54 protein-coding genes, 4 tRNA genes, 1 other RNA gene and 3 pseudogenes are annotated in these 57,671 nt (G+C 36.1%); 58 read left to right on the plus strand and 4 right to left on the minus strand.

Annotated elements, in window-relative coordinates:
* Positions 1–355 precede the first annotated feature (355 nt).
* The 6 genes from FFM61_RS04765 to FFM61_RS04790 all read left to right on the plus strand — a co-directional run bounded on the left by FFM61_RS04765 (position 356) and on the right by FFM61_RS04790 (position 5,791).
* Positions 356–1,456 carry a helicase-related protein gene (locus FFM61_RS04765; RefSeq protein ID WP_240005971.1) on the plus strand — a complete coding sequence of 367 codons (1,101 nt, stop codon included), beginning with the start codon at positions 356–358 and terminating at the stop codon, positions 1,454–1,456.
* A gap of 241 nt (positions 1,457–1,697) precedes the next feature.
* Positions 1,698–2,123, plus strand: coding sequence for a ComF family protein (locus FFM61_RS04770; protein ID WP_137604609.1), 426 nt, complete (start codon positions 1,698–1,700; stop codon positions 2,121–2,123).
* A 152-nt stretch (positions 2,124–2,275) separates the two neighbouring features.
* The gene (gene hpf / locus FFM61_RS04775; RefSeq protein ID WP_074427507.1) at positions 2,276–2,836 is read left to right on the plus strand and encodes a ribosome hibernation-promoting factor, HPF/YfiA family; all 561 of its coding nucleotides are present in this window, start codon (positions 2,276–2,278) and stop codon (positions 2,834–2,836) included.
* Between the two features lie 112 nt (positions 2,837–2,948).
* Positions 2,949–3,395 (plus strand): hypothetical protein, encoded by a 447-nt coding sequence (locus tag FFM61_RS04780; RefSeq protein WP_074427508.1) that lies wholly within the window; start codon positions 2,949–2,951, stop codon positions 3,393–3,395.
* Between the two features lies 1 nt (position 3,396).
* On the plus strand, positions 3,397–5,583 hold the full coding sequence (locus tag FFM61_RS04785) for a Tex family protein (RefSeq protein ID WP_074427509.1): 2,187 nt from the start codon (positions 3,397–3,399) through the stop codon (positions 5,581–5,583).
* Positions 5,584–5,707: 124 nt separating this feature from the next.
* Positions 5,708–5,791 (plus strand) — tRNA-Leu (locus tag FFM61_RS04790).
* Between the two features lie 160 nt (positions 5,792–5,951).
* Here the strand turns inward: FFM61_RS04790 and FFM61_RS04795 are convergent.
* The gene (locus FFM61_RS04795; protein ID WP_074427510.1) at positions 5,952–6,134 is read right to left on the minus strand and encodes a hypothetical protein; all 183 of its coding nucleotides are present in this window, start codon (positions 6,132–6,134) and stop codon (positions 5,952–5,954) included.
* Between the two features lie 214 nt (positions 6,135–6,348).
* On the opposite strand from FFM61_RS04795, the gene FFM61_RS04800 reads away from it, so the two are divergent.
* The 21 genes and pseudogenes from FFM61_RS04800 (at position 6,349) to epsC (ending at position 25,644) form a co-directional block, all read left to right on the plus strand.
* Positions 6,349–6,438 (plus strand) — tRNA-Ser (locus tag FFM61_RS04800).
* Between the two features lie 33 nt (positions 6,439–6,471).
* Positions 6,472–6,545: transfer RNA gene (locus FFM61_RS04805), tRNA-Met, on the plus strand.
* Positions 6,546–6,550: 5 nt separating this feature from the next.
* Positions 6,551–6,640: transfer RNA gene (locus tag FFM61_RS04810), tRNA-Ser, on the plus strand.
* A gap of 79 nt (positions 6,641–6,719) precedes the next feature.
* Positions 6,720–8,309: an HAD family hydrolase gene (locus tag FFM61_RS04815; RefSeq protein ID WP_074427511.1), complete on the plus strand. Its 1,590-nt coding sequence runs from the start codon at positions 6,720–6,722 to the stop codon at positions 8,307–8,309.
* A gap of 188 nt (positions 8,310–8,497) precedes the next feature.
* Positions 8,498–10,063: a ribonuclease Y gene (gene rny / locus FFM61_RS04820; RefSeq protein ID WP_074427512.1), complete on the plus strand. Its 1,566-nt coding sequence runs from the start codon at positions 8,498–8,500 to the stop codon at positions 10,061–10,063.
* A gap of 952 nt (positions 10,064–11,015) precedes the next feature.
* The gene (locus FFM61_RS04825) at positions 11,016–12,059 is read left to right on the plus strand and encodes a PTS sugar transporter subunit IIC (protein ID WP_074427513.1); all 1,044 of its coding nucleotides are present in this window, start codon (positions 11,016–11,018) and stop codon (positions 12,057–12,059) included.
* 156 nt (positions 12,060–12,215) lie between these two features.
* Positions 12,216–12,967 (plus strand): annotated as a pseudogene (locus tag FFM61_RS04830) (ABC transporter ATP-binding protein).
* A gap of 12 nt (positions 12,968–12,979) precedes the next feature.
* Positions 12,980–14,770, plus strand: a complete 1,791-nt coding sequence (locus FFM61_RS04835; protein ID WP_074427514.1) for an FtsX-like permease family protein — start codon at positions 12,980–12,982, stop codon at positions 14,768–14,770.
* Positions 14,771–15,050: 280 nt separating this feature from the next.
* The gene (locus tag FFM61_RS04840) at positions 15,051–15,929 is read left to right on the plus strand and encodes an ROK family protein (protein WP_074427515.1); all 879 of its coding nucleotides are present in this window, start codon (positions 15,051–15,053) and stop codon (positions 15,927–15,929) included.
* A gap of 128 nt (positions 15,930–16,057) precedes the next feature.
* Positions 16,058–16,318, plus strand: a complete 261-nt coding sequence (locus FFM61_RS04845) for a hypothetical protein (RefSeq protein WP_074427516.1) — start codon at positions 16,058–16,060, stop codon at positions 16,316–16,318.
* A 621-nt stretch (positions 16,319–16,939) separates the two neighbouring features.
* On the plus strand, positions 16,940–18,616 hold the full coding sequence (locus tag FFM61_RS04850; RefSeq protein WP_074427517.1) for an aryl-sulfate sulfotransferase: 1,677 nt from the start codon (positions 16,940–16,942) through the stop codon (positions 18,614–18,616).
* A gap of 74 nt (positions 18,617–18,690) precedes the next feature.
* Positions 18,691–20,025 (plus strand): C1 family peptidase, encoded by a 1,335-nt coding sequence (locus tag FFM61_RS04855; RefSeq protein ID WP_074427518.1) that lies wholly within the window; start codon positions 18,691–18,693, stop codon positions 20,023–20,025.
* A gap of 211 nt (positions 20,026–20,236) precedes the next feature.
* Positions 20,237–20,800 (plus strand): hypothetical protein, encoded by a 564-nt coding sequence (locus FFM61_RS04860; protein ID WP_074427519.1) that lies wholly within the window; start codon positions 20,237–20,239, stop codon positions 20,798–20,800.
* 59 nt (positions 20,801–20,859) lie between these two features.
* Complete coding sequence (locus FFM61_RS04865) at positions 20,860–21,615, plus strand: TraX family protein (protein WP_275669065.1); 756 nt, start codon at positions 20,860–20,862, stop codon at positions 21,613–21,615.
* Positions 21,616–22,030: 415 nt separating this feature from the next.
* Positions 22,031–22,165, plus strand: a complete 135-nt coding sequence (locus tag FFM61_RS09180) for a hypothetical protein (RefSeq protein WP_255313610.1) — start codon at positions 22,031–22,033, stop codon at positions 22,163–22,165.
* Between the two features lie 42 nt (positions 22,166–22,207).
* A complete protein-coding gene (gene amaP, locus FFM61_RS04870) occupies positions 22,208–22,762 on the plus strand; it encodes an alkaline shock response membrane anchor protein AmaP (RefSeq protein WP_074427521.1) in 555 nt (184 codons plus the stop codon).
* A gap of 35 nt (positions 22,763–22,797) precedes the next feature.
* Positions 22,798–22,977 carry a DUF2273 domain-containing protein gene (locus tag FFM61_RS04875; protein ID WP_240005972.1) on the plus strand — a complete coding sequence of 60 codons (180 nt, stop codon included), beginning with the start codon at positions 22,798–22,800 and terminating at the stop codon, positions 22,975–22,977.
* 40 nt (positions 22,978–23,017) lie between these two features.
* Entirely contained in the window at positions 23,018–23,527 is a 510-nt protein-coding gene (locus FFM61_RS04880) for an Asp23/Gls24 family envelope stress response protein (protein WP_074427523.1), read from the plus strand.
* Positions 23,528–23,956: 429 nt separating this feature from the next.
* The gene (locus FFM61_RS04885; RefSeq protein WP_074427524.1) at positions 23,957–24,868 is read left to right on the plus strand and encodes a PLP-dependent cysteine synthase family protein; all 912 of its coding nucleotides are present in this window, start codon (positions 23,957–23,959) and stop codon (positions 24,866–24,868) included.
* Entirely contained in the window at positions 24,858–25,169 is a 312-nt protein-coding gene (locus FFM61_RS04890) for a hypothetical protein (RefSeq protein ID WP_074427525.1), read from the plus strand. The genes FFM61_RS04885 and FFM61_RS04890 overlap by 11 nt, the downstream gene beginning before the upstream one ends.
* Positions 25,135–25,644 (plus strand): serine O-acetyltransferase EpsC, encoded by a 510-nt coding sequence (gene epsC / locus FFM61_RS04895; RefSeq protein WP_074427526.1) that lies wholly within the window; start codon positions 25,135–25,137, stop codon positions 25,642–25,644. The genes FFM61_RS04890 and epsC overlap by 35 nt, the downstream gene beginning before the upstream one ends.
* Positions 25,645–26,275: 631 nt before the next feature.
* Here epsC and ssrA read toward each other — a convergent pair.
* Positions 26,276–26,640: a transfer-messenger RNA gene (ssrA, locus tag FFM61_RS04900) on the minus strand.
* Between the two features lie 195 nt (positions 26,641–26,835).
* Between ssrA and FFM61_RS04905 the strand changes: the two genes are divergently transcribed.
* The 24 genes and pseudogenes from FFM61_RS04905 to FFM61_RS05015 all read left to right on the plus strand — a co-directional run bounded on the left by FFM61_RS04905 (position 26,836) and on the right by FFM61_RS05015 (position 50,455).
* Positions 26,836–27,822 (plus strand): GMP reductase, encoded by a 987-nt coding sequence (locus tag FFM61_RS04905; RefSeq protein ID WP_074427527.1) that lies wholly within the window; start codon positions 26,836–26,838, stop codon positions 27,820–27,822.
* A 119-nt stretch (positions 27,823–27,941) separates the two neighbouring features.
* Positions 27,942–28,994, plus strand: a complete 1,053-nt coding sequence (locus tag FFM61_RS04910) for a mechanosensitive ion channel family protein (RefSeq protein WP_074427528.1) — start codon at positions 27,942–27,944, stop codon at positions 28,992–28,994.
* A 212-nt stretch (positions 28,995–29,206) separates the two neighbouring features.
* Positions 29,207–30,514 (plus strand): cytosine permease, encoded by a 1,308-nt coding sequence (locus FFM61_RS04915; protein WP_210726681.1) that lies wholly within the window; start codon positions 29,207–29,209, stop codon positions 30,512–30,514.
* A gap of 37 nt (positions 30,515–30,551) precedes the next feature.
* A complete protein-coding gene (locus FFM61_RS04920) occupies positions 30,552–32,630 on the plus strand; it encodes a DNA topoisomerase (RefSeq protein WP_074427530.1) in 2,079 nt (692 codons plus the stop codon).
* Positions 32,631–32,657: 27 nt separating this feature from the next.
* Positions 32,658–33,905, plus strand: a complete 1,248-nt coding sequence (gene codA / locus FFM61_RS04925; RefSeq protein WP_074427531.1) for a cytosine deaminase — start codon at positions 32,658–32,660, stop codon at positions 33,903–33,905.
* A 311-nt stretch (positions 33,906–34,216) separates the two neighbouring features.
* The gene (locus FFM61_RS04930) at positions 34,217–34,945 is read left to right on the plus strand and encodes a response regulator transcription factor (protein WP_074427532.1); all 729 of its coding nucleotides are present in this window, start codon (positions 34,217–34,219) and stop codon (positions 34,943–34,945) included.
* A gap of 20 nt (positions 34,946–34,965) precedes the next feature.
* Positions 34,966–35,865, plus strand: a complete 900-nt coding sequence (locus tag FFM61_RS04935; protein ID WP_083194483.1) for a sensor histidine kinase — start codon at positions 34,966–34,968, stop codon at positions 35,863–35,865.
* A 124-nt stretch (positions 35,866–35,989) separates the two neighbouring features.
* Positions 35,990–37,024 (plus strand): aldose epimerase family protein, encoded by a 1,035-nt coding sequence (locus FFM61_RS04940; protein ID WP_074427534.1) that lies wholly within the window; start codon positions 35,990–35,992, stop codon positions 37,022–37,024.
* A 115-nt stretch (positions 37,025–37,139) separates the two neighbouring features.
* Positions 37,140–38,483, plus strand: a complete 1,344-nt coding sequence (locus FFM61_RS04945) for a glucose-6-phosphate isomerase (protein WP_074427535.1) — start codon at positions 37,140–37,142, stop codon at positions 38,481–38,483.
* 162 nt (positions 38,484–38,645) lie between these two features.
* Positions 38,646–39,212: an elongation factor P gene (efp, locus tag FFM61_RS04950; RefSeq protein WP_074427536.1), complete on the plus strand. Its 567-nt coding sequence runs from the start codon at positions 38,646–38,648 to the stop codon at positions 39,210–39,212.
* 99 nt (positions 39,213–39,311) lie between these two features.
* The gene (locus FFM61_RS04955; RefSeq protein ID WP_074427537.1) at positions 39,312–39,749 is read left to right on the plus strand and encodes an Asp23/Gls24 family envelope stress response protein; all 438 of its coding nucleotides are present in this window, start codon (positions 39,312–39,314) and stop codon (positions 39,747–39,749) included.
* On the plus strand, positions 39,746–40,165 hold the full coding sequence (gene nusB / locus FFM61_RS04960) for a transcription antitermination factor NusB (RefSeq protein WP_074427538.1): 420 nt from the start codon (positions 39,746–39,748) through the stop codon (positions 40,163–40,165). The genes FFM61_RS04955 and nusB overlap by 4 nt, the downstream gene beginning before the upstream one ends.
* Positions 40,166–40,341: 176 nt before the next feature.
* Positions 40,342–40,875, plus strand: coding sequence for a translation initiation factor IF-3 (gene infC / locus FFM61_RS04965; protein ID WP_074427539.1), 534 nt, complete (start codon positions 40,342–40,344; stop codon positions 40,873–40,875).
* A gap of 25 nt (positions 40,876–40,900) precedes the next feature.
* On the plus strand, positions 40,901–41,095 hold the full coding sequence (rpmI, locus tag FFM61_RS04970; protein WP_074427540.1) for a 50S ribosomal protein L35: 195 nt from the start codon (positions 40,901–40,903) through the stop codon (positions 41,093–41,095).
* 66 nt (positions 41,096–41,161) lie between these two features.
* Positions 41,162–41,575: pseudogene (gene rplT / locus FFM61_RS04975) on the plus strand (50S ribosomal protein L20); the annotation flags it as partial.
* Positions 41,552–41,710 carry a HeH/LEM domain-containing protein gene (locus FFM61_RS09185; RefSeq protein WP_255313612.1) on the plus strand — a complete coding sequence of 53 codons (159 nt, stop codon included), beginning with the start codon at positions 41,552–41,554 and terminating at the stop codon, positions 41,708–41,710. The pseudogene rplT and the gene FFM61_RS09185, both read left to right, overlap by 24 nt.
* A 769-nt stretch (positions 41,711–42,479) precedes the next feature.
* Positions 42,480–42,899, plus strand: a complete 420-nt coding sequence (gene rpsL, locus FFM61_RS04980) for a 30S ribosomal protein S12 (protein ID WP_074427542.1) — start codon at positions 42,480–42,482, stop codon at positions 42,897–42,899.
* A gap of 19 nt (positions 42,900–42,918) precedes the next feature.
* Positions 42,919–43,389 carry a 30S ribosomal protein S7 gene (gene rpsG, locus FFM61_RS04985; RefSeq protein ID WP_074427543.1) on the plus strand — a complete coding sequence of 157 codons (471 nt, stop codon included), beginning with the start codon at positions 42,919–42,921 and terminating at the stop codon, positions 43,387–43,389.
* A 130-nt stretch (positions 43,390–43,519) separates the two neighbouring features.
* Entirely contained in the window at positions 43,520–45,640 is a 2,121-nt protein-coding gene (fusA, locus tag FFM61_RS04990; RefSeq protein WP_074427544.1) for an elongation factor G, read from the plus strand.
* Positions 45,641–45,767: 127 nt separating this feature from the next.
* Positions 45,768–46,880 (plus strand): ABC transporter ATP-binding protein, encoded by a 1,113-nt coding sequence (locus tag FFM61_RS09250; protein ID WP_074427545.1) that lies wholly within the window; start codon positions 45,768–45,770, stop codon positions 46,878–46,880.
* Positions 46,870–47,688, plus strand: coding sequence for an ABC transporter permease (locus FFM61_RS05000; RefSeq protein WP_074427583.1), 819 nt, complete (start codon positions 46,870–46,872; stop codon positions 47,686–47,688). Before FFM61_RS09250 ends, FFM61_RS05000 begins: the two co-directional genes overlap by 11 nt.
* A complete protein-coding gene (locus tag FFM61_RS05005; RefSeq protein WP_074427546.1) occupies positions 47,678–48,499 on the plus strand; it encodes an ABC transporter permease in 822 nt (273 codons plus the stop codon). The genes FFM61_RS05000 and FFM61_RS05005 overlap by 11 nt, the downstream gene beginning before the upstream one ends.
* Before the next feature lie 2 nt (positions 48,500–48,501).
* Positions 48,502–49,587: pseudogene (locus tag FFM61_RS05010) on the plus strand (ABC transporter substrate-binding protein).
* Positions 49,588–49,675: 88 nt separating this feature from the next.
* Positions 49,676–50,455, plus strand: a complete 780-nt coding sequence (locus FFM61_RS05015; protein WP_074427547.1) for a peptidylprolyl isomerase — start codon at positions 49,676–49,678, stop codon at positions 50,453–50,455.
* A 188-nt stretch (positions 50,456–50,643) separates the two neighbouring features.
* On the opposite strand, the gene FFM61_RS05020 is transcribed toward FFM61_RS05015, so the two are convergent.
* Together FFM61_RS05020 and FFM61_RS05025 are read right to left on the minus strand one after the other, a co-directional pair.
* Positions 50,644–50,988 carry a hypothetical protein gene (locus FFM61_RS05020; RefSeq protein WP_074427548.1) on the minus strand — a complete coding sequence of 115 codons (345 nt, stop codon included), beginning with the start codon at positions 50,986–50,988 and terminating at the stop codon, positions 50,644–50,646.
* 139 nt (positions 50,989–51,127) lie between these two features.
* Positions 51,128–51,577, minus strand: coding sequence for a universal stress protein (locus FFM61_RS05025; protein ID WP_074427549.1), 450 nt, complete (start codon positions 51,575–51,577; stop codon positions 51,128–51,130).
* A gap of 563 nt (positions 51,578–52,140) precedes the next feature.
* Here FFM61_RS05025 and FFM61_RS05030 point away from each other — a divergent pair.
* The 7 genes from FFM61_RS05030 to FFM61_RS05060 all read left to right on the plus strand — a co-directional run bounded on the left by FFM61_RS05030 (position 52,141) and on the right by FFM61_RS05060 (position 57,643).
* Positions 52,141–52,314 (plus strand): type II toxin-antitoxin system RelB/DinJ family antitoxin, encoded by a 174-nt coding sequence (locus tag FFM61_RS05030; RefSeq protein WP_074427550.1) that lies wholly within the window; start codon positions 52,141–52,143, stop codon positions 52,312–52,314.
* Positions 52,315–52,456: 142 nt separating this feature from the next.
* Positions 52,457–52,834, plus strand: a complete 378-nt coding sequence (locus tag FFM61_RS05035) for a phage holin family protein (protein WP_074427551.1) — start codon at positions 52,457–52,459, stop codon at positions 52,832–52,834.
* Between the two features lie 21 nt (positions 52,835–52,855).
* A complete protein-coding gene (gene hprK, locus FFM61_RS05040) occupies positions 52,856–53,785 on the plus strand; it encodes an HPr(Ser) kinase/phosphatase (RefSeq protein WP_074427552.1) in 930 nt (309 codons plus the stop codon).
* 69 nt (positions 53,786–53,854) lie between these two features.
* Complete coding sequence (locus FFM61_RS05045; protein ID WP_174855262.1) at positions 53,855–54,913, plus strand: NAD(P)H-dependent glycerol-3-phosphate dehydrogenase; 1,059 nt, start codon at positions 53,855–53,857, stop codon at positions 54,911–54,913.
* A gap of 7 nt (positions 54,914–54,920) precedes the next feature.
* A complete protein-coding gene (gene galU, locus FFM61_RS05050) occupies positions 54,921–55,796 on the plus strand; it encodes a UTP--glucose-1-phosphate uridylyltransferase GalU (protein ID WP_074427554.1) in 876 nt (291 codons plus the stop codon).
* A 167-nt stretch (positions 55,797–55,963) separates the two neighbouring features.
* Complete coding sequence (gene trxB, locus FFM61_RS05055; RefSeq protein WP_074427555.1) at positions 55,964–56,917, plus strand: thioredoxin-disulfide reductase; 954 nt, start codon at positions 55,964–55,966, stop codon at positions 56,915–56,917.
* Positions 56,918–57,025: 108 nt separating this feature from the next.
* Positions 57,026–57,643 carry a histidine phosphatase family protein gene (locus tag FFM61_RS05060; protein WP_074427556.1) on the plus strand — a complete coding sequence of 206 codons (618 nt, stop codon included), beginning with the start codon at positions 57,026–57,028 and terminating at the stop codon, positions 57,641–57,643.
* The last annotated feature ends 28 nt before the right edge of the window (positions 57,644–57,671 follow it).

The following is a 57,671-nucleotide window of genomic DNA, read 5'->3' on the forward strand; positions in this document are numbered from 1 at the left end:
GAACACAGTAGTTAAGCTCAGTAGCGCCAAAAGTAGTTGGAGGATCGCCTCCTGCGAGGATAGGACGTCGCGATGCAAAGTAAAAAGGGTTCACAGTAAAATGTGAGCCCTTTTTTGTGTACAAAAAAAGATAATAACGTCTTTATAAAGAGGAGGTAACGTGATGAAAATTCATGACAAATCTTTATTATATGGTCGATATGTAGTTTGCACAAAAGACAATATTCATGCACTACCAAGTGATGCGACAATTTTTCCGGCTATCTTAAATGGGCAGTGTACACGATGTCAAAGTGAAATTTTAAAGGTATGGGAATTACCCAACAATGTTAGCTATTGCTGGGGGTGTGAAAAAATGGGGCGAATTACATCGAATGATTATTTAGTAACTTTAGCAGATCCAAACAATTTTAAGCACAGTGAAAGTCCTTGCATTTGGAAAGGAAAATTAACACCATCGCAAGAATCAGTTTCTAAACAACAATTAATTGCTTTAGAAAAAAATATTTCTCATTTGACTTATGCAGTAACGGGAGCTGGTAAAACAGAAATGTTATTTCCAATGATAACCAAGGCAATCCAAGATAATATGCGTATTGCGATCGTAGCTCCCCGTATTGATGTCGTCATTGAATTAAAAAAACGGATACAAGATACATTTAGAATCCCATTTGTAACCTTATATGGTGGTAGTACAGATGAATATTATTATACACAATTAGTAATTGCAACGACACATCAATTGATGGCTTTCAAAGAAGCATTTGATGTTATTGTACTTGATGAAGTAGATGCATTCCCATATGCAGAAAATACGATGTTAAATTATGCTACAGAGCAAGCTTTGAAAAAAACAGGAATTAAATTTTATTTGACTGCTACTTTAAATCGACACTTAAAAAAGTTAGTAAAACAGGGGGTAATAGCATTTTCAACGTTACCGCGACGGTTTCATGGATATGAGTTACCGAATATAACAATTAAAATCATACAAAATTGGCGCCGTAAATTACCAGTTAAAATGATTAAACATATAACGTATTTAAAACAAACTAAAATTAAATTTTTATTATTTGTGCCTGAGGTAGCAGATGTTGAAAGGGTGGTAACACAATTAAAACATACGGGTATTAATGTATTAGGTACTTATGCGACAGATGAAAAACGATTAGAAAAAGTTCAAGCCATGCGTGATAAACAAATTGATGGTTTGATCACAACAACTATCTTAGAACGTGGGGTAACTTTTAAAGGAATTGATGTTTTAATTCTTGGCGGAGATGAAAATATTTTTACAGTAACGACATTAATTCAAATTACCGGTCGCTGTGGTCGTAGTTTAGAAAGGCCAACAGGAACCGTTACCGTATATGCCAGAGAGAAAACAAAGCAACTTATGACTGCTAAAGCAGAAATAAATTATTTAAATATATTGGGTAAGAAATATGATGTGTGAATTATGCCAACAAGTTATTAAAAATGATTGGAATTTAAATATGTTATTTAATTTATCGTTAGTTAAACAAGATATAATCTGCCAGGAGTGTTGGAATGAATTTGAAATGATTAATCCCATAACCGGATGTCTAGAGTGTCAGATAAAGATAAACCAAGAATATTGCCAAGATTGCTTACAATGGTTTAAACAAGGCTATCCAAAAATTAAAAATCAAGCTTTATTTAAATATAATTTTAAAATGAAAGAATATTTTAAAAGCTATAAGTTTAGTGGTGGCTATCATTTACGTCTGGTTTTTAAAGATGTAATACAACAGAAATTAGCAACGATGGATGTTGATCAGATCGTGCCGATTCCAGTTACAGATAAAACATATGCACAACGAGGCTTTAATCAAGTTGTTGGTCGGTTAGAAGACTTAACATTTGCAGAATTACTAGAATGTCGTTATTCTAATAAAAAGGTACAGTCACAAAAGAATCGACAGGAACGTCTAAAAACGGAACAACCATTTCAACTGGCTGTTTCTCAGGCATATATCTGTAATCAAAAGATTTGTTTAGTGGATGATATCTATACTACTGGTCGCACTTTACGCCATGCAGCACAATGCTTATTAGATGCTGGTGCACGAGATGTAACGTCAATAACGTTAGCACGATAATGATACCAATTAAATGATAACGCTTTCTTTTTTTATTATTAATGTGTTACAATATAACTACCGGAGGGATACAAATTTAAAACTTCGGTAGGGTAAGATATAGATTTTGGGGATTAATATCTTGCAAATTCAGTTAGACAGGAGACGGGATTATGCTAGAATTTAAGGTACGTGGTGAGAATATTGAAATCACTGATGCAATGTCAGAGTACATCGAAAAGCGTGTTTCACGTTTAGAACGTTACTTGAACACAGAAGCTAATTATATTGCTCGTGTTAATGTACGCTCATACAAAGAAGGTACTTTTAAGACAGAAGTAACTATTCAATTACCATATTTATTGTTACGTGCAGAAGATACACAAACAGATATGTACCAAACTGTTGATTTTGTTTCTGAGAAATTAGAACGTCAAATTCGTAAGTACAAGACTAAGGTTAACCGTAAGTCTCGCGAAAAGGGTTACAAGGGATTAGAAAATACTGATTTCATGGTTGAACCTGAAGCGACTGATGACGAGTCAGAAGACGGATTGAACATTGTACGTACAAAGCATGTTGATTTGAAGCCAATGGATGTTGAAGAGGCTGTTCTTCAAATGGAATTGTTAGGCCACGAATTCTTCATTTTCCAAGATGCTGAGACTGATTTACCAGCAGTTGTTTACAAGCGTCGAGATGGTAAATATGCATTAATTGATACATTAAATTAAGAATAAATATTGTATAATTTAAGATAGGAAATTTAAATCATACAATTAATTAAATTGAAACGATTGAGACTGGGGATTTTTCCTAGTCTTTTTGTATTATAGGAGAAAAATGATGCCCAAGAAAAAATTTATTACGATGCAACAATACAGTGTCTTATTAGGCGGGGATATTGAAGCCATTGAAGAAGCTGGTAATCATGTTGCACCTTATTTTGAAAAATTAGATGAGGCAATAAAAGCTAATAGAATTTCAGAGTTGTCAGATCAAGAATTTTTAGAAATAGCAACAGAGTTTGAAAACACGGTAGAAGTGTATCAAGACGTTGTAGAAAAATTAAATCGTATGTCAGCTCCGGTTAGATTTATTGGGGCTCACAAGAACATACAACAATTATTTACAGCATATACAAGTGCAACTAAGATGATGGCTGATTCTTTAGATACTAAAACAAAACAGGTTGAGCTAACGGCGTTTAAACAATCAGAAAAAGATCAAGATGTCTATTTAGATAAGTTCTTTGCGCAAGTTCGACGTATTTTTACTATGGGAACAAAATAAAATGGCAGATTTAGACCAAACGAATGATATAATAACGATTAACGTGCCACAAAAAGTGGGTGAGCAACTAACATTGCCTACAAAAAAAGTGCAAGCAGTGACCGACTTATTGAACGATGGGAATACGGTGCCGTTTATTGCTCGATATCGTAAAGAAGCAACGGGTAATTTAGATGAAGTCCAAATTCGTGATATTCAAACCGTTACCAAACAATTAACTGAAATCCAAAATCGTAAACAAACGGTTTATAAAGCAATTAGTGAACAAAAAATGATGACACAATCGCTCAATAAAGCGATCGTAGCAGCAGATTCTCTACAAAAAATTGAAGATATTTATTTACCTTATAAGAAAAAACGACAAACAAAAGCAACTGTTGCCAAAGAGGCAGGACTGATGCTATTTGCGCAGTTAATCCAAACCATTCCAGATGTTGATTTGAAATCGGAAGCGATGCAATATGTTAATCCAGCAAAAGATTTAAATACTAGTGAAGATGTTTTTGCAGGAGTGCATGAAATTTTTGCAGAAGTGATTGGGGAAAATGCAGGGCTTCGTGATTGGGTACGTCAATTTACTTATAAAAATGGTCATTTGGCATCTAAATTAAAGCGTGGTGCTGATAAAAAAGATGAGCAAGGGGTATTTGAATTATATTATGAGTTTGATACGCCTTTAAAAAAGGTACAAAATCATCAAGTTTTAGCAATTAATCGTGGTGAAAGTGAAAGCGTATTATCAGGTAATATTACTACTGATGAGGAAGCGATTAATCGCTACTTTAAATTCCGCTTAGTTGGGACTAAAACAGGGTTAGCTGCCGATATTTTGAATACAGCGGCTATGGATGCCTATAAAAGGTTTATTAAACCAGCTATTGTACGTGAAATTAGAAAAGATTTGTTTACGCAGGCCAGTCAAGACGCAATTAAAATTTTTGGGACTAACTTATATCATTTATTAATGGCAGCCCCATTACGAGGACAAGTTGTATTGGGATTTGATCCGGGAATTCGTACGGGTTCAAAGTTAGCTGTTGTAGATAAAGCCGGTCAATTTTTGGATAAAGCGGTCATCTATCCGCATAAGGCCCCAAAATATAATCCAAAAGATGCACGGGATACAATAATTAAGTTAGTTAATAAATATGATGTGTCATTGGTTGCTATTGGTAATGGGACGGCTTCACGTGAATCACAGCAATTTATTGTTGATATTATAAAAAAAGATTTGCCAAATCTACGTTATGTAGTTGTTAATGAAGCTGGTGCATCAGTCTATTCGGCTAGTGATGTCGCACGATCTGAATTTCCGGAATTACCGGTAGAACAACGATCAGCTATTTCGATTGCTCGTCGTATACAAGATGCTATGGCTGAATTAATTAAGATAGATCCACAAGCTGTGGGGGTTGGCCAATATCAACACGATTTACCAACTAAAGAGCTATCTCTGGAATTAGATCACGTATTAGAAACAGCAGTTAATCAAGTCGGGGTTAACTTAAATACTGCGTCACCACAATTGTTAACTCATATTGCAGGCTTAACGAGTACCACAGCCAATAACATTGTGACATACCGTAATGAAAATGGGAGTTTTAGGGCACGGACTGAGTTAAAAAAAGTTGCAAAACTGGGCCCTAAAGCATATGAACAAGCAGCAGGATTCTTACGGATTCCCAGTGGTAAAAATGTGTTTGATAATACTGATATTCATCCGGAATCATATAAAATTGCTGAACAGATTTGTCTGGAGGCAGGTGTTGAAGATTTGGGACCACATGCTGCAGAAAAATTGCGTCAACTAGATACACATTCCTTTGCGCAAAAAATTAATGTCGGCTATCCCACGTTGCATGATATTATTGACTCATTGATTACACCCGGTCGAGATTTACGTGATGATGCTCCAATGGCAACATTAAGATCGGACGTGTTGACGATGGATGATTTGCAAGTTGGTATGCAACTGCAGGGTACAGTGCGTAATGTCGTGGATTTTGGCGCTTTTGTGGATATTGGTGTTCATGAAGATGGCCTGGTGCATATTTCAAAACTTTCAAAAGCACATGTAAAAAATCCACATGCTGTGGTTGCTGTTGGCGATATTGTCACAGTCTGGGTGACTGAAATTGATAAAAAAAGACAACGTATTGGGTTGTCAATGATTGAGGCAAATAATTAAAAAAATTGGGACATTTTCTTTTGTCCCAATTTTTTGTTCAGGATAAATAACGTCATTAAGTGAAAGTTAGGCGGTTGCATGTACTGCAGATATTTGCTAACATTATTTACGTATTAATAGTGAAGCGAATGTGGCGGAATTGGCAGACGCGCAGGACTAAGGATCCTGTGGTAGAAATACCGTGAGGGTTCGACCCCCTTCGTTCGCATATTGATGATTTTAAGAAACCCTTGTTATATTAACGAAACGTTGATATAACAAGGGCTTTGTTTATTAGGAGATACTGTTTTTTCTGATAACTAATTATTAAATATTATTATTTACTAAAACATTTGCTACAAATTTACTGTTTTAAAATTAGCAAAAAATTACATGTTAATGGCGTTGTAAGTCAAGATAACCGCACCAATAATGAATAAGACACTGCCCCAAATAATTTGAGTGATGACACTTTTATCACCAAAGTATAAGCGAATAAGTGGGGCACTATTACCTAGTATTAAGATTAAAAGTCCTAATATCACAACTGCCAAACCAATTAATCCAAGCATATTTTTCCTCCAAAAAACAAATTAAACCATTTTGATATGTCATTATACAACAAAATGTTTTTTATCTCGTTATTAATGTGATATTATAATACTCGAATTATGATATTTTTGTAAATAGAAAGATATCTATGCTGAATCAATTAAAAAAGTGTTGACATGTTTGACTTAAAAAGGTAAGATATTCTTTGTGGTTGTGTTAATCAATTACATACATGGAGATATACCCAAGTCTGGCTGAAGGGAACGGTCTTGAAAACCGTCAGGTCGGGAAACCGGCGCGTGGGTTCGAATCCCCCTATCTCCTTAAACATTATTAAATGTTTTATTTTAATATTATAGCGGGTTGGAGCAGTCTGGTAGCTCGTCGGGCCCATAACCCGAAGGTCGTAGGTTCAAATCCTACACCCGCAATTAATGGAGATGTACCCAAGTCTGGCTGAAGGGAACGGTCTTGAAAACCGTCAGGTCGGGAAACCGGCGCGAGGGTTCGAATCCCTCCATCTCCTTTTTTAAGATAACCGTGTCCCTTGGACACGGTTATTTTTATAATCATGACATTTTCTAAGTATGCGAGGGGTTTAATATATGCCGGTACGTAAAATTCGATATTACCAATACGCAATCGTGATGTTTATGTTAGCGTTGTTAGCTGTTATTTTTTTACCAACGCTATTAAATACATCGCCGTTAGTGACAGCGCATATTAACCACTTGATAATGACGCTGTTTGGGTTAGGCGCTGTAATGATTGTGTATTTAGACGATCGTATGATAAAACAAGCATTATATCAAAGTAAACAAATGAAGACGGTGACTTTATGGTTGCCAATTTTGGGGCAAACAATTTGGTACCTAGTTGTATTGTGGATTTATCTTATAAACCTAAAAGACCATGCCATGTGGACGATGACGCTACCAATGCTATTTTTGGGTATGTCATTCATGATGGGGTCACTAGGTTTATTACAACGAGAGACTTTGTCAATTATTGTTAATGAACCAATGAAAAAAACGACACATCGATTGAATATCATGACTGTATTTTTAGCCATCTATGCGTTATTATTTTTTGGCTTGACTGCTAGTTGGGTATATGGTTTAACAATAATGGTGTCAGTATTAATAATAGCTGATGCAAATTGGCCAGCATTATGGGCTGGATGGCATCGAGAAACAAGTTTAGATGATTTACCAGCACAAGGTATTAACTTTAAAGACGTTCGTGTTATTGAAAAATTGCATAATGTATCAACGATTGTGACTGAAAAAAGAGGGGTCTTAACCCATGATAGTGTAACTGTTCATTCTATTTTGTCATTAGATGAACGTTATAGTGACTTTGATATATTAGGACTGGCAACAGGTATACTAGCGTTAGAGCCTAAATCTGGTTTATCACAGGCGATTATTAAATACGCTGAAGACCACACAATTTTCCCCTCAACAGCTTCTGAACCTGAAATTTTATTCGGTGCAGGTGTGAGAGGTGTCGTTTTCAATGAACGTTTTGCTGTATTATCTGCTTCTCAGACATTGGCAGAAGGTTATGCTGTTGACGAAGAAGCATTAGCAACTTATAAAAGTTTGGGTAATTCCGTAAGCTATGTTGTTGATAAATTACAAGTAATTGGTGTTATTACCTTTGGTGATACATTAAGTAAATCATTAATTTCATTGAATGATTTTTTTATAAAACGTCATTTATCAGTTAAAATTGCTTCTGGTGATACGGTTGGTGCAACGGCACCGTTAAAAAAAATGATGTCTTCATTGACTGATATAAAGAGTGACTTGACTCCGGAAAATAAACAAGCACAATTAGATGAATGGTTAGCAAATAAAAATACGATGTTTGTAACTAACCAAGACAATTTACCTGAGGACACAGACGCAATTACAGTGGCTGTTAATCGACCTGATCTTAATGCAGATATTCATGTTGAAAAAATGACAGACTTGAAGAAATTCTGGGCAACTGCAGATCGATTAATTCAGATAGATAAAAAGATGTTACGCTGGGCTAGTTTGCCAGTTATTATATTGTTATTATTAGCAGCTGGATTAGGTATATTTATTTCACCATGGTTGTATATTTCACCAATTATTGCAGTCATAATTCGTTATGTCATGAGTTATATGTTACGCTTGCAAATTAAAAATAAAAAAATAAAGTAAATTGTACAGTTAAAATAGTGCCATTTCATCATGAAAATGTTGATATGGCGCTATTTTGTTGTTTACAGTATCAGTTAGTTGTATTGACTTATGGGGCGTAAAAGCCTAAAATTAGTTATGTGTTAATAAGCGCAAAAAAACACTATTGATTTGACATAAACGTCAATTCTCTAGACAGGAGAAACAAGATGAACAGCACATTAATGATCATCCTGTTGTTGCTTGTCGCAATCGTAATTAGTGGTGTGATTGGTTATCAAGTGGCTAAAACAAAAATTAACCATACATTGACCATTTCACATCAAACCGCTACAGACATAACGAGTCAGGCCGCTGTTGATGCTGAGCAATTAAAGAAAAATGCTTTAGTGGAAGCGCGTGACGAAAGCCAACGTTACCAACAACGTATTGAGGGTGAATTACAAGAACGCCGTTCTGCTGTAAAATCACAAGAAGATCGTTTGGTAAGTCGTGAATCTGTTTTGGATCGAAAAGATGCTTCACTACAAAAACGTGAAGAAGTCATTTCGAGCAAAGAAACAAAATTGGATCATCAACGCCAAAGTGTTAATGATAAGCAAAAACGTGCTGAGGAATTAGTCACACAACGAGAAGAAAAGCTTGTTGAAGTAGCTAGTTTAACTCGTGATGATGCACGTAATCGCATTTTATCAGAGACTAAAGAGGCACTAGTTGCTGAACAAGCCGTGATGATCAAGGATAGTGAAGGACAAGCCAGTGCAGAGGCAGATAAACGAGCTAAGAACTTAGTTGTTAGTGCAATTCAACGGTCTGCTGCTGATATGGTGGCTGAGTCAACGGTCTCAGTCGTGACACTTCCAAATGATGATATGAAGGGTCGTATTATTGGTCGTGAAGGCCGTAATATTCGCGCTCTTGAGACAGTAACGGGTATTGATTTAATTATTGATGATACACCAGAAGCTGTTGTATTGAGTGGATTTGATCCAGTTCGTCGTGAAATTGCTAAGAATACCTTGGAGAAGTTGATTGCAGATGGTCGTATTCATCCAGCACGTATCGAGGAAATGGTTGAGAAGTCTCGTAAAGAGATGGATGAGCATATTCGCGAAGTTGGTGAACAAACTATCTTTGATTTAGGTATTCATAATATGCATCCTGACCTCGTGAAAACAGTTGGTCGGATGAACTACCGTACAAGTTATGGACAGAATGTTCTTGTTCATTCAATAGAAGTCGCAAAACTAACTGGCTTGTTGGCAGCTGAGTTAGGGGAGGACGTTACGCTTGCCAAGCGCGCAGGATTATTACACGATATTGGTAAGGCTATTGATCATGAAGTAGACGGTTCGCACGTAGAATTAGGTGTCGAATTGACAACTAAATACAAAGAACGGTCTGTCGTGATTAATTCGATTGCTTCACACCATGGTGATGTTGAACCCGAATCTGCAATCGCTGTTTTGGTTGCTGCAGCTGATTCTATTTCAGCCGCACGTCCAGGAGCACGATCAGAATCTTTGGAAAATTATATTCAACGTTTGCAACAGCTCGAAGCTATCGCAAATGAATTCAATGGTGTTGAAAAATCGTATGCTATTCAAGCAGGTCGAGAGGTTCGTGTTATTGTAGAACCAGCAGCTGTTTCTGATATTGAAGCAACTGTATTGTCTCGTGATATTCGTAATCAAATTGAAAATGATTTAGATTATCCGGGCCATATTAAAGTAACAGTTATTCGTGAATCGCGTGCCATTGAGTATGCAAAGTAAAACAATAACTTAAAAGAAGCGTAGACATTGAAAATGTTTACGCTTCTTTTTGTATTAGTAAAATGATGCTTGGCACACATATGATTTGTAATCGTTAATACAAAAAATGAAATTTTTCTAAAAAAAGGTTTACAAATCTAATGGAAACGCTTACAATAGTATTTGTGTTAGAGATACGGGGGAACGTATACGAATAACAAGATTATGAAGTAATTAACGGAATTGGGGCCGTTAAGTTGGTATGTCGCATTTCACTCTTACTGTTCGAATTATTAATTAATTTCAAAAAAACTTGCTGAAAACTCTTCTCCTTCAGAAAAAATAGAATGATAATTAGAATTTTATTCGAGCAGTAAGAGGGTGATGAGACGACTCAATATCAACATCAACGCTTTCACAATCAAAAAATATTTTGTGGGTCGTCATCCACACCAAATCGTTTTGCGGATACGCAATGCGATTTTTTATTATAGAAAAATTAAAATCAAATTATTCGCATATTTAATTAATTGTCGATATACTATATGTATTCCCCGTGGTAGTTGCTTTAAAGCTATCAAGTACATCTTTTCATGTACAGAGCGCCGTAGATATACGGTGTTTTTATTTTAAATGATTAAATTATGTTGACAAAAATGAAAAATAGATTAAAATAAATATTATCAATTAAGTAAAGGGGCAAAAATGATGATTAATATGACGTTAACAACTGAAACGAAGTATTACTTTTGGTTTTTTAGGTGACTATCCGAAATGACCAAAAGCATTTTTTGCTAGGTTTCGGATAAAAAATATCCGAAACCAAATAATAACCGATTTAATTGATAGATTAAATTGAATTTTATTAGGGGCTGGGTATTTTATAATAAATACCCAGTTTTTTTATTGTAATCATTACTGGGTAGGGGCAGATCTAAATTAGAGTAGTCGTAAAATTACGGGAAAAGGTAGAATGAATATGAATAAAATGAGTAAAAAAGAATTTGGATTAGCAATCTTGAATGGTAATGCGAGTGGTATCATTATTGCTTTAATTCCAGCAGCGTTAATTAGCCAATTATTAGTTATAATGCCACAAACTGAAATTGTAAAAACTTTAAATATGATGGTCATGTTATCACAGAGTGCTTTGCCATTGATTGCAGCATTCGCTGTAGGAATTTTATTGAGATTTGGAACAATTGAGAGTGCATCAATGGCATTAGCTACTTTTATTGCTTCAGGTGTTGTTACGACACAGCATGGACAGTTTGTAATTAGCGGGTCAGGTGTAATCTTAAATATAATGTTGACAACGTTAATGGCTAGTTTGGTAACGATTTTTTTCCATAAAATACTTGGACAATTGCGGGCAGTATTTGAACCACTAGCTGTTTTAGTCGTTGGTGGTGGGCTAGGATTAGTGACTTTACCAATCATGGTATCAATCCAAAACAGTATTGGTAGGGTTGTTCAAGCAGCAACAACAACGGCGCCACTTGTGATGGGAATTTTGTTAGGGGCTTTATTTGCAATTTTAATTGTATCGCCATTATCGTCAGTGGGAATTGCGACTGCTATAGGTTTGGCCGGAGTTGGTGCAGGGGCTGCTAATGCTGGTATTGTGACAACGTCATTAGTGTTAGCGATTATGGGAATGAAAGAAAATTCTTGGGGGTTATTCATCGCTCATTTCATGGGATCACCTAAAATTCAAATGGCTAATATGTTATCAAAACCTAAATTATTTATTCCTGTGCTAATTGCGTCTGCAATTTCAGGAGGTATTGCCAGTCTATTAAAGATGGCCGGAACACCATTTTCAGCAGGGTTTGGGATGTCAGGATTAATTGGCCCCATTACAGCATTGAATGAATCAAGTGGTAGTCAAATAGGGATGCGGGTTATAATTACTTTCTTTGTAATCCCTATTGTTTTAGCATTATTAATGAAATACATTTTCGTTAATAAATTACACTTAGTTGATACTAAAGATTTAAAATTACCAGAAATTTAATGACGATAATAAAAACAGTTGTTCAAGCAATTAATACGCTGAACAGCTGTTTTTTAAATATATAGCTAACAAAACATTTGACAACCCAATATTAGATTGTGTATAGTATTGCTTGTAACATAAAAGAAATAAAATAGAAATATTAGGAGAAAAGTTATGACTGAATCATTATTGATTGCGAATCAATTAAATAAAAGTTATTTAAGTACAGCGGGTGTACAACAAGATGTTTTACATGATCTCTCATTTTCAGTAGATAAGGGCGAGTTTGTTGCAATTATGGGTCCGTCTGGATCTGGTAAATCAACGTTATTAAATATCTTATCAACATTGATGGCGCCAACTTCAGGAACTGTCACAATCAATAATAAAGATATTTGGCAATTATCTGATAAAGAAGTTTCAAAATTCCGTGGTCAAGATATGGGATTTATTTTCCAAAATTATAATTTGATTGATAGTTTAACTGTGCAAGAAAATATTAGTTTGCCTCTAACTTTACAAAAAGCTAGTGTCAAAAAAATTAAGCAAGCTGTTCAAAAAGTTTCGCAAATGTTGCATATTGAAGATTATTTAAATAAATACCCAAGTGAACTTTCGGGAGGACAACAACAACGTGTTGGTGCAGCACGTGCTTTGGTGCACAATCCGGCGCTTATATTTGGGGATGAGCCAACTGGGGCATTAGATTCTGAAAATGCACGTGAAATGATGAATTATTTGACAAGTATTAATGGTAATGAAGGTATTCAATCATTATGGTAACGCATGATGCTTTCTCAGCATCATTTGCATCACGTATTCTGTTCTTAACGGATGGTGAAATTACGAAAACAATTAATCGAGATAATCAACCGCGTGAAGTCTTTTATCAACAAGTTTTATCTGAATTAGGGAACTTTAACTAGTAGGAGGCGCATATGTTTGGAATTGCTTTAAAATCACTACGATCAAAGTGGCGTGATTATATTGTATTATTTGTTGGATTGATTATCTCAGCGGCCATTTTCTATATGTTTAGTGCAATGGCTAATAACAAAGCATTTTTGGAATCAAATTCCATCGTGTCACAAATCTCAATCATTTTCGTAATTGGGGAAATTCTTTTAGGAATTATTACTTTTGTATATCTAAATTTTGCCAATGCATTTTTGCTACGATTACGTCAGTCAGATTATGGATTGATGTCAATGTTGGGTGCAAGTAAAAAACAAATTAGTTCGCTATTGTTACGTGAAACGTTAAGTATTGGTGTTATTTCAACAATCATTGGAATTGTTTTGGGGTTTGCATTAACGTCATTGAGTAGTAGCTATTTGATTAAACTATTAGGGGTTGAATTGACGCATTGGCAGTCAATTTCGATTAAGTCAGTTGTTATCACATTGATGTTTTTCACAGTATTATTCTTGCTAAATGGTTTATACAATCAACGTCGCTTGCGGAAACAAGATACATTGACATTACTATTGGCTAATAAACAAGTTAATCAACCTAAAGTGCATGTAAAAGTAGATCTATTTTTTGGTTTAATTGGGCTAGCTTTGTTAATTGGTAGTTATGTATTAATGCCAAAGATAGCATCGTTAGGTATGGCAGGCTTTGTACTTATTTTGGTTCTGAATGTTTGGGGAACTTATTGGTTTATCAGTCGCACATTAAAAATGATAACGAATGGAATGCGTCAATCATCATTTAGTATGCGAGGATTACGTTCATTTATTAATGGACAGTTATCATTCCGTTTACCAGACTATCAACGGATGTTATCATCAATTGCCATTATGTTTGCACTAGCATTGGGTGCCATGTCAGTTGGTCAAGGTTACTACCGTATGTTGCCGAAATTAGCTGAATCAAGCTACTCAATGACAGCAGTTTATGATACTGACAAAGTTAAAACGGATAACTTAAAAGATATAACATGGCAACAAACATACCATTATGTTAAAAATGGACAAACTGTGTATTTTAATGGTGCAGAATTTAATCAAAATAAATTACCAGCTCGAGTACCTGAAAAAAATGGGGCATCAATGCGGACAAAATGGTTAACTGGAGATTATATTCGTCAAACACCTGGATCTGAGTATACGTTAGAAGGAATTGCTAATCAGTTACTTAACCAAAGCTATGGTGCTAAAGTAGTTGTTACGCAAAATCAATCAGAAATGCCAACTAATGCTAAGGTGCAGTCGTTACGATTAGTCAAAGTTGCTGATATGCTGGTTAATGAAAAAGAATTGGCGCATAATGCGGATATTGAAGAAAAAGTAAACAATACTAAGGTGGAATATGCTGCTGGTTCTTATGCAGGATATCAACAAACCAAAGGAATTTTTGGTGGTATTGAATTCATGGGAGTCTTTTTGGGAATTGGTTTCTTAGCAATGCTAGCAGCAACGTTAATGTTTAAGACGTTATCTGGGGTTGCAGATGATAAGCAACGTTACCGTATTTTGGCAATGATTGGTACAAGTAATAAGCAAATTACGCAGACCGTTGCAACTGACTTAGGGATCTTATTTGGTATCCCCATGATTATTGGTATTCTTGATGTTGTCTTTGGACTAAAAATGTTTGCGCCATTAATGGCAGGTGAAAAGAATATTTATCTCGGCTTTGGTCCGTCATTAGTAGGAATCTTAGTTTTGTATCTAATTTATTATGTCTTAACAGTCTGGATGTATCGTCGTTTAATAAAAAACTAATTCGCCATTTTTACAGAGAATACGTTATAATGAAGACATATTCAAAATGTTGTGGAGTAATGAGACGTCCATACTATATAAAACGCCTATCTAAACGCGCAAGATAGGCGTTTTTTCATTTATTATTTTATAGAGTCGATTATTTTTTATAGATTATTTGCGTAAACGTTTGTGCCTAATTAAATAATCTTTTTTGTAAACGTTTGCAATTGTTATAGAATTGCATTAAAATACCTTACGAATAGAAAAATAAATTAAAAAATCATAGGGGGATTCCCAAATGTCATTGTTAGGTGCTATTGAAGCAGGTGGAACAAAGTTTGTGGTGGCTGTTGCCCCAGTTGAAGATCCAGAAAAAGTGATTGCTCGTGAAAGCTTTCCAACTGAAGATGGAGCAGCAACTGTTAAAAAAGTACAAGAATTTTTTGATCAATATGAAGATATTGCAGCAATTGGAATTGCATCATTTGGACCAATTGATGTTAAACCAGATAGTGCAACATATGGCTATGTGCTAGATACACCTAAGCGGGGATGGTCAGGGTATAACTTTTTGGGTGCTATGAAATCATGGCGTGATATACCATACTATTGGACAACTGACGTAAATGCTGCTGGTTGGGCTGAATATGTTTCTGGTGCAGCATCAGATGTAGAAAATGTTGTTTACTTAACGGTTGGTACGGGTGTTGGCGCTGGTATTATTGCGAATGGTCAATTTGTAGGAGGGTACTCACATCCCGAAGCTGGGCATATTGTAATGGCTAAGCATGAAAAAGATACTTACGAAGGACTATGCCCATTCCATCATGATCGTTGTTTAGAAGGTTTAGCTGCTGGTCCAGCTATGGAACAACGCTGGGGCGTTTCAGCAAAGGAATTACCTGATGATCACTTAGCATGGGAAATCGAAGCATATTATCTTGCACAAGCTGCATTGACATATACGGCAACATTACGTCCAGAACGTATTGTGTTTGGTGGTGGCGTACCACATCGTGAAAACTTACTACCAATGGTTCGTGAGTCATTTGCTGAACAATTACATGATTATCTTGCTGTTCCTGATTTGGATGACTACATTGTCTCAGTCGGTAATGGGGATAATGCCGGAATCTATGGTTGCTTCTACTTAGCAAAGGATATGATTTCTGACTAAAAAAGCTAATTTTAATAGCTACAACACCTGTTTACAAATTATCTCAGATATATTTTGTTAAATTCTTGATATACGATATAATTAATTGGTTACCTCAAGATATAATTTACAAAAAAGTGAGAATTAATATGTTAACGGTTATTAAACAATATGAAGATAGAGATGTAATAATATATGATTATTACGTTGAAAATCGACAAAACGTTTATGCTGATGTTGGGCATATTATTATTAAATCCATGGGTGGTTTGGCAACTTGGCGAGCAGTGAATGATCCAAGAGAAGATTATCTTAAACAGGCCCTTAAAGGGTTATTTATGAAGAGAAATCAAAATGGTGGTGTTTACCCAGAAACTTTAAAAGTCGTTGTTGCAGAAAATAAAAAATGAAAGTCTCAAAAGTTCAATGGTAATTTTTGAGGCTTTTTTGTATTGTTTGTTTAATTGTAGTGAAATGACTAAAAATCAATTGTTGAATAGACATGGTTTAAGGTTAATGAAGGTAACGAAAACTGATTAATGGCAAAAAATAGAATGAAAAATTAAACTAAAATTAGAAAAATGATTGTTTCTATCATTTTTAAGTGATATAATCTACGATAAGTCATCAATCTTATTCATGTTTTCTACTCTTAAAAATAGATGATTTAAAGTGGCTATGTTCCGTCAGGGAGTAAAGCCACTTTTAATTTTGTTAAGGTTGTTTTTAAGTTATTTTATATTTATTTTAAGATGAAAAATTTAATATGAGTGTTGTTGATAGGGGAGCCCACCCCAATTAACAGCTCATACTCATAAAAATTTACTCAAGTGTTTAAAATAAAATTTAGATACCTACTCCTAAGAAAATCAAATGATTTATTATTGAGTTATTTGATTAAAAACACCTACTAAACAAACATTAGTAGGTGTTTTTCGTATAAAAAAGGCTAATTTTAATAAAAGCTTGATTTTTATCGGGACAACAGATAAGTTAGACAATAACTAATAATTACTAGTGAAGGGGTCGGGATGAGAGAGAAGAAAAATAGAAAAAAAGTATGGCAATGGGGATTAATTGTAATTATCGGTATTTTTATTATTGGAGGTAGTGTTTACGGACATAAAGTGTATCGTGAACAACATCCCAAATTATTAACAGATGAACAAATTAAAGATAATTTAGATATTCACCTAAGCAGCGGTTTGCTTGATAAACAAAAAGAGTTGAACCAAAAGTATGATAAAGCAACACGAGATGCTCAATATACGCCGGATAAGATGTTTATACAAGCTAATCCGTATAAGACATCCCCATTGACGGCTTTGGTCATTTTTAAAACTGATACACCGGCTAAAGTGAGCTATACGGTGGCTGGTAAAACAGATAATACTGCGATTACAAACACCGTTAATAAACAGACAAAAAATCATCGTGTAAATGTGGTAGGTTTATATGCTGATACGGATAATAAAGTAACATTTAAAATAACGAAACAGAATGGTCAAGTTGAAGAAAAAGTTATAAATATTAAAACGGAGCCATTGCCAACACGGTTGGCTGATGTCAATATTAAGGTTAACATGGCAAGTAAAGATCAAATGGCAATTGGGAATAATGGTTTAACTGTTTTTACAAGAACGACTAAAAATCCATTTGCAATTGATGCAGATGGTGCAATTCGTTGGTATTCCACAGAATATAATCAACATATTTTTAAAACATTAAAAAATGGTCATTTATTGATTTTACGTAAACAGAATAATAGTGAGCTTGTTTACAATGATTTAATTGAAACAGATTATGTCGGTAAAATTTATCGTCATTACCAGTTTAGTAATAAAACATCATCAACAGAAAATTTGAAATCTACGAATAAGAAAGATGGGGAAACAACGGTTGTCCATCATGATGTTATTGAATTACCGAATGGTAACTTGTTAGCCACTGTTTCAGACGGTTCAAAGTATATTGAAGATACCATGGTTGAAATTAATCGTAAGACAGGTAAGGCAGAACGGGTAATTGATTTTAAGAAGCTATTTCCTGATGAAACCTATGCGCATTACAATGCAACTAAGCGTAGTGATGGTAAAATTGATTGGTTACATCAGAACTCGATTAATTATGATCAGGAGGATGATAGCATCATTATTTCTTCTCGACACCAAGATCTAATTATGAAATTTGACTATAAGACAATGAAGCCAAAGTGGATATTATCTGGTAAACCAAAGGCGAAGTGGCCAAAAGAATGGCGGCAGTACGTACTTAAATACGCAGATGGCACATCAATTAATGGTGGTCAACATGACGCTCGTGTGGTGCCTGGATCACAAAAGGATGGTCAAGAGATCATTTCATTCTATGATAATAATAGTGCTGTTTCATATGGCGATAAAGAAACGACTACAAAGTATTCAGCAGGGCGTGAACTTAAAATTAATTTAAAAAATATGACAGCTAAAGAAATTTGGTCATATGGACAGGCGTTAGGAGAAGCAAATTATACTGATAGGATTGGTTCGAACCGACTATTAGATAATGGAAATTACCTAATTGATTTTGGTTATTTAAATGCCAAAAATGGGGATGCCTCAAATATTTTAGAGGTTACGCCAGAAGGATATCAGGTATTCAATGTTGAATTAAGTAACTTACAATCAAAGGGTTACGTCTATCGTGCTTATCGTATTAAGATATCTTAATTAATTTATTGACCTTGCATAATAGTATTTAAAACGATAAACTTAAATAATTATGAGAAAAAGGTGGTTAAAAAATGAGTGAAATTACCCAAGAACAATTAGCAGCATTTAAAAAGGATGTTGATGAAAAACCTGAAGCAGCTATTTTACGTGGGGCTGTAACAACTAATGGTATTTTAAAGGCAGCTCGTGACAATCAACGTGCTGGTGAATTGACCCCTGTCTTTAGTGTTGATTTAGAAAGCTCACCTGTGGCTAATCAATTACAGTCAGGGCGTTGCTGGATGTTTGCGGCATTGAATACAATGCGTCATGATATGAAAGCAATGTATGGGTTGCCGGGTGATTTTGAGTTATCACAAAGCTACACATTTTTCTGGGACAAGTTTGAAAAAGCAAATTATTTTTACAATAATATCGTGGCAACTGCAGATAAGGCAACAACTGATCGTGAAGTAAGCTTTCTTTTGGCAACACCACAACAAGATGGTGGTCAATGGGACATGATTGTTGCGATTATTGAAAAGTATGGGGTTGTGCCACAATCAGCATTTCCTGAGTCACAAGCATCATCACATTCAGCTGAATTTAATCGTCTGTTTAATGGTAAGTTACGTAAAGATGCAATTGCTTTGCGTAACTTGGTTAATGATGGTGCATCACAGGCTGATATTGATGCTAAGATTGAGGCTTTAAATAAAGAAAACTATTACATGCTATCACTAACATTTGGTGAGCCGCCGCTATCATTTGATTTTTCATTCCGTGATAAAGATGGTGAATTCCACCGTGAGCAAAGCATGACGCCACAAAATTTCTTTAAGAAATATATTGGTTGGGATTTGAGTGAGTATATTTCAATTATCAATGCACCAACTGAAGATAAGCCATACAACCAAACATATGGTGTAAAGATGTTGGGTTCAGTTGTTGGCGGTCGCGATGTCAAGCATTTAAATCTTGATTTGGATACATTTAAGGACCTTGCAATCAAGCAACTTTCAGCTGGTGAAAATGTTTGGTTTGGGGTTGATATGGGACCTAAGCTAGATCGTGTTGCTGGTTTGATGGATACTGAATTGTATGACGAAGACAGCTTATTTGATATTGATTTTAGCTTAACTAAAGCAGAGCGTTTAGATTACGGTGATTCATTGATGACTCACGCCATGGTTTTGACTGGTGTTGATTTAGTAGATGGTCAACCAACTAAATGGAAGGTTGAAAATTCTTGGGGTGACAAGAACGGTCACAAGGGATACTTTACAATGTCAGATGAATGGTTTGATCAATTCACATATCAAGTGGTGATTAAAAAAGAATATTTGCCAGAAGAATTACGTGACATTTTTGAAAGTGCAACACCTAAAGAATTAGCACCTTGGGATCCAATGGGTGCGTTAGCTTAATAATATGCTAATTAAAAAGAGTCGGACAAAAGTTTTTTGAAGCCGATACGTAAATTGTGTTGCTTGAGGCTTCAGCCTTTTGGAACGCGTTTACGCTATAAAACTTACAAGTGTTTGATTAATATATTTTTAGTGAAGAGCTACTAGTTTGAAAACTAGTAGCTCTTTTAGTTTATAATCATAAGATAGACTATTACGAAATGAGGCTTATATGTTAAAAGAACAATTATCAAAAAAATTAGAATTATTCAATAATCAAGCTATTGATGATCAAAAGATAGATATATTATTACGACCAATTTTAGTGCAGGGAATGCAACGCGGTTTTCAAGCAGCATATCTCTATATAATTGGCGTGTCTTCTGGAATTGAACCTGCAGCACAAACAGCTGCTTGGGTGGATCAAATTGAAGCATTGGCCAACGAACGATTTACACCATTTGTAGCCGAAATTGAACAGATTAAGACTGTTGTAGGGAAAGAAGTGGTCAGCATGCTATCTGAAGAAGCGCATGCTATAACGGCACACCAAGATAATACAATGAAAATCCAAAATTTTATTATGCCATATTTTAATGGCTGGTTTTTAGGGTATTATCATGCGTTGGTAGCAATGTTAGCAGCCGATGATGTGACTCAAGTTGATAAGCTAGATGTCCAAAAAAAGGCGTCTGATCAAGCCATGCAGGCGGTAGAAGTGGAACGACGAAATTTTCAAAAGCAGCCAGTTTATCGAGATAGTGTCTTACGCGATATATTAACAGGATTACAATAAGCCTATCAGTATATTTCTAGCTATTACAAACAGAAACAAAAGGATTATCCGGATTTTCTTTGAAAATAATTGGTATTATTTTCATGGTAATCGATCATATTAATATCTATCTGGGTAATGTTTTGCATCTACCGTTATGGGTATCACTTTTAGGACGCTTTGTTGCGCCTTTATTCATATTCTTTATTATTGAAGGATTTTACTATACACATAGTCGTCAAAAGTATTTCTTACGTCTATTTGTTGGTGGTGTGTTAATGTATGGTATTAATTTATTGTCCAATATTTTAACGAATAATACGACGAATCCTTACACAAAACAATTCGACGTCTTTTATCTTTTTCAAGGTCAAAATATTTTTATGACATTGGCGCTTGTGTTGCTGTGGATTTGGATATTAGATACGATGATTGTTAATCATCTGCACATTGCAAGATACACGATGTTAATTATCGCTTTGGTGGTGATAATGCCATTTATCATCATTAGTGAAGGTGGTCCGTATGAATTGGTAATGGGATTAATTTTTTATCTATTCCGAGGAAACTTTAAAAGAATTAGTATGGGTGTGACAATTTTTTCAATACTTCTGTTTGTGCATGCTTTGATGACTTACTTTGGACAAGTTGAAGTAGGTTCCTTATATCAGACATTGACCTTCGATGATGAATATATGATGATTACAGTATTACCGTTTATTTATCTATACAATGGGCAGCGCGGTGGTAATGGGCAAAAATGGCAGAAGAATCTGTTTTATTATTTCTACCCAATCCATTTGATCATAATATATATTTTGAGTAATATTTTTTAAAAATTTGATAGATGAAAAGGCCGATATATTAGCGAAAACACTGATATATCGGCCTTTTTAATTTGTATGCATATTATAAAAATTAATTTAATGCTTTTAAATTTAAAAAGCATTATATAAGGCAACAGTAAAACGTATTAAATATTATTTTTTTGAGCAGATTAATTGATAATCGTATTTATGCATGTTACTATGGCTTTGTAATTAGGGGTAAGACAGTTGTCATTATTTATTTTGTAGATAGATTGAGGAGTACTTATGAAAAGAAAAGATGGCAAACTTGGCTTATTAGAGAAAATTTCTCTAATTATGACAGTATTACAATTGTTGTCGCGCTTGTATGGAGTGCTTAAGCATTACCGTAATCGTAAAAGGTTTTAATAGTTATATGGCACGTAAGAAACGGGGGGAATAGATGATTGGTAAGATTTTTAAAGTGGCCCTATCTTTAATGCTACTTGTGAGTGGTATTACGATTTTAGGAACAATTTTTACAGCAAAGGGAATTGATGCAGTCGGTGATAAACTAGAAGATAAATTGCATGGTTAATTATTTCGACGAGTAAACTTAAATTAAGTCTAGAGGCGTGATATGCAAAAAAGTAAAAGAAGTCTATTAGTGATTTTTACTCTTGGATATTTGCTCGGAATTAGTTTGCTGATTTGGCCCAATATTTATACAGAATCAGTCAGATTACTGAAAGAAATTGGGCTGAATGTTACTTTGTCAGCTAGTACATTTATTTACTATTACGGTTTGACTTTATTAGCTATTACAGCGATTGTATTGATTGTTGTCTTAGGTTGGCCAAAACAGTTAAAGGATGTGCCACTGCAGAAGAATAAAAGTGGTCGTTTAGCACTAAGTAACTATGGTATCACTCAGTTTATTAAGCTAAAACTTTCCGGTGAAGATTTATCAAATATCAAAATTAAGGTTAAAAATACAAAGCGACAACATAAATTTTATATTGTTGCTGATGCAGCATATAAGCAAGCAACTGTTAAAGAGCTACCACGTATTTCAGATGAATTACGTGAGAGTGTTCAAGAATTGCTTGCGGGAGAAGGCAAGCAACCAGTTAAAGTTGATATTAAAGTAAATCAAAAATCAAATTCAAAGCGCAAAACGGCGCGAGTTATTTAATAAGGAAGGTGAATTAAATGTTGGACAGTAGATCAATGAAAATATTGATTAGTGGTCTTATCGGTTTCGTTCTATCAACTTTGTTAGTAACTGTTGGTTTTTGGAAAACGATATTAATCATAATCATTACTTTATTAGCAGCAGGAATTGGTTCTTTACTTGGTAGATATAATATTAATCTATCAGTTATTACTAAAATATTTACAAGAAAATAATGGATCCTATATACGTTTATAGATAAGAGGGGAATTTAAAATGGCTATTGAAAAGAAGAACGAAACAGCAGTTGCAACAAAAGGTGAACTAACATTTGATGACAAAGTTGTTCAAAAGATTGTTGGTAACTCAATTGAAAAAGTACCTGGTTTGCTAGGCGTTGATGGTGGTTTTGTTACTAACATTAAGAACAAGATTGTTAACAGTGACAACCCAACTGACGGTATCGATGTTGAAGTTGGTAAAGAACAAGTTGCTGTTGATCTAAGCATCATTATGGCCTACGGACACAATGCTCACGATGTTTACAAGGCTTTAGTACAAGCAATTAGTAAGCAAGTGAAGGATACAACAAGCTTAGAATTAGTTGAATTAAATGTCGAGGTTGTGGACATTCAAACTTCAAAAGAATTCGAAAGCGCACAAACGACATTACAAGATCGTGTAACTGATGCAGGTGGTGTTGTAAAGGAAAAAACATCAAACGGTGTTGAGAGTGTAAAATCATCAACTGCGAATATGGTATCTGATGACGAACGTGTAAAGTAATAGTTTGCGACATAAATTAATGTAAATTATAGCTCGTGAATCTGTGATTATGCCAGGTTTTCGAGTTTTTTAACTGTGTATCAGCCATTGATTTTGTGTAACTATTTTAGTAGGGACTTCTAGCTTTAATTGTCAAATTTGATTCTTATATATATAATTATTTGACAAAGTTGCTGCGATTCAGTATAGTATGAACAAATAAATTCGGAGGGTTCATTATGATTCAATCAATGTTTAATGTGATTAATAACTGCTGTCAAGCATCGCACTTTTGGCGATGTTTGGCCTTTTAGCGTTGACATTTTTGAGGAATAATGACCTTGAAAATTCAATGCCTGTCAAAGGCATGAACTTAACAAAGGGTGCGAAAATTCATTTGAGTTTTCGCACCCTTTTTCTATTTAAATGATTTTTAAGAAGGATAATATTATGTTAATAAAATCAGTTTCAGAACTTATTGGCCATACGCCGCTTGTTGATTTACAAATTGATGTGCCGCATCATAGTCACATTTATGCAAAACTGGAAATGTTTAACCCTGGTGGCAGTATCAAGGACCGCTTGGGACAATATCTGATTCAAGACGCAATTAATCGCCATCAAATTACGACAGGTACGACGATTATTGAACCCACTGCAGGTAATACCGGTATTGGTGTTGCTTTAGCTGCCCGGAGTTATCAGCTACCAACCATTCTAGTTGTACCGGAAAAATTCAGCCATGAAAAACAGATCCTCATGAAAGCATTAGGGGCTAGACTAATCAATACACCCAGTGATCAGGGTATTCGTGGCGCCATTGAAAAAGCCGAGCAACTTGCGGCTGAAATTCCCAATAGTTTTGTCCCAATGCAATTCCAGAACCCAGCTAATCCGGCAACTTACTACCATACATTAGCACCAGAATTACTTGACGATATGGATCATCCAATTGACGCATTTGTTGCTGGGGCAGGTAGTGGTGGCACGTTTGCGGGTATTTCTAAATACCTGAAGGAGCAAAATTCTCGCACCAAAACGGTTGTCGTTGAACCAGAGGGATCCATTTTAAATGGGGGGCCTGCGCATCCTCATCGAACCGAGGGAATCGGGGTTGAATTTATTCCGCCATTTTTTAAAGAAGTTCCCATAGACGAAATCTTAACTATCTCAGATGTTGATGCATTTAAACAAGTTAAGGAAATGGCTGCTTCGCAAGGCCTATTTATTGGTAGTTCAAGTGGTGCAGCGTTGGCAGCGAGTCTAAAAATTGCTGAGAATCTACCAGATAATAGCCACATCGTTACCGTTTTCCCCGACAGCAGCGAACGGTATATGAGCGAACATATTTATGAATTATAAAACACAAATAAGTAGGGCAAGCACTATGCAATTTGGCACAAAATTATTATGTGGCGAAATCAGTGAAAACAAGGGTATTGGCAAAATTGCAGCTGCAATTGCTATATCAATCCTTTATCAAAAGATAATTGGTGAGAAAAATTTCGAATATGGCCGTTCAGATGTGCTAATTTGGGCAGCTTTTGGGAATTTGATTGCTGATATTACAGAGGAAATTAAAAATCAGAGAAATCAGCTATTAGTTGGTAGAAAGAGGGGTGGTGCTCATGTTTCAAACGGCGCAATCAATCTTGAACCGTGATCCAGCAGCCCACACCCTTTTGGAAGTAGTGCTAACTTATCCAGGAATCCGAGCTTTGTTTTGGTATCGAATTGCCCACTTTTTAGCGTTAAGGCGATTTTTTACAATAGCTAATTTACTCAGTCAACATGCAGCCCATACGACAGGAATAACTATTTCACCCCAAGCCAGAATTGGTAAACGATTGTTTATTGATCATGGGGTTGGTGTTGTTATTGGAGCAACAGCAATTATTGAAAATGATGTTACCATTTTACATGGTGTTACGCTTGGTGCTAGAAAAACAAATCCGGATGTGCGTCATCCTTATATTAAACAAGGGGCTTTCATTGGTGCTAATGCTCAAATATTGGGGCATATCACAGTGGGCGCTTTTAGTAAGGTTGGCGCCGGTGCGATTGTTTTAGTTGATGTTCCGGATAAAACAACAGCAGTTGGTAATCCAGCTAGAATTATTTGGGAAAATAGATCATGACAAATAAAAAGACACAAATAGAAGTTAATACACGTTGGTAAAGTAATCACAAAGAATATGGTAAATAGCTACAATATCGTAGTTAAGCACGACTTTTTATTAACACGCTTACCAATTGCAGATGTATTTACAAGGCACACTCGTGTAACTAAGAGATTAGGCGAATCTACACTTGAGGGGGCAATATTTTACACCCTGAACAACTGTAGTTAACAGCACGTTACACACAGTATCAAAATTTAATCATTAAGACTTTATTGTACATTTGATTGAAACGGAACTTAAATATTTCTAAATCTGTGTAATCGCAGTCAAGGTTTGTCCTAGATACATGTTTTATTAACCAAAGAGAATTATTGATGCTTAACGATGGTATAGGTTTAGCTGATTAAAATTAAGTCCCACTGGGTAGAGTAACTCACTCTACCCAGTGGGACTTTTGTGTTTTTTTCGATATAATTTGAAGTCAAATATGCTAAATCAATCAAATTGTAATAACAAACAAAAGACCCATTAAGATAAAAACTTAACAGGTCTAAAAATATAATTAACAAACCAAAATTGAGTTTGCCACTAATTCGGCACCAAATGTAATGAAAACGCCTTTAAAACAACGTTTCTAGTACCTATAAAATGGAGCCGAGGGGAGTTGAACCCCTGTCCTAACATTTTGCAACCGACACATCTACGTTCATAGCAAAACAATTTAAATTTCACTAATCGCACGCCGTTTTGCTAAGCGATCGAGTTAGCTAGCCTGATTATCCTCTTCTAAATTACCCCAGACGGAGATAATTTAGCGCAGGTTGTTCATTTTTAGACTTATAGTAGCACACAACTAATACAACTATAAGCAACGCTAGCCGGTTTTTAGGCAGCTAATGCGTAATTATTGTTTGAATTTTTTGCAGTTAATTCTACTGAGTGGATTATAGGGCCACAACCCCTAAACGCAGTGCCGGCCCAAACAATGCCAGTCGATTCCGTAACGACCCCGTCAAACAATTTATTATAGCAAACATTTCGTTACTAAACAAATATAAAGTTTATAGAAAAACCTCTATAACATTCGCATTTTTAGGTTGTGAAAAAGTTGTTTATTATATTTAGTTCGTGTATAATTTACTTTTGGTGGTTAAGATTAAATTAAAACAATAAAAAAGCGAACGTTTATTTTAGGAGTTTATTAATATGGAAATTACAACTGTTTTTGATTATGAAGATATTCAATTAATCCCTAATAAATGTATTATTGATAGTCGTTCAGAAGCGGATGCTTCGGTAACGTTAGGTAATCATACATTTAAAATACCTGTAGTCCCTGCAAATATGCAGACAGTTATTGATGATGAATTAGCTATGCAATTAGCAAAAGATGGTTATTTTTATGTCATGCACCGATTTAATCCAGAAACACGTTTGGATTTTGTGCAGAAGTTTCATGAAGCAGGTCAAATCGCATCAATTTCTGTTGGGGTTAAGCAAGAAGAATATGAATTTATTGATCAATTAAAAGCAACAGATTTAATTCCTGAGTATATTACTATTGATATTGCGCATGGTCATGCTGACTCAGTCATTAAAATGATTCAGTATATTAAAAAGACGTTGCCAGAATCTTTTGTAATTGCTGGTAACGTTGCCACTCCTGAAGCGGTCCGTGATTTGGAAAACGCTGGTGCTGATGCAACTAAGGTGGGTGTTGGACCTGGAAAAGCTTGCATTACTAAGTTAAAGACTGGTTTTGGAACAGGCGGCTGGCAATTAGCAGCCCTTCGTTTGTGTGCAAAGGCTGCTAAAAAGCCAATTATTGCTGATGGGGGGATTCGTTATAACGGTGACATTGCCAAGTCAGTACGCTTTGGGGCAACGATGGTGATGATTGGTTCATTATTTGCTGGTCATTCTGAAACACCTGGCGATATCGTAGAAGTTGATGGGGCAAAGTTTAAGACATATTTTGGTTCAGCTTCTCAGTTTCAAAAGGGTGAATACAAAAACGTTGAAGGTAAGAAGTTGTTAGTACCATATCGTGGGGCTATTAAAGATACACTTGTTGAAATGGAACAAGACCTACAATCATCTATTTCATACGCAGGTGGACGTCAGTTGAAAGATTTACGATATGTGGATTATGTTATTGTAAAAAACTCAATTGTGAATGGAGATTCATACTAATTTGGAAAGGCACTTCAGCTTGAAGTGCTTTTTTATATGATAAAAATCTGGATAAAGGGTGCATGGTAATGCAAAATTAGGTATCATATTGTTGTATATATTATTGAAGGGAGTTGTACATGAATATTTTGCAAAGATGGTTAATCAATAGTTTTGATTGGCAGGCTATTGGGCTCGCTTTAATAATTCTAATTATAACGATTATTGTAACGAAGGGGATTGTTACCCCATTATTTGGACAAATTGAAAAACGTGTCTCAAAACGGTTCTCAATTTGGCGCGATATTTTAAAAGCATTTGAACGGCCTGTAAAAATTGCAATTCTATTTGCGGGGATAGTCTGGGCTTTGCATGTTGCACACGCACCGCGAACTATTCTGCATTATGCTCATGATATTAATAAATCAGTTTTAATTTTTAGCGTTGGTTATGGTATTTATACTTTAATGACGTCATTAGCCGATTTACTTAGGTATTTTGGTACGAAAGTCCATATCGAAGTTGATTCTATTGTGATGCCATTTTTAAAACGCACATTACAATTTATTGTGATGGCTTTGACTGTGACGATGATTTTATCTGACTGGGGAATTAATGTTAACGGTGTTTTTGCAGGACTGGGATTAGCAGGATTAGCTGTTTCAATGGCGGCGCAAGATCCAATTAAAAATTTGCTGGGTGGTATCATTATTATTACTGAGAAACCATTCCAAATTGGTGATAATATCGAATCACCTTCGGTAGCTGGAGTTGCAGAAGACATCACATTTCGGTCAACGTTAATTCGAACTTTAGATGGTGCACTAGTAATTGTTCCTAATGCAACATTATCAAATGAGCCAATTACAAATTGGTCGCGAGTCGTTACTAGAAAAATAGGCTTAACATTTTATTTATCTTTAGATACCACAACGCAAGAAATTATTGCAGCATCAGAAGATACGATGGCAAAATTAGCGCAAGATGATCATTTTGTTGAAAATTCAGCATCAGCTTCTATTAGTCAAGTGCTTCCAGAAGGATATGAATTTGATGTTAGCGTTATGCTGAAAATGGCAGCTGACACTAATTTTGCAGGTGAACGAGCAGATGTAAATATGACAGTGATGCGTATTTTAGCGGATCATGATATCCAATTAGCAGTCACTAATCGTTTGATACCAAACTCGTAATTGACTTAATTTTTAGAAACAGGTATAGTTTTATACAATAAAAATATTGCTTTTTTAATGGTCAGACGAGAGCTGGCCAAGGAGCGCGTAAAAAAGATAAGTATACTTAATCGCGCCATTGCTATGGTGCGATTTTTTTACTTAATAATAAGGAGAAAAAAGTGGCAAAAGAGTTTGGTCAAATTCAGGCTATTGGCAAAAATCAACGAACGATGTCAAATTGGGATATGTTTGCAACGTGGATCGGTGCTAATGCAAACAATGGTACTTGGTATATCGGTGGTGTCATTGCGGCAGCAGGTATATATACAGCTTCAACAACGTTAATTACGACAGGGATAATATCGTACATATTTTTAGCGTTGGCATCATATATGGGCTACAAAACAGGATTGCCAATGATGACTCTAACACGGGCTTCTTTTGGATTGAAAGGATCATTTGGACCTTCAATTATTAATATGGTTCAATTCATTGGATGGGCTGCAGCAAATACTTTTATCGCTGCTATTTCTATATCTGTCATTTTTAAAGATTTATTTAATTGGACATCATATGCTGATGGCGGTAAGACTGGTTTAGTTGTTGGAATCATTATCATGTCATTATTGCATTTAGCATCAATTTCATTAGGCGAAAAATCAGTTCGTATGATTGAACGTGTGGGGATTATATTAGTTATCATTTTTGTGATTTGGGAAGCAATCGTGGTTTTTCAACATGTTTCATTGGATCAAATTTTTGACTGGCAAGCACCTAAGTCTGTACGTATTTCATCAGGGGAAGCAATTGATATATTGGCGGCGTTTAATTTGGCTTGGGTAACGGCATCATCTGACTTTTCTCGTTTTGCTAAAAAGAAGTCAGGTGGAACTACTTGGTCATTCTTGGGTGCTAATGTTGGTTTGTTTAGCTTTGCTTTTATTGGTTTACTAGCAACCATTGGTACAGCGGTAATGAATCAGGCATTTGACCCTAATGATTCAGATCCCTCAACAATAGCTTCTAAATTGGGATTGGGTATTATTGCACTATTAGTTATTATTATTACATCAGCCACTGCTAATGCTGTGAACCTAATGGCTGCTGGCTCAGCATTGACAAATATGTGGCACAAGTTAAAGCTAACACCAGCATTGTGGATTGTAACGCTAATAGCAACATTGGTATCATTTATTCCGCTATTGTTTGCAACGTTTTTGGATGCTTTTACTGTATTTTTGGATTATATTGGGATGTTTTTGGGGCCAGAAATAGCAGTGTTCTTAGTAGATTATTTTATTATTCGTAAAGGACAATATGAAATTAGTGAAATAACAAAAGTTTCCGGTAAATATTGGTATGCTAGTGGTATAAATTGGCTTGCGATTGCATCATGGGCTGTTGGAATCATACTATATTTCAGTTTGAAATCAGTCTTTTGGATTAGTCAAACCATTGGTGTTACCTTTGTGACGATGGTTCTTTCTGGTGTCATTTATTATATTTTGACAAAAGTGTTTGGTAAATATGTAAAATAATAGATTTTTTTCGTACAATATATTTGAGGATTATAAAATGAAATATTTAATTGTGACGGAAAAACCATCTGCAGCCAAGAATTTTGTTAAGGCATTAGGTGGCCAAACAGGACAATTTTCAGGCAATGATTATCGCATTGTTAATTTACATGGTCATATGATGGGGTTTAAAGAACCTGAAGAAATGGTTAGTGAAGATAAACAAACAGCATATAAATCTTGGACCCTGAATTATTTGCCTTGGCAACTAGATGAAATGAATTGGCAAAGAACTTATTTAAAGCAGCGCCAACCACGAACGGGACGCTTAAAGTCAACTAAAACAGAATTAACAGAATTACGGCAAGAAAGTAAAAATAAATATGATGCGCTAGTAATCGCAACTGATACAGATCCATCTGGTGAGGGTGATTTGTTAGCATGGGAAGTGATTGATGCTATTCATTGGCAGGGGCGTGTGTTGCGTGCAAATTTTGTCGATGAAGCGCCTAATAGTATTCGAAAAGCGATGGAGAACCTAACGGACGTATCTGATAAATGGCAACATGGTGCTTACTTAAAAGGTGAAACACGTAGTCGTTGGGACTTTGCTTCAATGCAACTGACGAGAATTGCCACTACTTCGGCAAAAAAGGCAGGGTACAAAGTTGTAGCACGGGAAGGACGCTTGAAATCAGTCATTGTTTGGAAAATTTTTGAACAAATGCAGGCTATTAAAGATTATGTAAAAAAGCCATATTACGAAATTTGCTTTGCAGATGAATCAAATCATATCTATCGACGGCAAGTTTCTAAAAGTACGATACCTGATTGGCGATATGATGATAAAGTGCAAGCAAAACAGGAGCTACAACGTTATGATACGGCTAATGTCATTAATGAACATCATGAAAAAAGGCAACAAGCGCCTGATAAGTTACTCGATTTGGCAGGCTTAGCAGCAATTTTGGCCCCAAGAGGGTTTGATAGTAAAGAAGTATTACAAACTTATCAAAAAATGTATGAGGCACAAATTGTGTCATACCCTAGAACGGATGACAAAACCGTTACACCAGAACAATTTTTTGAACTGTTACCAAAGGTTGATCAAATTGCTGATGTCGTTGGTGTTGACAAACAACTGCTCACACATCGACAAGTGCGCGCAACACATGTGAAAGAAACTGGATCGCATGGTGCAAATCGACCAGGAATAAAAGTACCGGTTAATTTAGCTGATTTATCTAAATATGGACCAAGTGCAGCGGCAATTTATGAAATATTGGCTAAAAACTATTTGGCAATGTTGGCAGAAAATTATGTTTATGACCATGTAACGGCACAATTAGCAGAGTATCCAGCCTTTAAAACGGCATTTAATATACCGATTGCACTTAATTATAAGCTTGTGTATGATGCACAAAAGGCGTTACAAGTGGATGAAGAAGTTACGCATACGCAAAATAATCAAGTCGGTCCCCAAGCAACGCCATTTATTTTTGAAGGTGCTAATAAAAAGCCACCTTATCCAACAACCAAGTGGTTAATGGCATTCTTGGAAAAACATAATGTTGGAACTGGGGCAACACGGGTATCAACACTTTCACAAATGAGTCAAGGTAGTAAAGCAATGATGCAAGAAAAAAAGGGGCGCCTAACGTTAACTGAGACAGGCAATGTTTCAGCTATTATGGTACATAATACATGGATTGCATCACCCAAAATAACCAAACGTTTATTTGAAATAATGAATGAAGTTGGTGAGTTTAAGATATCAATGCCAGACGCACTAAATTCACTAACACAAGTTGTTGCGCATGATATGCCGATTATGGTTCAAAATGCCCAAAAATTAGAAACAATACTAGGCAAACCTAAAATAAAAAAGACGACTAGTAAGACAAAAAAGACTGAAAAAGTAAGTGGTTTGTTTAATAATCAAACCATCCAATTTTCTAAAACATGGAGTGATCATACGTTTTCAGATGCAGAAATCCAAACGTTATTATCAGGTGGTGAGGTGAGTTTTTCATCTAAAACAAAGCGAGGCAAGCAGTATACTGCAACAGGAAAGCTAGCAAAGCAGACTTTCAAAGGGCATTCATACTACGGTTTTAAATTAAATCCTAAATCGTAGTAGGTATAGATTAAGAGGATAGGGACAATGTTAATTAAACAAGTTGTGATTGAAAATGCAAAAAAGAAACAAGATGTACGAATTGTTGATGGTAAATTTGAAGCAATTGCAGATTATTTAGAAGCAAATGCAGGTGAGCAAATTATTGATGCCAATGGTAAATTGATGATACCGCCATTTGTAGATCCACACGTACACCTAGATTCTACGATGACGGCCGGTGAGCCTGTGTGGAATGAAAAGGGAACCTTGTTTGAAGGAATTCGTATTTGGGGTGAACGCAAGCAAACATTGTCACATGAAGATGTTAAACGACGGGCAATAAAAGCATTGAAAATTCAAGCTGCACACGGGCTACAATTTGTCCGCTCACATGTTGATGTGACTGATCCTGATTTGGTGGCTCTAAAAGCACTGATAGAGGTACGTGAAGAAGTAAAACCATGGATGACGTTGCAACTAGTTGCCTTTCCTCAAGACGGTATTTTATCATTTCCTAATGGTAAAGAACTGATGACCAAAGCGGCTGAAATGGGTGTTGATGCGATTGGTGCAATTCCGCATTTTGAGTTTACACGTGAATATTCAGTTGAGTCGTTGCATTTTGTATTTGACTTGGCAAAAAAATACCATTTGTTGATTGATGCGCACACTGATGAAATAGATGATCCTGCTTCACGTGGCTTAGAAACATTAGCCACCTTAGCATTGGAGACTGGCTTAAAGGAACGTGTAACTGCTTCGCATACAACAGCAATGGGATCATATAATGATGCCTATGTTTCTAAGTTAATGAGATTATTAAAGCTGGCTGATCTTAATTTTGTAGCTAATCCATTGATTAATATGTATTTGGGTGGCCGTTTTGATACTTATCCGAAACGACGTGGCTTGACGCGGGTTAAGGAATTAGACCAAGAAGGATTGAATGTTGCTTTTGGTGAAGATGATATCAAAGACCCTTGGTATCCAATGGGAAATGGTAACATGATGGATGTGCTGCATATGGGCCTTCATGCGACACAAATGATGGGCCATACAGAAATAATGAATTCATATCGTTTCATTACTAGCCATGGCGCACGTGCACTACAAGTTGAAGATCAATACGGGATTGAAGTTGGTAAACCTGCTAATTTCTTAATTTTTAATGCAGACAACTGGTACAATACTTTAAATGAACGCGTTGAAATGTTATATTCCGTTCATGAAGGAAAAGTGCTAGTAAAGACACAACCGGCAAAAATAGAGGTTGATTTACCACAATTAGATTAATTATAAAAAGAGCAAGTCATCGTTAGGTGATTTGCTCTTTTTATGTATTTAAACACTAAAATATACAGGGTTATATAATCGGTGTTTTTGTGATGTTATGCACGTTTTAGTGGCTACTGGCAAGTTAAATGATGTTTGTAATTAAAAATAAATCATTTATTGATAAATCCCGCATGTTAACAATGATTGGTATTTAGTGTTGCGTTGATGGGATAGCCCTATAAAAAAAATTGGGCCACATCGTTGTATAATAATTGTGAAGATTTTTTTAAAAATAAAATATAAACAATCATGAAATGTCGGGTGATAAAATGAATTTATTAATGATAGAGGATAATACGGCCGTATCAGAAATGATGGGGATGTTTTACAAAAAAGAGCAATGGAATGTGGTTAACGCTTATGATGGTGAAGAGGCTTTGGAATTATTTGATGATGATAAACAAGCTTGGGATGTCATTGTTTTAGATTTGAACTTGCCTAAAGTCGATGGCATGCAGGTTGCCATTAAAATCAGAGAAAGTACAGAAACAGTAGCATTAATTATGTTAACGGCGCGTGATTCTGATTCTGATCAAGTATTAGGATTTGAAGTTGGCGCAGACGACTACGTCACAAAACCATTTAGTCCAATTACGTTGATTGCTCGAATTAAAGCGTTACATCGTAGAGCAACGATGCAAACCAATGGACAAGATGATAATGTTGCAGATGATTTTGATATTAAAACACGGACCTTTAAATTAAATTCACGGACCCGTGAAGCATATATAAATAATGTGTTGATACCAGACTTAACACCTAAAGAATTTGATTTACTTCGTGTGTTGTCACAAAAACCACGGCAAGTTTTTTCACGTGACCAACTGCTACAATTAGTTTGGAATTATGAATATTTTGGTGATGAAAGAACCGTTGATGCACATGTTAAAAAATTGCGTCAAAAAATTGAAAAAGTAGGGCCACAAGTTATTCAAACAGTATGGGGTGTTGGTTACAAGTTTGATGACTCTATTTTGCCAGAAAATCCAAGAAAATAGATGAAGGACTATGAATAAATATGAAAAATAGAGGGCTTGAGATAATATTAATAGTTTTGAGCACACTTCTTTTCTTATTGACTAGCTGGGTATTCATTAATAATGCTAACGTAGCCTTGTTCGTGATACTGGTGATTGTGATCGGGCTGTTCGTTACAACGATAACATTGGTTACACGGCAAAAAAAAGTAACAGCGCAACAGGCAGATGAAATTGCAACCTTGCAACAAGAAATAGTTAAGCAAAGAGATGAAGAAGCAACCATGCTAGCCAATGTGTCACATGAAATGCGCACCCCATTGACGACAATTACAGGACTTGCGGAAGGTCTTCAATATGGTGTTATGGAGGGTAACGAGCAGCGATCTTATGATTTAATCAAAGAAGAAGCGGATCGTTTAACGAGATTGGTGAGATCTGTACTTTCTTTGGAGCGTATGAGACAAGGAAATGCAGGGGATCAAGCAGAAAATTTTAATGTAACATCGTTAATTAGTGAATTGATAGAAAAAATGTGGCCACAAGCAAATAAATTTGGTAACGAAATTCAAAATCTTTGTGAGCCAGACGTTTACGTGTATGCTGTAGTTGATCAAGTAGAACGAATTTTGATTAACATTTTGGCAAATGCAATTCAATTTACTAAAAATGGTATTATAACCGTTTCTGCCAAAGATGTTGCAGGTAAGACACATCTTTTTGTTACCGATACTGGTATTGGTATGACTGCTGAGCAAATAGATAGAATGTGGCAACGTTATTACAAGGTTGATCCATCTCGCACGATAAAAGGAGAATCCGGATTGGGGATGTCAATTGTCCGTGAGCTAATTAAAGCAAATAATGGTGAAATTAAAGTGACTTCCAAAGTTGATGTGGGCACTACGTTTGAAGTGGTATTGCCACAAAAATCAAGTTAACCTTTTAGGTTATATTATTTATGAAAACGGTTTATTTATGTACAATTAGAAACAATATAATATGTTAGAATACAATTGTATTGAAAAACGGACCACTTTAGGGGAACGAAAGAGGAAATTAAAAATGACAGTATCAGTTCATGAAATCGGAAAAATGCCGAATGGTGACTTAGCACAACAAATTATATTAGAGAATAAAAATGGTCACCAAATTGGTGTCACAACTTGGGGGGCAACTTGGCAATTCTTTAAGACTAATGATGGTCATGACTTGATGGTGGGATTACATACAACTGATAAGTTATGGGAGCAACTATACTCAGTAGGTGATGCCATTGGTCGTGTCGGTAATCGTATCACTGGGGCAACATTTACATTAGAGGGTAAGCAATACCATTTAAAGGATAATGAATTAGGAAATGCTTTGCACGGTGGGAAAGATAGTTTTTCAAATCGTACATGGGATTTTGTGATCGACCAAGAAAATAATGCAGTTACGTTTACAACAACTATGACGGAAGCAATTGATCATTTCCCAGGGACGATGCCAACGTCAATTACTTATACGTTAACTGATGACGATGAAGTTATTTTAGATTTTACTGCAGAATCGGATAAAACAACTTTGTATAACCCAACAAGCCATGGTTACTTTAACCCAGCAGGGATTGATACGGACGCTCGTGATTTGAACTTACAGATTAATTCACAACGCCGTTTAGAATTACGTGATGAAGATACGACACCAACTGGCAATTTCTTTGAAAATGCTCATACAGCATATGATTTTTTAAAGCCAACACGCATTGGCGATAACTTGGCACAACTAGAAGGTCCATATGATGTTAAATTCGATGAAGCTTTTGAAATTAATCAAGTAGCAGGTCAACCAGCTGCAGTTATTGCTGATCCAAAATCAGGCCGTAATATTGAAGTTTATTCTGATCGTAATGCTGTGATATTCTTTATTGCTAATCCGGAAGTGGCTTATCATGAAGGTGATCGTGAATGGTTTGATGCACATCCTTATAATGCAATTGCACTTGAAGCTCAAACTTTGAGTGATGCGATTAATCATGAAGGATTTGGTGATATTGTATTGCCTGCAAACAAAAAACAAACATATCGTACTACCTATAAGTTCAACAATTTAGCATAATCGAAATCATTGTGAATAAATTCATGAAAACACTTTCAATTTAAGGCCCAAAAAGTTATAATTGGTCTATACCGCAAAGTTGAAAAATCGGACTTACAGGAAGAAGGAATTAATTATGAGCACACTATCATTTGATACTTCAAAGTTATCGGCATTTGTTGGCGAAGAAGAATTGTCAATGATGCAACCAATGGTAAATACAGCAGATGAACTATTACGTCAGGGTACTGGTGTGGGGGCTGAGTTTACAGACTGGCTACATTTACCAACGGAATACAACAAAGATGAGTTTGCACGTATTAAAGCTGCTGCTAAGAAGATTCAAGGTGATTCAAAAGTACTAGTTGTTATTGGTATTGGTGGTTCTTACTTGGGAGCTCGTGCAGCGATTGATTTCTTGAATGACTACTTTAATAACTATTATGGTGATGAAGAACGTGATTATCCACAAGTATTATTTGCAGGGAACTCAATTGCGCCAGCATACTTAAATAGTTTAATTAAGTTGATCGGTGATCGTGATTTTTCAGTAAATATCATTTCAAAGTCTGGTACAACAACAGAGCCAGCTGTAGCATTCCGTATTTTCAAACAATTATTAGAAAAAAAGTATGGTGTTGAAGGCGCTCGTGAGCGTATATTTGCAACGACAGATGCCCAACGCGGTTCTTTGAAAACATTAGCTGATGCTGAAGGTTACGAAGAATTCGTTGTTCCTGACGGAGTTGGTGGTCGTTTCTCAGCGTTAACTGCAGTTGGGCTATTGCCAATTGCCGTATCTGGTGCAGATATTGATCAATTAATGGCTGGTGCTGCAGCTGGTGAGCAAATTTATGCAGATGCAGATGTGGCTAAAAATCCTGCTTACCAATATGCAGCTTATCGTAATATTTTGTACCGTAAGGGTTATACAACTGAATTGTTGATTAATTATGATCCAACGTTGACACAATTTGGTGAATGGTGGAAGCAATTGCAAGGTGAATCAGAAGGTAAGGATGGCAAGGGTATTTTCCCAGCATCTGGAAACTTCTCAACTGATTTGCATAGTTTTGGTCAGTATATTCAAGACGGTCGTCGTAACTTATTTGAGACTTTGGTTCGTGTAACAGAGCCTGTTTCAGATGTTGTGATTCCAACAATGGACGCAGATGATGGTTTGGGATATCTACAGGGTAAAGATATGAGCTATGTTAACCGTACTGCTTCAGAAGGTACGTTGCTTGCTCACGTTGACGGTGGTGTGCCAAACATGATTGTTGAGATTGATAAGCAAAATGAATTTGCCTTAGGACAAATGATCTACTTCTTTGAAGTAGCTGTTGGTATTTCAGGATACTTAAATGGGATTAATCCTTTTAATCAACCAGGTGTTGAAGCATACAAGCGCAACATGTTTGGTTTGTTAGGTAAGCCTGGTTATGAAGAATTAACAGAATCATTAAAGGCACGTCTATAATTTATAAATTAATGAAAGAATCGAGACAATGCTAGTTTCGATTCTTTTTGATAAATATAAAAATATTTACAAATATCGTGCTAAAATTAATGTAATGCTGGTCTTTATTCAAAAAACCTGCTAATATAATGCAGAAAGACATAAATTTAGGAGAATTCAATCATGGCAACTATTGGTATGAATGACTTGAAAACAGGGTTAACAATTTTGTATAACCAATCAATCTGGCGCGTTTTGGAATTCCAACACGTTAAGCCAGGTAAGGGTGCAGCTTTTGTACGTTCAAAGTTGAAGAACTTGCGTACTGGTGCGGTAAATGAAGTAACATTCCGTCCTGGTGACAAGTTTGAAACAGCAAGTATTGAGCAAACTGACATGCAATATTTGTATGCAGATGGTGATCAACACGTATTCATGGATAACGAGACTTACGATCAAGTTTCTATTCCAGCAGATAAAATTTCAGATGCATTGAAGTTTTTGCTAGAAAACATGACTGTTAAGATTACAACTTATGAAGGTGAAATCTTGGATGTTGAATTACCAAAGACTGTTGAATTGACAGTTAAGGAGACACAACCAGGTATCAAGGGTGCTACTGCTAATGGTGGTGGTAAGCCTGCTACTTTGGAGACTAGATTGGTAATTACTGTACCTGATTTCGTCAATGAAGGTGATAAGTTAGTTGTTAACACTGATAACGGTGGCTCATATACGTCACGTGCCTAGTTTTTACTAGGAAAGTTAGGTATAATAACGATATTAATTAAGAAAGCGCCGACCGGCAGCCGGCCGGCGCTTTCGACTTATTTAGGAGGTTAGTTCCATATGGCAGAAGAGACAATCGTATTAACATATTCAAATGAGGCCTCTGGCGAGACGTTGGTTAGCATGCGCGTACTAGAGATTATCGCAGGGTTGGCAGCACAAGAAGTTGACGGCGTTTCTCGGCTACGCGGGTCATTAACAGAACGTGCACAAGAAGCATTTGGACGACGCGTACACGGAAAAGGTGTTGAGTTACAACAAACTAAATCAGGACTAGATGTTGATGTCTATGTATATCTTAACTACGGTGTGAGTGTGCCAAAGGTATCACATGCTATACAACAACGTATTACATCACAAGTGGCAGCGATGACAGAATTGCAAGTTAACCTTGTAAATGTTCACGTCCAAGGTGTAATTTCACAAAAAACAACTAATACAATTGATGTTAATAATTTATTTGGTGATGAATCAGATACGGAAGGAACTAAGAAATGAGCGCACTAAATCGACACCAAATTCGTCAAACAGCCTTTCAATCGCTATTTGGTTTGGCGTTAAATCCAACGGCTGATGTTGAATCAACTATTTCACAAGTATTAGTTGGTGATCCAGAAGTAGCGTGGACTCAAGAAATACCAGCTGATTTAACAACGGTTGTTACTGGGGTTGTGGCGCATCAAGATGAATTAGATTTAATCATCTCAGATTATCTATCAACAGGTTGGACACTAGAACGTTTGAACACAACAGATCTTGTTTTGATGCGTTTAGCAATCTATGAAGCAAAGTTTACTGAAGTACCTGCTAAAATTGCTGTTAACGAAGCATTGCAATTGGCGCATGATTTTACAGATGATAAGTCACGTAAGTTTATTAATGGTATTTTGAATAAGGCCTTGACTTTAGATTAGTCCGGCGTATAATAAGTATTTGTTAGGAAATAAAGTAATGGCATACCCGCTATTCACCTAGTTAAGATTACTTAGCAGGTTAATCACTTTATTATTAAAGATGATAAATGGCGGGTTGTCGTGTGTAACGGCAAGCCGTTTTTACTTTATCACAAGTTTTTTCGGAGGTAAGGATCATAGCAAACGCACGCCAACCACAACAACAAAAAGATTTAATTAATGATCACATTCGTGCTCGTGAAGTTCGTTTGATTACGGATGACGGTGACCAAGGTGTCATGTCTAAAGTAGACGCACAACGCCTTGCTGACGATGCTGAATTGGATTTGGTATTGGTGCAAGCCAATGCTAAGCCACCAGTAGCTAAGATTATGAATTATGGAAAATTCAAATTCGAAGCACAAAAAAAGCAACGCGAGCAACGAAAGAACCAAAAAGTTGTCAACGTTAAAGAAATTCGTCTTAGCCCAACAATTGATATTAATGATTTTAATACTAAAAAGAACAATGCAATTAAGTTCTTGAATAAAGGTAACAAAGTTAAAGTATCAATTCGTTTCCGCGGACGTGCTATCACCCACAAGGAAATTGGGCGTGAAGTAATGAATCGTATGGCAACGGAGCTTGAGGAAATTGCTAAAGTTGAATCAAGAGCTAAGATGGAAGGGCGCAGCATGTTTATGGTGCTTGCACCCAGAGAAACTAAGTAATTAAACCAGTTTGGAGGACATATCAATGCCTAAGTATAAGACACACCGCGCTTCAGCAAAGCGTTTCAAGAAAACTGCAAATGGTGGGTTGAAGTCAGCTAACGCCTATACGTCACACCGTTTCCACGGTAAGACTAAGAAGCAACGTCGTCAATTGCGTGGTACTTCAATGATGAACCACACTACTTTGAAGACATATGTACACATGTTGAGCCGTTAATCATAATTATTGTTAAATAATTATAACTGGTTCCGAGTAAATTAGAAATTATTGGAGGAAATACCCATGCGAGTTAAGGGTGGTAACGTTACGCGTTCACGTCGTAAGAAGATGATTAAGTTGGCCAAGGGTTACCGTGGTCAACGTCACATCAACTATAAGGTTGCTAAGCAACAAGTTTGGAAGTCATGGTTCTATGCATTCCGTGATCGTAAGCAAACTAAGCGCAACTTCCGTAAGTTGTGGATTGCACGTATCAATGCTGGTGCACGTATGAACGGTTTGTCATACTCACGTTTCATGAACGGTTTGTCATTGATGGGTTCAACTTTGAACCGTAAGATGCTTGCTGAACTAGCTGTTTCAGATTTCGAAGCTTTCTCAGCTTTGGTTGAATCAGCAAAGAAGGCTTTGTCTAACAACGGACAAGTTGTTGCTGAAAAGTCAGCTGCTACTTTGGAAAAGGGTGTTGTTATCAACGCAGCTTCTTCAAAAAAGGCTGTTGCAAAGCCAACTGAAAAGAACACTGTTGCTGAAATTAAAGCATATTTGTCAGAAAATGGCATTGAATTTGCTTCTTCAGCAAAAAAGGCTGATTTATTAGCTTTGGTTTAATTTAAAATTATTGAAAAACACCAGAATATTATTTTTGGTGTTTTTTTATTCTCAAAATAAAAATGTATAAGCAACTACTATGCCGTAACTAAGGGTGATGGCAGGTACGAACGGAAGTGTTTTTTTACCATTAATATAATGGCAAAAGATTTGAATCCCGCAAGAACAGGTGCAAATTAGCCAAAAATTATAAAAATTAACGTAGAAAAGTATAATGACTAATATATCTAAATCACCATTACCAACATAACGTTCGTGTGTTGATGTATTGATTGTTAAACAAATAATGTAACCGGCTAAGATGAGAAAAACCGGAACGCGGTAGAAAAGGGCACCTAGAAACAAAGGCGTTGCTAACCAAACGCTATTAAATTCTTGTGAACGAATATCTTGATAAGAAATATAAATTAAGATTAGCAACAATAAAAAATCAAGCAGCATAGTAAATCCTTTCTGTATAAAACTAATTATAAAGACGGGGAATATCATTATTTTTACAAAAATGACACGCCCGGAATTGTTTGCAAACTAAAGGTTATTCTATCAACGTTTTTTATGTGATAAAAGGGTTGCATAATATCCGAGTCAGTGGTATATTATTAATTGTGCTTTTAGTTAGCAGGGTGTTTGCGGTTACGCGACGTGCTGAACTCGTAAACCAAAAGTACCGGATGATCAAAGTTCATTAGGTTTGTTGTTTAATAAATGACACGCCTGGAAATGTGGACTAAACACTATAGAATAAAAAATTGAAAGGGGACTCTTCGAAATGCCTACAATTAACCAATTGGTTCGTAAGCCTCGTAAGTCACAGAGCTCAAAGTCAAAGTCACCTGCTTTGAACTACAGCTATAACTCACAACTAAAGAAATCTACCTATGTATCTTCACCACAAAAGCGTGGTGTTGCTACTCGTGTTGGTACGATGACACCTAAGAAGCCTAACTCAGCTTTGCGTAAGTACGCTCGTGTACGTTTGTCAAATCTGATTGAGGTTACTGCATATATTCCAGGTATTGGACACAACCTACAAGAACACTCAGTTGTTTTGATTCGTGGTGGTCGTGTTAAGGACTTGCCTGGAGTTCGTTACCACATTATCCGTGGTGCACTAGATACTGCTGGTGTTGACGGACGTATGCAATCACGTTCTAAGTATGGTGCTAAGCGCCCTAAGAACAAGAAATAATTAAGGGAGGACTTATATAATGCCACGTAAAAGTTACACTAAGCAGGCTGAAGTTCTGCCAGATCCAATTTACAACTCAAAGCTTGTTTCACGTTTAATCAATCGTTTGATGCTTGATGGTAAGCGTGGAACTGCTTCAACAATTTTATATGATGCTTTTAATCGTATTAAGGAAGCTACTGGTAACGAACCATTAGCTGTCTTTGAAGAAGCTTTGAACAATATTATGCCCGTATTGGAAGTTAAAGCACGCCGTATCGGTGGTTCTAACTACCAAGTTCCTGTTGAAGTTCGTCCAGAACGTCGTGTGACATTGGGATTGCGCTGGTTGGTGCAATACTCACGTGCCCGCGGTGAGCATACTATGGAAGAACGTTTAGCTAAGGAAATTATGGATGCTGCCAACAACACTGGTGCATCTGTTAAGAAGCGCGAAGACACACACAAGATGGCTGAAGCCAACCGTGCCTTTGCACATTACCGCTGGTAATAGACCAATTTTGTGGCTGCAGTCAAATGACAGTAGCCACTTTTGGTGTATTTACGGTATAATATATCTAGACAACCAACGATTAACAAATTAATGGGTTAATTGTTAAGAAACTCAAGGAGAATTACTCATGGCTAACAAGCGTGAATATCCTTTGCTACGCACTCGTAACATCGGGATCATGGCGCACATCGACGCTGGTAAGACAACGACGACAGAGCGTATTTTGTACTATACTGGTAAGATTCATAAAATTGGTGAGACTCATGATGGGGCTTCACAAATGGACTTTATGGACCAAGAAAAGGAACGTGGTATCACGATCCAATCTGCAGCCACAACAGCTGTTTGGCATGGTTTTCATGACCAATATAAGAAGGAACCATACCGTGTTAACATCATTGACACACCAGGTCACGTGGACTTCACTATCGAAGTTGAGCGTTCATTGCGTGTTCTTGATGGTGCCGTAGCCGTATTGGATGGTGCTGCTGGTGTTGAGCCACAAACAGAAACTGTTTGGCGCCAAGCTGAAACTTATGAAGTACCCCGTGTTGTTTTTGTTAACAAAATGGACAAGTTGGGTGCTGACTTTGGTATGTCTGTTGATTCATTGAAGGAACGTTTGGATGCTAATGCTAAGGCTATTCAATGGCCAATTGGTGCTGAAGACGATTTCGAAGGTGTTATTGACTTAATCGAAAAGAAGGCAATGTACCCAACTACTGAACTAGGTGAAGAATGGGAAGCACGTGAAATACCTGCTGACTACGCTGATTTAGTAGAAGAAAAGTACAACGAATTGGTTGAAGCCGTTGCTGATGTTGACGACGAAATCATGGATAAGTACTTGGAAGGTGAAGAAATTAGCGAAGCCGAATTAAAGGCTGGTATTCGCCGTGCAACAATTTCTCTACAATTCTACCCAGTTCTTGCAGGTTCAGCCTACAAAGATAAGGGTGTTCAAATGATGTTGGATGCCGTTGTTGAATACTTGCCATCACCTTTGGATGTTAAGCCATATGTTGCTAACGATCCAGAAACTGGTGAAGAAATCGACTTGGTTGCTAATGATGAAGGTCCATTTGCTGCCTTGGCATTTAAGGTTATGACTGATCCATTCGTTGGACGTTTGACATTCTTGCGTGTATATACTGGTACTTTGGAATCAGGTTCATACATCATGAATACGTCAAAGGACAAGCGTGAACGTGTTGGTCGTTTGCTACAAATGCACGCAACTGATCGTAAAGAAATCCCTGAGGTATTCTCAGGAGATATCGCTGCTGCCATTGGTTTGAAGGATACAACTACTGGAGATTCTTTGACTTCACCAGATCGTCGCTTGATCTTGGAATCAATGGAATTCCCTGACCCAGTTATCCAATTAGCTGTTGAGCCTAAGACTAAGGCTGACCAAGCTAAGATGACTGTTGCTTTGCAAAAGTTGGCCGAAGAAGATCCATCATTCCGTGCAGAAACTAACCAAGAAACTGGGGACACACTAATTTCTGGAATGGGTGAGTTGCACTTGGATATCATTGTTGACCGTATGAAGCGTGAATTCCACGTTGATGTTACGGTTGGTGCACCACAAGTTGCTTACCGTGAAGCATTTACGAAGACTGTTCAAGCTCGTGGATACTTCAAGCGCCAATCAGGTGGTAAGGGACAATATGGTGATGTTTGGATTGAATTCTCACCTAATGAAGAAGGGGCTGGATTCGAATTCGAAGATGCCGTTGTTGGTGGTGTTGTTCCTCGTGAATACATTCCTTCAGTTGAAGCTGGTTTGAAGGATTCATTGAACAATGGTCCTTTGGCTGGATTCCCATTGGTTGATTTGAAGGCTAAGTTGTATGATGGTTCATACCACGATGTCGACTCATCTGAAGCTGCCTTTAAGATTGCCGCTTCATTAGCTTTGCGTGAAGCTGCTAAGACTGCTGGTGCAGTTATTTTGGAGCCAGTCATGAAGGTTGATATCATGGTTCCTGAAGATAACTTGGGTGATGCTATGGGTCACGTTTCAGCTCGTCGTGGATTGCTTGAAGGACAGGACCAACGTGGAAAGCAAATGCTAGTACACGCTAAGGTTCCGTTGTCAGAAATGTTTGGATATGCTACTACTTTGCGTTCATCAACGCAAGGTCGTGGAACATTCCAAATGGTCTTTGACCACTATGAAGCAGTTCCTAAGAACGTACAACAAGATATTATTGCTAAGTACGGTACTACTTCAGCTGAATAATTTTTATTTAACAAAAATTAAGAAGGACATTGATAATTATTTGTCAGTGTCCTTTTTTGTTTTATTATCGACTATTTTTTGATTAATTTGTATAATAAAGTTTATGTAAAGAAAGGTGGTACTAGTAGTGGCACAACCAATTATCGAATTTAAACATGTTGCTAAGCAATATGATGACAATGTTGTCTTGAAGTCTGTTGATTTAGAGATAGAAGCTGGTAAATTTTATACGTTATTAGGACCCTCAGGTTCTGGTAAAACGACGATTTTACGTCTAATTGCTGGCTTTTTAGAAGCTACTTCAGGGGACATTTTATTTGAAGGTCAAAGAATTAATGAATTACCGCCTGAAAAACGACGCGTTAATACAGTATTTCAAAATTATGCATTGTTTCCAAATATGAACGTTTTTGAAAATGTTGCATTTGGTATGTCTATTAAAGGGAAAGGTAAGTCTGAAATTAAAGTAAAAGTTGCTGAAATGTTAAGTCTAGTAAAATTATCTGGTTTAGCAGATCGAGAAATTTCAGAATTATCTGGTGGGCAACAACAACGCGTAGCGATTGCACGAGCATTAGCTAACGATCCTGAGGTTTTATTGTTAGATGAGCCATTATCAGCGCTAGATTATAAGTTACGTAAGAAAATGCAGTATGAGCTACGTGAGATACAAAAGCGTCTGGGAATAACGTTTATTTTTGTAACACATGACCAAGAAGAAGCGTTGGCAATGTCGGACTGGATATTTGTTACCAATGAAGGTGAGATTGTCCAAAATGGTACACCAGTAGATATTTATGATGCGCCAATTAACCATTTTGTGGCAGATTTCATCGGTGAATCGAATATTTTACCAGGTGTGATGCGTAAAGATTATTTGGTTGCATTTGCTGGTAAAGAATTTGAAAATGTTGATGGTGGTATGCGACTTAATGAACAAGTTGAAGTAGTATTGCGACCTGAAGATTTAGACTTAGTAAGTGCGGATAAGGGTAAACTAGTTGTCACGATTGATGATCAGTCATTTAGAGGTGACTATTATGAAATTACAGCATATGATGATGATCAAAATGAATGGCAAATTCAAGCAACTAATCCTGCTGTTATTGGTGAACGGCGTGGTTTGCTCTTTGATCCTGAAGATATCCACATTATGCGTTTAAATGAATCTGAAGAAGATTTTGATGCACGTATGGAAGAATATGATGATACTGAGGAGGCGACAATGAATGAATCGTAAACGGACACTAACCTATACAATTCCATATATATTGTGGTTGGGATTATTTGTCATTGCCTCTGTCATTTTATTAATTATTCAGTCATTTGGGAATCTTAATGGTCATTTTACATTCAGTAATTATGTAACATATTTTAGTTCAGGTACGTATCTACGAATGACCTTTAATTCAATCTTTTTTGCATTTATTGTCACAGCAATGACGTTATTAATTAGTTATCCGATGGCATATGTAATGAGTCGTTTAAAGCATGCCCAATTTTGGTTATTGCTGGTTATTTTACCAACCTGGGTGAATTTATTATTAAAAGCATATGCCTTTATAGGATTATTTTCAAAAACAGGGACTATTAACGAGTTTTTGTCATTAATCGGTTTTGCACCACATCAAATGATGTTTACAAATATGTCTTTTTTGGTTGTTGCAGCATACATAGAAATACCTTTTATGATTATGCCAATTTTTAACTCACTAGTTGAGTTAGATAAAAGTTATATTAATGCCGCTCGCGATTTAGGGGCAACCCAATGGCAAACATTGGTTAAGGTTATTTTTCCAATCTCAATTGGTGGTGTTAAAGCTGGTATTCAAGCTGTATTTATCCCAACACTGTCATTATTTATGATTACGAGATTAATTGGGGGTAACCGCGTGATTACCTTGGGAACTGCAATTGAGGAACATTTTTTGGTTACGCAAAATTGGGGAATGGGTTCGACAATCGGCGTCATTTTGATTGTTGCGATGATTTTAACAATGATGCTAACCAGAGATCGCAAGAAGAAGGGGGGCAAGCATGGTAGATAAGCACAAAAAGTGGGCGAATATTTATTTGGTCTTTGTCTTTATATTAATGTATGCACCAATCTTTTATCTTATCTTTTATTCATTTAATAAGGGTGACTATATGGCAGGATTTGCGGGATTTTCATGGCGACATTACATTGATATGTTTGCCGATGCCCGCTTAATGCAAATGTTAGTAAACACCTTTATTGTGGCACTATTGTCAGCATTAATTGCAACGTTGATCGGTTTATTTGGGGCTATTGGTATTTATAATACGAAACAAGCTAGTACTAAAAATGTTTTGTTATCGTTAAACAATGTCTTAATGGTCTCACCAGATGTTATTATTGGTGCCAGCTTTTTGATTTTCTTTACGATGATTGGCTTGAAATTAGGTTTTGGTTCGGTTGTGTTAGCCCATATTGCATTTTCAATTCCTATCGTTGTGTTAATGGTGTTACCACGTTTAAATGAAATGAATCCAGCTTTGATTGATGCGGCACGTGATTTAGGTGCAAATAGTTATCAGGTGTTATCAAGAGTTGTTTTACCTTACGCATGGCCAGGAATTTTATCTGGATTTTTCATGGCAATTACGTATTCATTGGATGATTTTGCAGTAACTTTTTTCGTAACAGGAAACGGATTTTCAACGCTTTCAGTCGAAATATATTCACGTGCGCGTCAAGGAATTGATCTTTCTATCAATGCAATGGCGACATTAATGTTTTTGTTGTCACTAGTTTTGGTTATTATCTATTACTTCATTTCAAATTATAGTGCTGCTAATAGCAAAAAAAAGAAAGGTAATAGAGTGGTGGTGCATTAATTATGAAAAAAATCATTTGGTTAACAACGATTATATTAGGTGCCACGTTAGCATTATTTGGGGTTAATATCTTTTTAGAACACACTGAAAATGTTGGCACTAAAAATAATGGTCATCAGGAATTAACAATTTATAACTGGGGAGATTATATTGATCCAAATTTGTTAAAAAAGTTTCAAAAAGAAACAGGTTATAAAGTTGATTATGAAACATTTGATTCTAATGAAGCAATGTTTACTAAAATTCAACAAGGTGGCACACATTATGATTTAGCAGTACCGTCAGATTATATGATTCAAAAGATGAAGGCTGCTAACCTTTTGTTACCATTAGATCATGAAAAATTAACTGGGCTTGGTAATTATGATAAGTAGTTTATGAATCAAGCGTTTGATAAAGGCAATAAATACTCTGTTCCGTATTTTTGGGGGACGTTAGGCATTGTCTATAATGACAAATATATTAAACCAGATGAAATTAAAACTTGGAATGATCTTTGGCGGCCTAAGTACAAAAAGAGTATTATGTTAATTGATTCTGCACGGGATATTATGGGGATGGCTTTAGCATCTAGCGGCCAATCAGTTAATACAAAAAGTATCCCTGAATTAGCTGCGGCTAAAGGGAAACTAGATACATTAATGCCAAACGTTAAGGCAATGGTTGCGGACGAGATTAAGACGTATATGGCACAAGAAGAAGCAACACTTGCAGTTGATTACTCAGGTGATGCGGCAGAAATGATTTCTGAGAATAAACATTTGCATTATGTTGTTCCTAGCGATGGTGGTAACTTGTGGTTTGATAATATTGTGATGCCTAAAACGGTTAAAAATAAAAAAGCAGCTTATGCATTTTTGAATTTTATGAGTAAACCAGCTAATGCAAAACAAAATGCTATTTATGTCGGTTATGCAACATCGAATAAAAAGGCAGTTAAACAATTACCGCAAGCAACTAAAAATAATCCATCTTGGTATCCTGATGATAAAACATTGTCAAAACTGGAAGTATATGAAGACTTAGGGCCAAATTGGGTCGGTAAGTATAATGACTATTTCTTAGAATTTAAGATGACGAATCGTTAATTTCAAGTCAAATTTTATCTTTATGCTAAGCATTACATTATAAAATGGTGTTAATAAAGAAAGTTAATTAAGAATGGGAGTTAACATAATGAAGAAAGGCAAGTCAGAAAAGATTGTCGCATTAGTTGCAGGTATTTTTGTTGTTTTAGGACTGACGATTGCGTTTCAATCGGCACATTCAACTAACGATGAGATTTCTGAAAAACAGCAATCTCTTTCAAAAACAAAATTAAATAAATTATCATTGCCGCAATTATCAAAACGGGTTCATAAAAACCAAATAGTTGTGACAATCGAAACAACAGCAGGAAATATTAAACTGAAATTATTTAATAAATATGCTCCGTTAGCTGTGAAAAATTTTGTTAAGCATTCTCAAAAAAATTATTATAATGGGACAATTTTTCACCGTGTCATTAATGATTTCATGATTCAAGGTGGTGATCCAACTGGTACAGGAACTGGTGGGGCATCGATTTGGCGGGATAAAAATGAAAAAATTGATGATGGTTCAGGTTTTAAGAATGAAATTTCGCCTAATCTGTATAATATAAGGGGCGCAGTCTCAATGGCTAATGCTGGTGAAAACACAAACGGCTCACAATTTTTTATTAATCAAAATCATGAGAATTCAGCAACCCAGTTAAAAAAGTCAAAGTATCCTGATAAAATTATTGATGCGTATAAAAAAGGTGGTAATCCATCATTAGATGGTAATTATACTGTTTTTGGGCAAGTTATTAGTGGTATGGATGTTGTTGATAAAATTGCAGCTGCTGAAGTTAAAGATAATGCGGATAATTCCGAAAAATCAACACCAGTTAACCCAGATAAAATTTTAAAGATAACAATTGATAAAAATTCTTAGTTCGCTTTATTAGTTTAATAGCCTTTAAAAGAGAGCGAGACGAAAGCCACTTTGAGGCTTCAGACTTTCGGAACGTGCTTATGCTATAAAAATTGCAGGCGCATAATTAAGCTATTTTTAAATAGAAAAAAGTTGGGATAAAAGAAGATATCCCAACTTTTTTTATTTAGGCTATAAATGATGCTAGATTAAGAATTTGAGTAGGCTAGGGCAGTATTAGTAACAATTAACTGGAAATAATTATCAAAACCAGGTTTATTGTAACTACGAAGTAAACCAGCAAAATCGGCTGGTGACCAGTCCGAAATAACAATCGCGCCATCCTGGTATTGTAACGAATGAGACATAGCTGAAGTACTTTCAACGAGATAGAAAGTATCATTAATGTCTAAGTAAAGTAGCTGTAATTTAATATTACGATTGGCACCTAGTGAGGTTGTCGAAGTTAAAAATGGATCATTTAACCAATGTTGGCTAACGTGTCCGTGTCTAAATTTATGAATTGTTTCTAGAGTATTTCCAATAATTTTCATAGTACATCCCCTGTGTTAATAATGATTAAAAACATAGAATTATTATAACCTGATTTTAATAAAAGTCCATTAAGTAATATTAAATTAAGTTGGATAGACAATAAAAAAACCAACTACGAAGTAGCCGGCTCTTTACAGTTTATTGAACAATTAAAACATCTGTTTTAGCATTTTGTACCACAAATGATGTAACTGATCCAACCAGAATACGCTCTAATGTATTTAATCCTGACTTACCAAGCATGATTAAACCAGTATCGTGATCACGTGGGAAATCGCGGGCGATAACCGCCTTTGGTGAACCGAAACGAACGTGAATATTAACTTGTTCTGCACCATTATCACGAGCAATCTGGGCGAATTTTGTTAGTTTTTCTTCAGCATCTTGTACTAATTGATAAACAACGTCACCAGATATTGACATACCAGCTAGACCAGAAATTGAGTTTGTATCAATAACATACAACAAATCTAGAGCAGTTTGGTTACGCACAGCAACTGCAGCAGCCTTTTCAATTATGACGCTAGAAATTTTTGATCCATCAATAGGAGCCAATATGTTCTTGTATGCAATCTTGTCCTCTGCCATGGAAGTCACCATCCTTATAAGGTATTATGTTTGAATAAATTATTTTATACCTGTATTATATACCTAATAATAGTCAAATGTGAGCGCAATCTTTTAAATTAGGTGACATCTTTAATGCATAATTCATACAAAATATGAATTTGCGCACAATATTATTTTAAATGATTTATTAGATTGTTTAAATTAATATTGTGTGCTATAATTCTATTTATGCGATGAGTCGAGAAAGATCATAATAGATCTTTTATAAACGGTCCTCATTAACAGTCGTATATACTGGAGGATGCAAAACGAGTTGTGGAACTCGGATTGCTGCACATGACTACTTTTAGCTTAGCTATTGGGTGTACGTTGACTGATGGGTAACCATCACGTGAGCTAAGACGCGTCAATCTTAGCAATGCCAATCTAAATGCACTGTCTTATTATGAGACAGTGCATCTTTTTATATAAATAAAATTTTTGTATTTCAAATCTATGCTGAAATAAGATATTTTCCGTAAAATGGTATATAATAAAGCATGGGTTGAATATATTTAATAAGGTACAAGGGGGATGCACCAATGGAAAAATTAATTCAAATACGTGTTGAAGAAGAGGTCCGTAATGCAGCGGATAATGTTTTTAAAGAAAATGGGCTAACCACACAACAAGCTGTTAAAATGTTTTTAACGCAAGTTGCGCATAGTGGGAAATCACCATTTGATGATTTATTTAGGGCCAAAGAACAACATTAATTAAAGATTTTCAATATTAGCGGAAATGAATTTTTTTCATTTCCGCTTTTTAATATATATTAAAGAATAATTCGCAAGACATTTAGCCAAATATAACTGTAATTTTGATATACTGTTTATTAAGAATAACTGGAGGAATTTTATGAAAACAGTTACTTTTAAGAATTTTTCTTTTTGGCAACGCATTATTATTAATACAATTACATTATTAGCAATGGCAGGATTGTTTAGAAATGGTCTTTATATCAGCAGTATTTGGACAGCGATTTTAGCGGCATTTATCTTAGGTATTTTAAATGCCCTCGTTAAACCAGTGCTACATTTATTAGCATTACCATTTACCATTTTGACATTTGGATTATTTGGTTTGGTGATTAATGGCTTGGTGCTTTGGTTAACGTCTTGGGTCATTGGGGACGGCTTTAAGTTTGCTAGTTTCGGTTGGGCAGTATTTATTGCGATTATAATGTCACTTGTTAATCTAATCATTTCTAATTATTTCAATAAAAATAATCAATAGGCATAAGATGGGGAATTAAAGATGGCAAAAGAACTAACAGTTAAAGATTTGTTAGACAATACGCGTCTAAAAATTGTGGCAGGTGAGGAATATTTAGATCGAAAAATAATGACACCAGATATTTCACGCCCTGGTCTAGAAATGACTGGATATTTTAATTACTATGCACCAGAACGTATTCAGTTAATGGGGATTACGGAGACGTCATTTGCGCACCGTATGAATCACGAAGAATTGTTATTGATTGCAAGGAAAATGATGCAACCAAATACCCCAACATTTGTTGTGTCGACAGGTCGGCAATTACCAGATGAATTTATGCAATCTGCAAAGGAAAATCATATTCCAGTATTAGCAACTGAATTGACTTCTTCTAAAATTTTGGCTAATATGACGTATTTCTTAAGTGGTGGTCTAGCAGAACGTGAATCTATTCATGGGGTTTTAGTTGATATCTTTGGCTTGGGTGTTTTAATTACCGGTGATTCTGGTGTTGGTAAATCAGAAACGGCCTTAGAATTAGTACAACGTGGGCATCGTCTAATTGCAGATGACAGAGTGGATGTTTATGCGCAAGATGAAGAGCGTTTGGTAGGTGAACCACCAGCAATTCTAAGAAACCTAATGGAGTTGCGTGGTGTTGGTATCATTGATGTGATGGATTTGTTTGGTGCTGGCGCAGTTCGTTCACATGCAACAATTGCGTTTAATTTGCATCTTGCCAAATGGCATGATGATCAAGACGTTGACCGTTTAGGGAATGGTGAGGAAGTGATGACCATACAGGGTGTTGATTTACCACGCTTTGTTCTCCCTGTTCAGGCTGGACGCAATTTAGCTGTTTTAGTTGAGACAGCAACGAAAAATTTCCGTGCTAAATTAATGGGATTTGATGCAACTCAGACATTTAATAATAACTTAAATAAATTAATTTCTGATAATTCAAAATAATATTTTCAATATAGACAGGTAGTCAAACCTTAAGTTTTGATTGCCAAGATATTAAGATGTGGTATTATTATGGTATTCTCAGGGATATTAGTAACAAGGAGGAATCTCGTGAGTCGCGAAATTATTGCAGTTTTAGGTGCCGGTTCTTGGGGAACCGCTTTGGCAAATGTAGCCGCTGAAAATGGTCATATTGTCCGTTTGTGGAGTCATCGTGCTGAACAAGTTGATGAGATTAACGAAACACATCGTAATACAAAATATCTTGGTGAACACCCAATTAATGAAGGTGTCATCGCAGTTGCTGATATGAAGCAAGTAGTTGCAGATGCCGATCTGGTGTTGAGTGTTGTACCAACTAAGGCGACACGTGAAGTTGCGCGACAGTTAGTTACAATTTTAAAGGAAACTAACCATAAAGTTGTTGTTATGGCAGCAACTAAGGGTATCGAACCAGTCACTTATAAGCGGATATCTGAAATGCTTGCCGAAGAAATTCCATGTAAATACTTAGGCGGATTGGGTATTATCGCTGGTCCCTCGCATGCTGAAGGGGTTATCAAGCACGATCCAACGCTAATAACGGCAGTCAGTTCCGATTTAGCGGTTGCTAAATACGTACAGAATGTATTGAGCAATCAAATTTTCCGTGTTTATACCAACACAGATGTGGTGGGATCAGAAATCGGAGCAGCTCTTAAAAATGTGATTGCTATCGGAGCCGGTGCGTTGGAAAGCTTAGGATATGATGCTAATGCTAAAGCGGCATTGTTTACAAGAGGATTAGCTGAGATTAGTCGTCTTGGGCAGGCTTTTGGTGCAAATCCAATTACATTTATGGGCTTGGCTGGTGTTGGAGACTTGTTTGCAACGGCAACATCAGTATATTCACGTAATTATCGCGCAGGTGTGCAATTGGGCCAAGGAAAGCAGCTAAGCGATGTTGTGGCTGATATGGGGATGGTTATTGAAGGCATTTCAACAACCAAAGTTGCGCATGAACTAGCACAAAAGAAACATGTTGAAATGCCAATTACTTCAGCTATGTATCGTGTTATTTATGATAATGAAGATGTTAAAAATGTTATGCAGTTATTAATGGGACGGCCAGTCTCACAAGAAGGGAAGTAATTAAATCATGAAACCAGTACGTAAAGCAATTATTCCAGCCGCAGGATTAGGAACACGTTTTTTGCCAGCGACTAAGGCATTAGCAAAAGAAATGTTGCCAATCGTTGATAAGCCAACTATTCAATTTATTATTGAAGAGGCATTAGCTTCAGGAATTGAAGATATTGTGATTGTTGATGGTAAGTCAAAGCGTTCTATCGAAGATCACTTTGATTCAAATCCTGAGTTGGAGAATAACTTACGTGATAAGGGTAAGGACGAGTTGTTGAAGATTGTTGAAGAAACAACAGATATTAACTTGTACTTTATTCGTCAATCACATCCACGCGGTTTGGGGGATGCTGTTTTGACTGCTAAGTCATTTATTGGGGACGAACCATTTGTTGTTATGCTAGGTGATGATTTGATGCATGATGATGAACCACTAACAAAGCAATTGATTGACCGTTATAATACAACAGGTGAGTCAACCTTAGCCGTTATGAAGGTGCCACATGATCAAGTTTCTGAATATGGTGTTATTGCACCTGAAAAGGAAGTTGCTGATGGACTTCACCAAGTTAATAGCTTTGTGGAGAAGCCAAAGCCTGAAGATGCACCATCAGATTTGGCTATCATTGGCCGTTATCTATTAACACCTGAAATTTTTGAAGAGTTGGAAAACACAAAGCCTGGTAAAGGTAATGAAATCCAATTAACGGATGCAATTGATACGTTAAACAAGCGTCAACATGTTTATGCGCATGAATTTAAGGGTGACCGTTATGATATTGGATCAAAGATTGGTTTTTTGACAACTAATATTGAATTTGGTTTGAAGCACCCACAAACAGCTGAGGCTTTGAAGCGCTACATTAAAGATTTGGCTAATAAATTAGATTAATTTGAAAAAATAACAATGAAACTGTTGGTATGATAAAAATACTTACAGTTTCATTTTTATTAACAAAAAGTAAGCAAACGGCTTGCTTTCTGTTTAAAAGAAGGTAAAATGTAGTAGAAGTAATTAGGAAATAGTAAAATAAAGTATTTGAAGATGGAGGTGTTGTTATGGCTCAACATTATGACACAATAATTTTAGGTGCAGGACCTGGTGGTATGACGGCGGCAACGTATGCATCGCGTGCAAATCTTTCTGTATTGATGATTGATCGCGGTATTTATGGTGGTCAAATGAATAATACAGCTGAAGTAGAAAACTACCCTGGTTTTAGTAGTATTTTAGGCCCTGACTTAGCCGAAAATATGTATAAATCTTCAACACAATTTGGTGCAGAATATGCTTTTGGAACAGTTCTGCATGTTCAAGCACAAGCAGATGGTTCATGGCATGTGGTAACTGATATGGATGAGTACACGAGTAATACGGTTATCGTTGCAACTGGTTCTGATTATAAAAAATTAGCAGTTCCTGGTGAAGATACCTATGCTGGTCGTGGTGTATCATACTGTGCAGTATGTGATGGGGCATTTTTCCGTAATCAACATGTCATTGTTGTTGGTGGTGGTGACTCAGCCGTGGAAGAAGCAACTTACTTGGCCGGCTTAGCTGATAAAGTGACCGTTTTCCACCGTCGTGATAAGTTACGTGCACAACAAATCTTGCAAGACCGTGCATTTGCCAACGAAAAAATTGAATTTGTTTGGAATACTGAAGTTGAAGAGATTTTAGGTGATGATAAAAAAGTTACTGGGGTTCGTGTTCATAATAATGTGACGGACGAAGTTTATAATGTTGATGCTGCTGGCGTGTTTATCTATGTGGGTGTATTGCCAGTATCACAAGTTGTGGCTGATTTAGGTGTCACAAATGAACAAGGCTGGATTGAAACTAATGAGCGTATGGAAACAGCGCGTCCGGGTATGTTTGCACTGGGTGATGTTCGTGATAAGGAACTACGTCAAATTACCACTGCTGTAGGTGATGCTGCCGTAGCTGGTCAAAATGTCTTTTCATATAACGAAGAATTTAAGTTAAAGCAGCAAAAGGCAGCAAAGGCATAATTGGGTATACTTACCAATTATGCGAGGTTATTGAAAATCTTTGGTATCACTTGGCTGGAACATAATTTTTGTTCCAGTCTTTTTTAGATAATACAGGAGAATAACACGATGACAACCTTTTATTTTGTACGACATGGGCAAACGTTAGCGAACGCAAGCGGTTTAAAACAAGGCCAAATTAATACTGAAAATACAGTGTTAAATGAAACGGGAATACAACAAGTTACACGGTTAGCAGAGCATTTTAATTTGGGTTTTGCACAACATTTAGTAGCTAGTCCATTGAATAGAACGCAACAAACAGCGATACTATTAAATAAAACAGCCCAATTACCATTACATACTGATGAAAGATTATTAGAAATTTCGTATGGTCAATGGGATGGTAAAAGTAATCAGAAACTAATGACTGAATATCCGGATGTGTTTGATGACAATATGCATGATGTTTTGCCAGAATATGTTAAATATGCAACTGACGGCGAAACATTTGAACAGGTCGTTGAACGTGTACAGAATTTTTTAGATGAGATGACAAAAACTTATCCAAACGATAATCTTGTGGTAGTCACGCATGGCTTTACGATTAAGGCAGTAATAATGGCCGTTTTTGGGGTTACGACATCAACCATACATTTACCAGAGCCGGACAATGCTAGTATGACAAAATTGACACAGACGACTGATGGTCAACAGTATCTGCATTTCTTTAATCAACACTATTAATGAAATGTAATTTTTATTAAAAATTAAT

Origin of the sequence: Weissella hellenica, from assembly GCF_005405545.1 — a bacterium.
In the GTDB taxonomy this organism is placed as follows: Bacteria; Bacillota; Bacilli; order Lactobacillales; family Lactobacillaceae; genus Weissella; species Weissella hellenica.

Coding starts and splice junctions, on each gene's coding strand:
- FFM61_RS04765 (WP_240005971.1), top strand. CDS start 356: ATGGGGCGAATTACATCGAATGATTATTTAGTAACTTTAGCAGATCCA.
- FFM61_RS04770 (WP_137604609.1), top strand. CDS start 1,698: ATGAAAGAATATTTTAAAAGCTATAAGTTTAGTGGTGGCTATCATTTA.
- hpf (WP_074427507.1), top strand. CDS start 2,276: ATGCTAGAATTTAAGGTACGTGGTGAGAATATTGAAATCACTGATGCA.
- FFM61_RS04780 (WP_074427508.1), top strand. CDS start 2,949: ATGCCCAAGAAAAAATTTATTACGATGCAACAATACAGTGTCTTATTA.
- FFM61_RS04785 (WP_074427509.1), top strand. CDS start 3,397: ATGGCAGATTTAGACCAAACGAATGATATAATAACGATTAACGTGCCA.
- FFM61_RS04795 (WP_074427510.1), bottom strand. CDS start 6,134: ATGCTTGGATTAATTGGTTTGGCAGTTGTGATATTAGGACTTTTAATC.
- FFM61_RS04815 (WP_074427511.1), top strand. CDS start 6,720: ATGCCGGTACGTAAAATTCGATATTACCAATACGCAATCGTGATGTTT.
- rny (WP_074427512.1), top strand. CDS start 8,498: ATGAACAGCACATTAATGATCATCCTGTTGTTGCTTGTCGCAATCGTA.
- FFM61_RS04825 (WP_074427513.1), top strand. CDS start 11,016: ATGAATATGAATAAAATGAGTAAAAAAGAATTTGGATTAGCAATCTTG.
- FFM61_RS04835 (WP_074427514.1), top strand. CDS start 12,980: ATGTTTGGAATTGCTTTAAAATCACTACGATCAAAGTGGCGTGATTAT.
- FFM61_RS04840 (WP_074427515.1), top strand. CDS start 15,051: ATGTCATTGTTAGGTGCTATTGAAGCAGGTGGAACAAAGTTTGTGGTG.
- FFM61_RS04845 (WP_074427516.1), top strand. CDS start 16,058: ATGTTAACGGTTATTAAACAATATGAAGATAGAGATGTAATAATATAT.
- FFM61_RS04850 (WP_074427517.1), top strand. CDS start 16,940: ATGAGAGAGAAGAAAAATAGAAAAAAAGTATGGCAATGGGGATTAATT.
- FFM61_RS04855 (WP_074427518.1), top strand. CDS start 18,691: ATGAGTGAAATTACCCAAGAACAATTAGCAGCATTTAAAAAGGATGTT.
- FFM61_RS04860 (WP_074427519.1), top strand. CDS start 20,237: ATGTTAAAAGAACAATTATCAAAAAAATTAGAATTATTCAATAATCAA.
- FFM61_RS09180 (WP_255313610.1), top strand. CDS start 22,031: ATGATTGGTAAGATTTTTAAAGTGGCCCTATCTTTAATGCTACTTGTG.
- amaP (WP_074427521.1), top strand. CDS start 22,208: ATGCAAAAAAGTAAAAGAAGTCTATTAGTGATTTTTACTCTTGGATAT.
- FFM61_RS04875 (WP_240005972.1), top strand. CDS start 22,798: ATGAAAATATTGATTAGTGGTCTTATCGGTTTCGTTCTATCAACTTTG.
- FFM61_RS04880 (WP_074427523.1), top strand. CDS start 23,018: ATGGCTATTGAAAAGAAGAACGAAACAGCAGTTGCAACAAAAGGTGAA.
- FFM61_RS04885 (WP_074427524.1), top strand. CDS start 23,957: ATGTTAATAAAATCAGTTTCAGAACTTATTGGCCATACGCCGCTTGTT.
- FFM61_RS04890 (WP_074427525.1), top strand. CDS start 24,858: ATGAATTATAAAACACAAATAAGTAGGGCAAGCACTATGCAATTTGGC.
- epsC (WP_074427526.1), top strand. CDS start 25,135: ATGTTTCAAACGGCGCAATCAATCTTGAACCGTGATCCAGCAGCCCAC.
- FFM61_RS04905 (WP_074427527.1), top strand. CDS start 26,836: ATGGAAATTACAACTGTTTTTGATTATGAAGATATTCAATTAATCCCT.
- FFM61_RS04910 (WP_074427528.1), top strand. CDS start 27,942: ATGAATATTTTGCAAAGATGGTTAATCAATAGTTTTGATTGGCAGGCT.
- FFM61_RS04915 (WP_210726681.1), top strand. CDS start 29,207: ATGTCAAATTGGGATATGTTTGCAACGTGGATCGGTGCTAATGCAAAC.
- FFM61_RS04920 (WP_074427530.1), top strand. CDS start 30,552: ATGAAATATTTAATTGTGACGGAAAAACCATCTGCAGCCAAGAATTTT.
- codA (WP_074427531.1), top strand. CDS start 32,658: ATGTTAATTAAACAAGTTGTGATTGAAAATGCAAAAAAGAAACAAGAT.
- FFM61_RS04930 (WP_074427532.1), top strand. CDS start 34,217: ATGAATTTATTAATGATAGAGGATAATACGGCCGTATCAGAAATGATG.
- FFM61_RS04935 (WP_083194483.1), top strand. CDS start 34,966: ATGAAAAATAGAGGGCTTGAGATAATATTAATAGTTTTGAGCACACTT.
- FFM61_RS04940 (WP_074427534.1), top strand. CDS start 35,990: ATGACAGTATCAGTTCATGAAATCGGAAAAATGCCGAATGGTGACTTA.
- FFM61_RS04945 (WP_074427535.1), top strand. CDS start 37,140: ATGAGCACACTATCATTTGATACTTCAAAGTTATCGGCATTTGTTGGC.
- efp (WP_074427536.1), top strand. CDS start 38,646: ATGGCAACTATTGGTATGAATGACTTGAAAACAGGGTTAACAATTTTG.
- FFM61_RS04955 (WP_074427537.1), top strand. CDS start 39,312: ATGGCAGAAGAGACAATCGTATTAACATATTCAAATGAGGCCTCTGGC.
- nusB (WP_074427538.1), top strand. CDS start 39,746: ATGAGCGCACTAAATCGACACCAAATTCGTCAAACAGCCTTTCAATCG.
- rpmI (WP_074427540.1), top strand. CDS start 40,901: ATGCCTAAGTATAAGACACACCGCGCTTCAGCAAAGCGTTTCAAGAAA.
- rpsL (WP_074427542.1), top strand. CDS start 42,480: ATGCCTACAATTAACCAATTGGTTCGTAAGCCTCGTAAGTCACAGAGC.
- rpsG (WP_074427543.1), top strand. CDS start 42,919: ATGCCACGTAAAAGTTACACTAAGCAGGCTGAAGTTCTGCCAGATCCA.
- fusA (WP_074427544.1), top strand. CDS start 43,520: ATGGCTAACAAGCGTGAATATCCTTTGCTACGCACTCGTAACATCGGG.
- FFM61_RS05000 (WP_074427583.1), top strand. CDS start 46,870: ATGAATCGTAAACGGACACTAACCTATACAATTCCATATATATTGTGG.
- FFM61_RS05005 (WP_074427546.1), top strand. CDS start 47,678: ATGGTAGATAAGCACAAAAAGTGGGCGAATATTTATTTGGTCTTTGTC.
- FFM61_RS05015 (WP_074427547.1), top strand. CDS start 49,676: ATGAAGAAAGGCAAGTCAGAAAAGATTGTCGCATTAGTTGCAGGTATT.
- FFM61_RS05020 (WP_074427548.1), bottom strand. CDS start 50,988: ATGAAAATTATTGGAAATACTCTAGAAACAATTCATAAATTTAGACAC.
- FFM61_RS05025 (WP_074427549.1), bottom strand. CDS start 51,577: ATGGCAGAGGACAAGATTGCATACAAGAACATATTGGCTCCTATTGAT.
- FFM61_RS05030 (WP_074427550.1), top strand. CDS start 52,141: ATGGAAAAATTAATTCAAATACGTGTTGAAGAAGAGGTCCGTAATGCA.
- FFM61_RS05035 (WP_074427551.1), top strand. CDS start 52,457: ATGAAAACAGTTACTTTTAAGAATTTTTCTTTTTGGCAACGCATTATT.
- hprK (WP_074427552.1), top strand. CDS start 52,856: ATGGCAAAAGAACTAACAGTTAAAGATTTGTTAGACAATACGCGTCTA.
- FFM61_RS05045 (WP_174855262.1), top strand. CDS start 53,855: ATGGTATTCTCAGGGATATTAGTAACAAGGAGGAATCTCGTGAGTCGC.
- galU (WP_074427554.1), top strand. CDS start 54,921: ATGAAACCAGTACGTAAAGCAATTATTCCAGCCGCAGGATTAGGAACA.
- trxB (WP_074427555.1), top strand. CDS start 55,964: ATGGCTCAACATTATGACACAATAATTTTAGGTGCAGGACCTGGTGGT.
- FFM61_RS05060 (WP_074427556.1), top strand. CDS start 57,026: ATGACAACCTTTTATTTTGTACGACATGGGCAAACGTTAGCGAACGCA.